Origin of the sequence: Methylocystis borbori (genome assembly GCF_036576025.1) — a bacterium.
GTDB lineage: Bacteria > Pseudomonadota > Alphaproteobacteria > Rhizobiales > Beijerinckiaceae > Methylocystis > Methylocystis borbori.
This window is the reverse complement of the sequence record NZ_JAZHYN010000027.1, coordinates 1-45,682: the sequence shown is the minus strand read 5'-3', so window position 1 is coordinate 45,682 and position 45,682 is coordinate 1. Positions and strand designations below refer to the sequence as shown.

Below are 45,682 nucleotides of genomic sequence, written 5' to 3'. Positions count from 1 at the left end.
CCGCCCATGTGACGCCGGAAAGACCGCCGGGCCCGGCGATGACGAGGCCAGCGGCGCCGACGAGCAGGGCGGCGAAGATGCGATTGGCGCCGGTGAGATCGACCAGCGCCTCGACCGCGATCAGCCCGCCCGCGACGGCGAGCAGCGCCGAAGCGACCGCCACGGCGCCGATGAGGCCGAGCCGCGGCGCGCCATGGGAGAAACGCGCCGACAGAAGCTCGGAGATCGAAAAGACGCCGGTTTTGCGCAGCAGCGGCCCAAGATAAAGGACCGCGACCGCCAGCCCGATGAAAACGCCGCTGACCGCGCCAAAGCCGAAGCTCCAGCCCGCGAGCCGCGCCGTGAAGGGCAGCAGCAGGGCGATGACGATTGCGGCGTTGGCGAAGCCGGCGTAGGCCGCGGGCAGGGCGCGGCCGGCGGCGTAATAGACCGAGACCTGCATCGAATGCAGCAGGAAGCCCAGCGTCGCGAGGCCAAGGATGGTGAAATAGGCCGGCGCCGCGCCGACGAAACGCTCTGGCGCGCCGACCCGGTCAAGCAGCGCCGCGAAGGCGTAGGCGAGGAGAAAGCTCGCGGCGACGAAGGCGATTCGCGCGTCGAGCGCGGCTCTCTCGACTATCGCCTGCTCGCTGGAACGCTCGCTCATTTACAGCCTCGCTCAAATCAATAGCGGGCAAACTCTAAACGAGGAGGCCTCCCCGGCCAAGATGGCGCCTCGTCGTCAGCGGGCGATCTGGCGCGAGGTATCCTCGTCCGGACGATGCGTCGAAGGACGAGGCTCTGCGTCAGGCGATCGACCTCGCATAAGACAGGATAAAGCGGCCAAGTTTCTCTCTCAGGTCGCCGAAGGCCATGGCCATGCGGTTATAGCCGATCGCCGCCGGGATCGCGGCGGCGAGCCCATAGGCGGTCGCGGCCAAAGCGTCGGCGATGCCGGGGGCGACGACCGCAAGACTCGTGTCCTGCGTCTGAGCGATTCCGGAGAAGCTCGACATAATGCCCCAGACGGTGCCGAACAGGCCGACAAAGGGGCCGGCGGAGGCGACGACGGCGAGAACGGGAAGTCCCTCTTCGGCGTCGAGCATGAATTCGCGCGCGGCCCGGTTCATCTGCTGCAGGACGCGCTCGCGCTTTAGATGAGGGGCTTCATCCGGCAAGTCGGCGTCCGACGCTTCCCGCGCGGCTGCGGCGATCGGCCAGAGCACGCCGATATCCCCGCCCGCCCGGGCGCGATCCAGCGCCTTCGACAGCCGCGCCAGCACGAACAGGCCGTCGATGATGAGCACCCAGGTCCAGACCGCCGCGGCGAGAAGGAGCGCCATCACCGCCTTACTCACAGGTCCGGCATAAAGAAACATGCCGAACGGCGACATTGGAGCAATATCCATTTCAGCGTCCTCCCCTGGCCTCGCGACGTCAAACCCTATTGGAACAAGATGCCCTGTCGAGCGTATGCCGGCGCGCAACTTGCGGGCCCCCGCGAAGAGGCGACGATGCGCCGCGCCATCGCCGCATGCGCGGCGCTTCCGCCTGAAACCGAAATGCCTGAGATGCCGCCGCCGGCGTTCACATAGAATGTGACGACGACCGATCCCGGTCCGAGACTCGTGGTAGCGGGCGTATGTCCGCGGATTGACGCCGCGATGTGGGCCAAACAGGTCGCCTGCGCAGCGCCCGAGCCATCGCCGCCCCCTCCGGGCAATCCATAGCGCCCGGCGATCCGCGCTCTGCCCACGCCTTGGCCCGTTCCGCCGGGAAGCCCATAGCGCCGGCCGGTCTGGTCCGCGCGGCGGCCGTCGGTCGCAGCCTCGCGTCGCTCACGGGCTTTTTGTTCGGCTTGCTTGGCCTTCTCGTTCTTTGGGTTCTCGACCTTTTGTTTTTTCCCCGCCTTCTCTTTTTTCTCCGGCGCCTCAATCGCGTCGGGCTCCATGATCAGCGGGGGCGGCGGCTCCTCGGCGATCAGCTCGTCCATCTCCTCGTCGGCGAGCGAAGCGGTTTCGGACGGCAGCGGGTCTTCCAGGGAATCTCCTTCAGGCGCGGGGTCGCCCGCCTCTAAAGACACGCCTTCTGGAATGAGGTCTGCGCTGATGCCGCCGAGGTCGACGACCGCCGTTTGCGGCCAATAAATCCCCGAAGCGAAGAAAGCGAGGAAAATCCCGACGACTGTAGCGGTCGAAGCGGGGTGCAGCCATCGGGGCCTGAGCGGCGGGCGGTCTTCCGTCCGCGCGCCGGCAATCGAACTCGTCGTAATTTTGGTCACTGTGAAGCGCTCCGCCGCCGACGCGCCTTAAATGAATTGCGAACATACGCCTTTTTTAAACTTAGCGCTTGGCCGCGTCGCAAGGCGATGCGGCTTTGTGTAACACCCGCCCTCCTCTGGCGAAACGATCGAACAGCAATCGACATGCCGCCGCCTTTGGCCGATAAGGCGCGCATGTCAGCCATAGCTTCAAACGCGCCCGCCGCCACAGGCGTCACGACCGCGACCGTCTCCGAAGACGAGGCGGGGATGCGCGTCGACCGCTGGTTCAAGCGCCGCTATCCGACGCTCGCCCTGTCGCATCTCGCCAAAATCTGCCGCAAGGGCGAGGTGCGGGTCGACGGCAAGCGGGTCGAAACCTCGACGCGGCTCGAAGAGGGCCAGAAGGTCCGCGTGCCACCGCTCAAAATCGAGGCGCCCGCGAGCCCGGCGATCCGGCGCGCGGACCCCGAGGACGCCCGGGCGCTCAAGGACATGACGCTCTTCGAGGACAAGGATTTGCTCGTGCTCAACAAGCCTTACGGGCTCGCGACGCAGGGCGGCTCCGGCCAGACGCGCCATATAGACGGGATGCTGGAATCGCTCGCCAAGGGCGATTCGCGGCCCGTGCTGGTGCATCGCCTCGACCGCGACACGTCAGGCGTGCTGCTTATCGCCAAGAACCGGCGCATGGCGGCGGAGTTGGGCGAAATCTTCCGTTCGCGGCAGGCGAGGAAAATCTATTGGGCGCTGGTGGAGGGCGTGCCGAAGCCTGCGCAGGGCCGCATCTCGCTCTATCTCGCCAAGGGCGCCGGCATGGAGCGCCCGCCGTCGAGCGGTCGGCGTCAGCCGGAGCAAGACGGAAGAAAGGCTTCGCCGCGCGACGCCCAGGAAAGAATGCGCGTCGCCAAACATGGCGAGGCCGACGCCCAGCATTCGCTCACTTATTACGCGATCGTCGACAAGGTCGCGCCGCGCTGCGCCTGGCTGTCGATGAAGCCGCTCACCGGCCGCACCCATCAGTTGCGCGCTCATGCGGAGGCGATCGGCCATCCGATCTTCGGCGATCCCAAATATGGCCATCGTCCCGAGGACGAGATTCGCCGCCGCGATCCGCTGCGCGCCATGCCCGACGGGCTGGACAGGAAACTGCATCTTCTCGCTCGCCGCCTCGTTTTGCCGCATCCGGGAGGCGGGACGCTCGACGTCACCGCGCCGCTGCCCGATCATATGAAGAAAAGCTGGGAGATGTTCGGCTTCGACGTGAAACGCTACGACCCCATCGAGGACGCGCCTGATTCCTGAATGAACGCTTCGCGCGTCATGCCCGCGCTTGTCGCGGGCATCCACGCCGAGAGAACGCGCAATATTGGAAGCGCGAGCGCGGCGTCTTTTCCTCTCGTGGATGGCCGGGACAAGCCCGGCCATGACGAAGTGGAAGCGTCTCGCTTCAAACGCGCATATAGGAATTGATAAATGTCAAAAGAGAAAGCCGGCTTCGACGCCGATTTTTTCGTCCCCGCCAGCGAACGCGATCCGGTAAAGGCCGCGCGCGATCCAGCGCGCCCGCTCCCGAAGCGCTTCTATAAGGAGGCCGTCGCCGCGCCGGTCGAGGGCGGCTACGCCATTTTGCTCGATGGCAGGCCGGTCAATACGCCGGCGAAGCGCGCCTTACGCGCGCCCTCGCAAGCTCTGGCGGAGGCCCTCGCGGCGGAATGGGCCGGGCAGGGCGAGACGATCGACCCCGCCGCCATGTTCCTGACCAAGCTCATGAATACGGCGCTCGACGGCGTCGCCGAGCATATGCGCGAGGTCGAGGCCGAGGTCGTCAAATATGGCGCGTCCGATCTCATCTGCTATCGGGCGGGCGAGCCCGAAAGCCTCGTCGCCGCGCAATCCGCCGCCTGGGACCCCTATGTCGTCTTCGCCCGCGACAGGCTCGGCGCGAAGCTCGCGCTCGCGGAGGGCGTCGTCTTTGTGGAGCAGCCGCACGCCGCGCTCGATGCGCTCGCCCGCGCTGTCCGCGCCCATGTCGGCGACGACGCCGGCGCGTCGCTCCGGCTCGCGGCGCTGAATGTCATGACCACGCTCTCAGGATCGGCGGTCATTGCGCTCGCGACCGCGCTGCGTGAAATAGACGCGGACGCCGCCTGGGGCGCCGCGAATGTCGACGAAGACTGGCAGATGCGGGCGTGGGGCGCCGACGCCGAGGCGTTGGCGCGACAGGCGGCGCGCAAGCGCGAATGGCTGGCCGCGGCCGCCCTCTCGCGCCATATGACAACTTAGAAATAAGCCGCCTGATTTTTGGGCGCTTTGGCTCAAGACCGCGGCGATTTCGCTTGGCCCGCGCTTCCTCTCTTGCTTTGCACAATGGCCTTTGTTACGGAACGCCCGGCCTGGAGTCATTCTAAGGAAATTCCCGAGGAAGCGGCTCTCTCGAAAGCCGCCCTCGCCTCGCCGACAAGTCGGACAAAGCCATGCCGATGCTGCTCGAACAATATCTGCCGCTCGCGATCTTCATCGTCCTTTCGGCGGTGATTTCCGGCGCGCTTCTGGTCGCGCCCTTCTTGCTCGCCTTCAAAGCGCCCGACCCCGAAAAGCTTTCGGCTTACGAGTGCGGCTTCAACCCTTTCAATGATTCGCGCATGAAATTCGACGTGCGCTTCTATCTCGTGTCCCTTCTCTTCATCGTCTTCGATCTCGAAGTGGCGTTTCTCTTTCCCTGGGCGGTCGCGTTCAAGGAAGCCGGCGCTTTCGGCTTCTGGTCGATGATGGTTTTCCTGGGCGTGCTCACCGTCGGCTTTATCTATGAGTGGCGGAAGGGGGCGTTGGAATGGGATTGATCGAGAAGGAAGGCGGAACGCTCGTCGCGCCGCAGCCCAAGGGCCTCATCGATCCGCGCACCGGCAAGCCTGTCGGTTCGGACGATCCGTTCTTCCTGCATCTTAACGACGAGCTCGCGGACAAGGGCTTCTTCGTCACTGCGACCGACGACGTCATCAATTGGGCGCGCACCGGCTCGCTGATGTGGATGACCTTCGGCCTCGCCTGCTGCGCGGTCGAGATGATCCAGGCGGCGATGCCGCGCTATGATTTGGAGCGTTTCGGCTTCGCGCCGCGCGCGAGCCCGCGGCAGTCGGACTGCATCATCATCGCCGGCACGCTGACGAACAAAATGGCGCCGGCGCTGCGCAAGGTCTACGACCAGATGCCCGAGCCGCGCTACGTCATCTCCATGGGCTCCTGCGCCAATGGCGGCGGCTACTACCATTATTCCTATTCGGTGGTGCGCGGCTGCGACCGCATCATTCCGGTCGACGTCTATGTGCCGGGCTGTCCGCCTTCGGCCGAGGCGCTCGTCTACGGCATGTTGCTCCTGCAAAAGAAAATCCGGCGCACGGGCACGATCGAGCGGTAGTGAATTTAGGGGGTTGTCCGTCCTCCTCCTTCGAGACGCCCGCTGACGCGGGCTCCTCAGGATGAGGGCGGGATCTGGTCAGCAATTCCCTCATCCTGAGGAGGCGGCGAAGCCGCCGTCTCGAAGGACGAGGGAATTGCGGTACGCCAAGGAATCTAGGATGTCGGCTGAACTCGAAGCTCTCGGCGCGCGCGTCAGCGGCGCGCTCCCCGGGGCCGTGATGGAAGCGAAGGTCGCCTTCGGCGAACTCACGCTCACCGTGGCGCGCGAGCGCTGGCTCGATGTCGCCACCCATTTGCGCGACGACGCAGATTGCCTCTTCGTCAATTTCATCGACGTGACGGCGGCCGATTACCCCGAGCGCGCCGAGCGTTTCGAAGTGGTGGCGCATCTCCAGTCGCCCAAACACAACCGCCGCATCCGCATCAAGACGCCGGCTTCCGAAGAGACGCCGGTCGCATCCCTCACCGCGCTCTATCCCGGCGCCGATTGGTTTGAGCGCGAGACCTATGATCTCTTCGGCGTGATTTTCTCCGGCCATCCGGATCTTCGCCGCATCATGACCGATTACGGCTTCGATGGCCATCCGCTGCGCAAGGACTTCCCGATGACCGGCTTCGTCGAGGTGCGCTATGACGACGAGCAGAAGCGCGTCGTCTATGAGCCGGTGCGCCTCACGCAGGAATATCGCAACTTCGATTTCCTCTCGCCCTGGGAAGGCGTGCAATACGACCTGCCGGGCGATGAGAAGGCGAGGGGGCAGTCGTAATGACCGATCAGACAACCGCCCCGACGAAGCCCGCCTCGCAAGGGCTCCGTAACTTCAACATCAACTTCGGACCGCAGCATCCGGCGGCCCATGGCGTCCTGCGCCTCATTCTTGAGTTGGACGGCGAAGTCGTCGAGCGCGTCGATCCGCATGTCGGCTTCCTGCATCGCGGCACCGAGAAGCTGATGGAGGCGCGCACCTATCTACAGAACGTGCCCTATCTCGACCGTCTCGACTATTGCGCGCCGATGAATCAGGAGCACGCCTTCTGCCTGGCCATCGAACGGCTGCTTGGCGTCGAGGTTCCGCGCCGCGCTCAGCTCATTCGCGTGCTCTACGCCGAAATCGGCCGCCTGCTGTCGCATCTCCTCAACGTCACCTCTCAGGCGATGGACGTCGGCGCGCTCACGCCGCCGCTCTGGGGCTATGAAGAGCGCGAAAAACTGATGGTGTTTTATGAGCGCGCCTCGGGCGCGCGCATGCACGCCAATTATTTCCGTCCCGGCGGCGTCGCCCGCGATCTTCCGGATCAACTCGTCGAAGACATTGGCGCTTTCTGCGATCCCTTCCTGAAAGTCGTCGAGGACCTCGACGAACTCTTCATCGGCAATCGCATCTTCAAGCAGCGCAATGTCGACATCGGCGTCATTTCGCTCGAAGACGCATGGAAGTGGGGCTTTTCCGGCGTGATGGTGCGCGGCTCCGGCGCCGCCTGGGATTTGCGCAAGGCGCAGCCTTACGAGTGCTATGAGGAAATGGCGTTCGACATTCCCGTCGGCAAGCATGGCGACTGCTACGACCGCGCCGTGATCCGCATGGAGGAAATGCGCCAGTCGACCTCGATCATGAAGCAATGCGTCGAGAAGCTGCTCAAGGCCGACGGACGCGGGCCGGTGTTGACGCCCAACCACAAGATCACGCCGCCTTCGCGCCCCGAGATGAAGCGCTCGATGGAGGCGCTCATCCATCATTTCAAGCTCTTCACCGAGGGCTTTCATGTGCCAGCGGGCGAGGTATACGCGGCCGTCGAAGCGCCCAAGGGCGAATTCGGCGTCTATCTCGTCTCCGACGGCGGCGACAAGCCCTATCGCTGCAAGCTTCGCGCGCCGGGCTTCGCCCATCTCGCCGCCATGGATTTTCTCTGCAAGAACCACATGCTCGCCGACGTTTCGGCGATCCTGGGTTCGCTCGACATCGTCTTCGGGGAGGTCGATCGATGAGTGGCAAGTTCAGGCCGACTCTCGACGAGCTGGCGCGCCAGGGCTGGTCGACGCGCATCGCTCCTCCATCGCCCGCGCAAGGCGAATGCGGCGAGCGGAGATACGCAAGGCCGACGGAAGCGTTCATCCGCAAGAAGGTCGCGATTTTTAAGTCGACGACGCGCGGAGAAGAGCCGATTCCTGTCGAACCTTTCATGCTGCGGAGAGCAAAATAATGTCCGTCCGCCGTCTCGCCGAAAAGCAGCCGGAAAGCTTCGACTTCACGCCCGAGAACCAGGCGTGGCTCGAAAGGCAGATCGCCAAATATCCCGACGGCCGTCAGGCCTCCGCCGTCGTGCCGGCCCTGTGGCAGGCGCAAAAGCAGAACGACTATTGGCTGCCGCAGGCGGCGATCGAGAAGGTGGCCGCGACGCTCGGCATGGCGAAGATTCGCGTGCTTGAAATCGCGACCTTCTACTCGATGTTCAATCTCGCGCCGGTCGGGAAATATTACATCCAGCTGTGCGGCACGACGCCCTGCCTGCTCGCAGGATCGGACGATCTCATCGCGGTGCTGCATCGCCGCGTCGGCCCGCAACGGCGGGTGACCGACGACGGCCTCTTCTCCTGGCTCGAAGTTGAATGCCTCGGCGCCTGCTGCAACGCGCCGATGGTGCAGATCAACGACGATTATTACGAAGACCTCACCGCCGAGAATTTCGAGAAGCTGCTCGACAATCTCGCCGCCGGCCGCCCGGTGAAGATCGGCTCGCAGACGGGCCGCGTTTCTTCCGAGCCGGAAGGCAAGCTCACAAGTCTCACGTCGCTCTATGGCGACGGCGCGAAATAGGCGGAGGGAAGGAAGAAGGCCATGCTCTCCGACGCGGATCGTATCTTCACCAATCTTTACGGCCTTGGCGATCGCTCGCTCGCCGGCGCGAAGCAGCGCGGGCAGTGGGACAACACCAAGGCGCTGCTCGACAAGGGCCGCGAGGCGATCATCAATGAGGTGAAGGCGTCGGGCCTGCGCGGGCGCGGCGGCGCCGGCTTCTCCACGGGCCTCAAATGGTCCTTCATGCCCAAGGAAATCGATCCCAAGCGGCCGCATTATCTCGTCATCAACGCCGACGAATCGGAGCCCGGCACCTGCAAGGATCGCGAGATCATGCGCAACGACCCGCATACGCTGGTCGAGGGCGCGCTGGTCGCGAGCTACGCCATGGGCGCGCATGCCTGCTACATCTATATCCGCGGCGAATTCATCGCCGAGCGCATCGCCCTGCAGCGCGCCGTCGACGAAGCCTATGAGGCCGGCCTCATCGGCGAGAACAACATTCACGGCTATCCGTTCGATCTCTATGTGCATCACGGCGCCGGCGCTTACATCTGCGGCGAGGAGACGGCGCTGCTCGAGAGCCTCGAGGGCAAGAAGGGGATGCCGCGGCTCAAGCCGCCGTTCCCGGCGAATGTCGGCCTCTATGGCTGTCCGACGACGGTGAACAATGTCGAATCGATCGCCGTCGCGCCGACGATTCTGCGCCGCGGCGCCGCCTGGTTCGCCGGCATCGGCAAGCCCAACAACACCGGCACCAAGCTCTTTTCGATCTCCGGCCACGTCAATCGGCCGTGCAATGTCGAAGAGGCGATGTCGATTTCCTTCCGCGAATTGATCGACACGCATTGCGGCGGCATACGCGGCGGCTGGGACAATCTGCTCGCGGTCATTCCCGGCGGCTCGTCGGTCCGCTGCGTGCCGGCGCATCAGATCATCGACTGTCCGATGGATTTCGACAGTCTCGTCAAGCTCGGCTCGGGGCTTGGCACGGCGGCTGTCATCGTCATGGACAAATCGACCGATATCATCCGCGCGATCGCCCGCCTCTCGTATTTCTACAAGCATGAGAGCTGCGGCCAGTGCACGCCCTGCCGCGAGGGCACGGGCTGGATGTGGCGCGTGGTGCAGCGGATGGTCGAAGGCCGCGCCAATAAGAAAGAGATCGACATGCTGTTCGACGTGTCGAAGCAGATCGAGGGCCACACGATCTGCGCGCTCGGCGATGCGGCGGCATGGCCGATCCAGGGACTCATCACGCATTTCCGCGACGTGATCGAACAGCGCATCGATCAATATGCGGCGAATCCGCATCCCGATCCGATCCGCGTGGCGGCGGAGTGAGCGAGATGGCGAACAAGCGCGTCGAGACTTCGGAGAAAGCGAAGTGACCAAGATTCTCGTCGATGGCGTCGAAGTGGACGTGCCGGGAGATTTCACGCTGCTGCAGGCGTGCGAGGAGGCGGGCGCCGAGATACCGCGTTTTTGCTATCACGAGCGCCTCTCCATCGCCGGCAATTGTCGCATGTGCCTCGTCGAGGTGAAGGGCGGGCCGCCCAAGCCTCAGGCCTCCTGCGCCATGTCGGTGAAGGATTTGCGCCCCGGCCCCAATGGCGCGCCGCCGGAGGTCCTCACCAAATCGCCGATGGTGAAAAAGGCGCGCGAAGGGGTGATGGAGTTCCTGCTCATCAACCATCCGCTCGACTGCCCGATCTGCGATCAGGGCGGCGAATGCGATCTGCAGGATCAGGCGCTCGTCTTTGGCGTCGACAGCTCGCGCTTTCATGAAAACAAGCGCGCGGTCGAAGACAAATTTATCGGCGCGCTGGTCAAAACCGAGATGACGCGTTGCATCCACTGCACGCGCTGCGTCCGCTTTACGGCGGAAGTCGCCGGCACCGGCGATATGGGCGCCATCGGCCGCGGCGAGGATATGGAGATCACGACTTATCTCGAAAGCGCCATGTCCTCCGAGCTACAGGGCAATGTCGCGGATCTCTGCCCCGTCGGCGCGCTGCTGCCGAAGCCGCAGAATTTCCGCGCGCGGCCGTGGGAATATCAGAAGACCGAGACGATCGACGTGATGGATGGGCTGGGCGCCGCCATTCGCGTCGACTCGCGCGGGCGCGAAGTCATCCGCATTCTCCCGCGCATCAACGACGCGGTGAATGAGGAGTGGATTTCCGACAAGACGCGGCAAATCGTCGACGGGCTCAAGACGCAGCGTCTCGATCGCCCCTATGTGCGCGAGAACGGCCGTCTGCGCCCGGCCTCCTGGCAGGAGGCGCTCGCCGCCGTCGCCGCCAAGACCAAGGCGACGGCGCCCTCGCGCATCGGCGCGCTCGTTGGCGATCTCGCCGCGGTCGAAGAAATTTTCGCGCTGAAGCTCCTCGCCGAGCGGCTGGGAACGCCGCATATCGACTGCCGCCAGGACGGCGCGCGGCTCGATCCGAAATTCGGCCGCGCCTCCTATCTCTTCAACGCCACCGTCGCGGGCGTCGAAGCCGCCGGCGCGGCGCTCATCATCGGCGCCAATCCGCGCAAGGAATCGCCCGTTCTCAACGCGCGCATCCGCAAGCGCTGGCTCAAGGGCGGCTTCAATATTTCGCTGATCGGCGAGCGCGCCGATCTCACTTATGACTACGACTATCTCGGCGCCGGACCTGAGTCGCTTCTGCATTTCGTCCAGAACGCGAAGCCCGCCGAGAAGCTCCTCGTCGTCGTCGGGCAGGGCGCGCTCGCGCGCGAGGACGGCGAAGCGGTTCTGGCGCTTGCGGCGCAGGCGGCGCAAAAGCTTGGCGGCGTGAGCGAGGGCTGGAACGGCTTTTCGGTGCTGCACACGGCGGCGGCGCGCCCTGGCGCGCTCGATCTCGGTTTCACGCCGGGAGCGGGAGGACTCGCCACACAGGGCATCGCGAAAGCTGGCGCGCTCGATCTCGTCTTCAATCTCGGCGCCGATGAAATGGCCATCGAGCCCGGCGCTTTCGTCGTCTATATCGGCACCCATGGCGATCGCGGCGCGCATCGCGCCGACGTGATCCTGCCGGGCGCGGCCTATACGGAAAAATCGGCGCTTTACGTCAATACGGAAGGCCGCGTGCAGCGCGCTTCGCGCGTCGTCTTTCCGCCGGGCGAAGCGCGCGAGGATTGGGCGGTGCTGCGGGCGCTCTCGGGCGCGCTTGGGGATCCCTTGCCCTTCGACTCGCTCGCGGCGCTGCGCAAAGCTCTTGTCGCCGCGCATCCGCATTTCGCCGAAGTCGACGAAATCGCGCCGGCGGAGAGCGCGCAGATCGCCGCGCTCGCCGTTCAGTCCGCGATCGCGATTAAGGACCCTTTCCGTCCGGCGATCGGCGATTTCTTCCTCACCAATCCGATCGCGCGCGCCTCGGCGGTGATGGCGCAATGTTCGGCCCTGGCGCAGGGCCGGCTCGCGCAGGCGGCGGAATAGGAGCTTTTCGACGTGGACGACGGTTGGATCAACGCAGTCTCGAACTTCTTTGGCGCCTATCCGCTCCTTCTCGCGACGGTGAAAGCCGTGCTGCTCGCGGTCGCGCTGCTCATCTATGTCGCTTACGTCATTCTCGCCGACCGCAAGATCTGGGCGGCGGTGCAATTGCGCCGCGGGCCGAATGTCGTCGGCCCCTGGGGATTGCTGCAGAGCTTCGCCGACTTCATCAAATTCGCCCTGAAGGAGCCGGTCATTCCCGATACGGCGAATAAGGGCATTTTCCTTTTCGCGCCCTTCATCATGGCGACGCTCTCCATCGCCGCCTGGGCGGTCATTCCCGTCGCGGAGGGCTGGGCGGTCGGCGATATCAATGTCGGCATTCTTTATATTTTCGCCTTGTCGTCGCTTGGCGTCTATGGCGTCATCATGGGCGGCTGGGCGTCGAACTCGAAATATCCCTTCCTGTCCGCGCTGCGCTCGGCGGCGCAGATGGTCTCTTACGAAGTCTCGATCGGCTTCGTCATTATCACCGTGCTGCTCTGCGCCGGCTCGCTCAATCTCACCGACATCGTCAATGCGCAGGACACGCGCTACGGCATGCTCGGCTGGTACTGGCTGCGGCTCTTGCCGATGTTCGTCATTTTCTTCGTTTCCGCCCTCGCTGAGACGAACCGCCCGCCCTTCGATCTCGTCGAAGCGGAGTCGGAGCTCGTCGCGGGCTTCATGATCGAATATTCGGCGACGCCCTATGTGCTCTTCATGCTCGCCGAATATGTGGCGATCGTCACCATGTGTGCGCTGTTGACGATCCTGTTCTTCGGCGGCTGGCTGCCGCCCGTCAATGTCGCGCCCTTCACCTATGTGCCGGGCGTGATCTGGTTCGTCCTCAAGGCGAGCTTCTTCTTCTTCTTCTTCGCGATGGTGAAGGCCTTCGTGCCGCGCTATCGCTACGACCAACTGATGCGCCTGGGCTGGAAGGTCTTTCTGCCGATCTCTCTCGCCATGGTCGTCATCGTCGCCGCCGTGCTGCAATTCTGGCCGGCGGGCCCGGCAGGCAATTGAGGCCGTCATGAAACTCGATCAAGCCGCCAAGTCGCTCTTCCTCTCCGAATTCGTCGGCGCGTTCCTTTTGTCGATGCGCTACTTCTTCAAGCCGAAGGCGACGCTCAACTATCCGCATGAGAAGAATCCGCAGTCGCCCCGCTATCGCGGCGAACATGCGCTGCGCCGCTATCCCAATGGCGAGGAGCGCTGCATCGCCTGCAAGCTCTGCGAGGCGATCTGCCCGGCGCAGGCCATCACCATCGAGGCCGGCCCGCGCCGCAACGACGGCACGCGGCGCACGACGCGCTACGACATCGACATGGTCAAATGCATCTATTGCGGCTACTGCCAGGAGGCCTGCCCGGTGGACGCCATCGTAGAAGGGCCGAACGCCGAATTCGCGGTCGAGACCCGCGAGGAGCTTTACTACACCAAGGAGCGCCTGCTCGAGAACGGCGACAGATGGGAGCGCGAGATCGCGCGCAACATCGCGCTCGATTCGCCGTATCGCTGAGGAAGGACTGCGCGCGGCGAGGGCGGCGCGCGCCGAATGAGAAGAGGACGAGGACGTGGCGGCCGTATTATTCTATCTCTTCGCGACGATCATGATCGCCTCGGCCGGCGTGGTGATTTTCGCCCGCAATCCGGTGCATTCGGTGCTGTTCCTGATCCTCGCCTTCTGCAATGGCGCGGGGCTCTTCCTGCTCGCGGGCGCCGAGTTTCTCGCGATGATCCTGATCGTCGTCTATGTCGGCGCGGTGGCGGTGCTCTTCCTCTTCGTCGTGATGATGCTCGACGTGGATTTCGCCGAATTGAAGCAGGGCTTCATCAAATATCTCCCCGTCGGCGCCGGCGTCGGAATCGTCGTTCTCGCCGAGCTTGGGCTGATGGCGATCGGCTGGCGGGCGGCTCCCTCGGCCGCCGACGCCGTCAGCGATCCGATCATCGCGCAGATGAGCAATACGGCGGCGCTGGGTCAGGTGCTCTATACGAAATATGTGATCTTCTTCCAGGCGTCGGCGCTCGTGCTGCTCACCGCCATGATCGGCGCCATCGTGCTGACGCTGCATCACAAGCCTAACGTCAAGCGCCAGAAGATCGAGGAGCAGAACGCGCGCACGCGCGACAATGTCATCGAGATCAAAAAAGTTCCGTTCAGGACGGGCGTGTAGCGAGGACCTCCATGCTGACCATCGGCCTAACGCATTACCTCGTCGTCGCGGCGATCCTGTTCACGCTCGGCGTCGCCGGCATCATCCTGAACCGCAAGAACATCATCGTGATCCTGATGTCGGTCGAATTGATCCTGCTTGCGGTGAATCTGAACTTCGTCGCCTTCTCGCAGTCGCTCGCCGATCTCACGGGCCAGGTGTTCGCCCTCTTCGTGCTGACCGTGGCGGCGGCGGAGGCCGCGATCGGCCTTGCGATCCTCGTCGCCTTCTATCGCAACCGCGGCACGATCGCGGTTGAAGACATCAATTCCTTGAAGGGCTGACCCAAGCGATGATTCAAGCAATCGTCTTTCTTCCGCTGCTGGGCTTTCTGATCGCGGGCGCGTTCGGACGCTGGATCGGCGTGCGAGCGTCCGAACTCATCACGACCGGCCTCCTGTTCGTTTCGGCGGCGCTGTCCTGGGTCGTCTTCTTCGACGTCGCGCTCGGCCATAATGAGGGCTATGCGCCGGTACTGGCCAATTGGATGACCGTGGGCGCGCTCAAGGTCGATTGGTCGCTGCGCGTCGACACGCTGACGGCGGTGATGCTCGTCGTCGTCAACACCGTGTCGAGCCTCGTGCATCTTTATTCGATCGGCTATATGCATGAAGACCCGCATCGGCCGCGCTTCTTCGCCTATCTCTCGCTCTTCACCTTCGCCATGCTGGCGCTGGTGACGGCCGACAATCTCGTGCAGATGTTCTTCGGTTGGGAAGGCGTCGGCCTCGCCTCCTATCTCCTCATCGGCTTCTGGTATCAAAAGCCCTCGGCCAACGCCGCCGCGATCAAGGCCTTCGTCGTCAACCGCGTCGGGGACTTCGGTTTCGCGCTCGGCATTTTCCTCGTTTTTCAACTCACGAAGTCGCTCACCTTCGACGAGGTCTTCGCCGCCGTGCCAGGGCTGGAGGGCGACAAGATCCACGCCTTTGGCCTCGATGTCGACGCATTGACGCTGGCGGCTTTCCTGCTCTTCATCGGCGCGATGGGCAAATCGGCGCAATTCTTCCTGCACACCTGGCTGCCGGACGCGATGGAGGGCCCGACGCCGGTCTCCGCGCTCATCCACGCCGCGACCATGGTGACCGCGGGCGTGTTCATGGTGGCGCGTCTTTCGCCGATCTTCGAATATGCGCCGACGGCGCTCGCCTTCGTCACGCTCATCGGCGCGGTGACGGCCTTCTTCGCCGCGACGGTCGGGCTTGTGCAAAACGACATCAAGCGCGTCATCGCCTATTCGACCTGTTCGCAGCTCGGCTATATGTTCGTCGCGGAGGGCGTCGGCGCCTATTCGCTCGGGATTTTCCACCTGTTCACGCACGCCTTCTTCAAGGCGCTGCTGTTCCTTGGCGCGGGCTCGGTCATCCATGCGATGCATCACGAGCAGGACATGCGCAAGATGGGCGGGCTGCGCAAGGATATCCCCTTCACCTTCGCGATGATGACCATCGGCACGCTGGCGCTCACGGGCTTTCCCTATACGGCGGGCTATTTCTCCAAGGACGCCATTATCGAAGCCGCCTTCGCCGCTGGCGAACATCGCCCGGCCGCGATGATCGGCTTCATCTCGACGGTCGTCGCCGCGGGACTCACCTCCTTCTATTCGTGGCGGCTGGTGTTCATGACTTTCTTCGGCCATCGCCCCGGCCACGCGGCCGCCGCGGATCATGGGCATGCGGCGGAAGAACATGGTCACGACGACCACGCCAAAAGCCATGACGACCATGGACATGGCGGCCATGGCGATCACGCGCCGCATGAGTCGCCGATCGTCATGCTGATCCCGCTCGCGGTTCTCGCGGTCGGCGCGCTGGCGGCGGGCTATGTTTTCGAACCCTTCTTCGCCGGCCACGCCTATGACGAATTCTGGAAGGGCGCGCTCTTTACCGGCGAGCACAATCATGTTCTGCACGAGATGCACGACATTCCCGCCTGGGCCGCCTATGCCGCGACCGGGATGATGGTCTTTGGCTTCCTCGTTGCGCTCTTCGTCTATGTGCTGAAGCCCGGAACCGCGCAGGCGCTGGCGAACTTCTTCCCGGGCCTGTATCGGTTCCTGCTCAACAAATGGTATTTCGACGAATTGTACGACTTCCTCTTCGTGCGGCCGACCTTCGCCCTCGGCCGTCTGTTTTGGAAGGTCGGCGACGGCGCGATCATCGACGGCCTCGGGCCGGACGGCGTCGCCGCGCGCATCGCCGACGGCGCGCGCTTCGCGGTGCGGTTGCAGACCGGCTACGTCTATCACTACGCCTTCGCCATGCTCATCGGCGTCGCGGCGGTGGCCACTTATTTCGTCGCCGGAGGGCTGCATTGATGTTCGGTTTCGGCATTCTCACCGGCGTCACCTTCCTCCCCCTCGTCGGCGTCGCCTTCCTGCTCACCCAGAAAGGCGACAATGAAGCGAGCCTGCGCAACATCCGCTGGGCGACGCTGGCGACGACCCTCGCGACTTTCGCGCTGTCGCTCGTCGTTTGGAACGGCTTCGACACGACGAGCGCCGCCTTCCAATTCGTCGAGGAGAAGAGCTGGTTCGGCTCCGGCCTCGTCTACAAGATGGGCGTCGACGGCTTTTCGATGCCTTTCGTGCTGCTGACGACCTTTCTGATGCCTTTCTCTATTCTCGCGTCCTGGGGCGTCGAGAAGCGGGTCAAGGAATATATGATCGCCTTCCTCGTGCTGGAGACGCTGATGATCGGCGTCTTCTGCGCGCTCGACCTCGTGCTGTTCTATCTCTTCTTCGAGGGCGGCCTTATTCCGATGTTCCTCATCATCGGCATTTGGGGCGGCAAGCGGCGCGTCTATGCGAGCTTCAAATTCTTTCTCTATACGCTCGCCGGCTCGCTCCTCATGCTGGTCGCGATCCTCGCCATGTATGGCAAGGTCGGCACGACCGACATCGCCGCGCTGCTCAATGCTGACTTCCCTAAAGAGATGCAGACCTGGCTGTGGCTTGCCTTCTTCGCCTCCTTCGCGGTGAAGATGCCGATGTGGCCGGTGCATACCTGGCTGCCTGACGCGCATGTCGAGGCGCCGACGGCGGGCTCCGTGATTCTCGCGGCGATCCTGCTGAAAATGGGCGGCTATGGCTTCATCCGCTTCTCATTGCCGATGTTCCCCGACGCTTCCGCCTATTTCGCGCCGCTCGTCTTCGCGCTTTCGGTGATCGCCATCGTCTACACCTCGCTCGTGGCGCTGGTGCAGGAGGACATAAAGAAGCTGATCGCCTATTCCTCCGTCGCGCATATGGGCTATGTGACGATGGGGCTCTTCACCCTCAATCCGCAGGGCGTGCAGGGCGCGATCTTCCAGATGATCAGCCACGGCTTCGTCTCCGGCGCGCTCTTCCTTTGCGTCGGCGTGATCTACGACCGCATGCATACGCGCGAGATCTCCGCCTATGGCGGCCTCGTCAATCGCATGCCGATCTACGCCTTCGTCTTCATGCTGTTCACCATGGCCAACGTCGGCCTTCCGGGAACGACGGGCTTCATCGGCGAATTCCTGTCGCTGATGGGCGCCTTCCAGGCTAATAGCTGGGTGGCGCTCATCGCCACGAGCGGCGTCATCTTCTCGGCCGCTTATGCGCTCTATCTCTATCGTCGCGTGATCTTCGGCGCGCTGGAGAAGGCGAGCCTGATGAACATCGCCGATCTCAGCCCGCGCGAAATCGCGATTTTCGCGCCGCTCGTGCTGATCACCATCTATTACGGCGTGCAGCCGGGACCGATTCTAAGCGCCACCCAGGCGTCGGTCGACAATCTCATCCAGACCCATACGGCGCTCTTCGACGCCGTGAAGCTCGCGGCCGCGGGTCAATGACGGATCGCTGACGATGCCCTTCTTCGTTCAACTCGCGCATCATTTTCTTCCCGAGATGATTCTCGCCATCGGCGTGATCGTTCTCATCCTCATCGGCGCCTGGCGCGGCGAACGGGGCTTTGGCCTCGTCGACGAAATGGCGGTGGGGATTCTCGGCCTCGCCATCGTCGCCATCGCGCTTTCCAGCACGCCCGACACGAGCGTCTTCGACGGCGCCTATATGGACGACGGCTTTTCGCGCTTCATGAAGGCGCTGACGCTCATCGGCGCGCTGGTGTCGATATTAATCTCGGTCGACTGGCTGCAGCGCGCCGGGCTCGAGAAATTCGAATATCCGGTGCTTGTCCTGCTGTCGACGCTCGGCATGCTGCTGCTGATTTCGGCCAATAATCTCATCGCCCTTTATCTTGGCCTTGAACTCATGTCGCTCGCGCTTTACGTCCTCGCCGCCTTCGCGCGCGACGACGGAAAGGCCTCGGAAGCCGGCCTCAAATATTTCGTTCTCGGCGCGCTTTCCTCCGGCATGATGCTTTATGGATCGACGCTGCTCTATGGCTTCTCCGGCACGATCTCCTTTTCCGGCATCGCCGCCGCCGTCGCGACCTCAGCGCCGATCGGCGTCATCTTCGGCCTTGTCTTCGTGCTCGCCGGCCTCGCCTTCAAAATGTCGGCGGCGCCTTTCCACATGTGGACGCCCGACGTCTATCAGGGCGCGCCGACGCCGGTGACGGCCTTTTTCGCCTCCGCCGCGAAAATGGCGGCGGTGGCGATCACGGCGCGCATCGTCTTCGCCGCCTTCCCGGGCGTGACGGACCAGTGGCGCCAGATCGTCATCTTTCTCGCCATCGCCTCGGCGCTGCTTGGCTCCTTCGCCGCGATCGGCCAGGAGAACATCAAGCGTCTGATGGCCTATTCCTCGATCGGCCATATGGGCTTCGCCCTCATCGGCCTTGCCGCCGCGAATGAGGCCGGCGTTCGTGGCGTCGCGATTTACCTCGCCATCTATCTCATCATGACGCTTGGAGCCTTCGCCGCCATTCTCGCCATGCGCGTGCAGGGGAAATATGTCGAGAACATCTCCGATCTCGCCGGCCTCTCGCGCACCAATGGCGTAACGGCCTTCTTCCTCGCGATGCTGATGTTCTCGCTGGCGGGCGTGCCCCCGCTCGCGGGCTTCTTCGCCAAATATTACGTCTTTCTCGCCGCGGTCGACGCCGGGCTCTATCCACTCGCCGTCATCGGCGTGCTCACGAGCGCGGTCGCGGCCTATTACTATCTGCGGGTCGTCAAGGTGATGTATTTCGACGAGCCGGCGCCGGCCTTCGATCGGACGCCTTTCACGCTGCGGGCGGTGCTTGCGGTTTCCACGCTGGCGCTGCTGCTCTTCTGGGTGTACCCCTCTCCGGTCATGAATGCGGCGACCGCCGCCGCCAAATCGCTATTTTAGGAAAGGATGCGCGCGCGTGGACCTTGGATCACTGGCGCGCACGCATGGCGTCCGATTACTGGCTCTGGAAAGCGTCGATTCCACGAATGACGAGGCGCGGCGCCTGATCGAGGCGGGCGAGCGCGGGCCATTCTGGATCGTCGCGGCGCGGCAGACAAAGGGGCGCGGGCGTCTCGGGCGCGAATGGATGTCGCCCGCCGGCAATCTCCATGCGAGCTTGATCGTCAGCGATTTCGGCGAAAGCGCCGTCGCGCCGCAGCTTGGCTTCGTCGCAGGCGTCGCCGCGATGCGCGCTGTGCGCGCCGCGACGGGCGAAAGCCGCCGCTTTGCGCTCAAATGGCCGAACGATCTGCTGCTCGACGGCGCCAAGCTCGGCGGGATTTTGCTCGAGAACGTCGGCGTTGCGACCGGCGACGCGCGCGCGCCGCGCGCAAGCGTCGCCATCATCGGCATCGGCGTCAATTGCGCCGAGGCGCCGCAGGATACGCCCTATGAAGCGCGCGCGCTCGCCGCGCTCGGGCCGGGCGCGCCTGACGCTCCCGCGCTCTTTGCCCCTCTCTCCGACGCGCTGATCGAGACGCTCGATCTGTGGCGCGGCGGCGCGGGCTTCGCGTCCCTGCGCGAGGAATGGCTGACCTACGCCGCGCAGCTTGGCGCCGACATTCGCGTCGCGCTCGCGCGCGAGACCGTCGAAGGCCGCTTCGAGACCATCGACGCGACCGGGCGCCTCGTGGTCGCGACGAATGCCGGCGCGCGCGTCATCGAGGCGGGCGACGTGCTCATCGGCCCGCGCCGCGCGGCCGCGGGAGCAGGCTTATGACGACGCCCGCCGCCGACCTTGTTTTTTTGCCGCTCGGGGGCGTCGGCGAAATCGGCATGAATCTGGCGCTCTATGGCTTCGGGCCGCCGAAAGCGCGCAAATGGCTCATGGTCGATTGCGGACTGGCTTTTCCGGGACCGGAGCTTCCCGGCGTCGATCTCGTCTTTCCCGACATTTCCTTCGTCGAGAAGATCTCGCGCGATCTCGTCGCCATCTGCATCACCCACGCGCATGAGGATCATATCGGCGCGCTCGCGGCGCTATGGCCGCGGCTCAAATGCAGGGTCTTCGCCACGCCCTTCGCCGCCGGCCTTTTGGAAGTGCGCCGCCTGAGCGAGCCGGGCGCGCCGAAGATCGACATTACGACGACGCATGCGGGCGCGACGCTCGATCTCGATCCCTTTCAGGTCGAATATGTCGCCGTCGCGCATTCCATTCCCGAAGCCAATGCGCTCGCGATCCGCACGCCGCTCGGGCTCTTCATTCACACCGGCGACTGGAAGATCGATCCCGAGCCCGGCGTCGGAAACCGCATCGACGAGGCGCGGCTGCGCGCGCTTGGCGACGAGGGCGTTTCGGCGCTCATCTGCGACTCCACCAATATTCTGCGCGAGGGCGACAGTTTCTCCGAAAGCGACGTGGCGCGCACCCTGCGCGCGCTGATCGCGGAAGCCAAAGGCCGCGTGCTGGTGACGACCTTCGCCTCCAATATCGCGCGGCTGCGCGCGATCGCCGAAGCCGCGCAGGCCTGCGGGCGCACGGTCGTCGTCGCCGGGCGCGCCATGGATCGCGCCATACAGGTCGCGCGCGAATGCGGCTATCTCGATGGCCTGCCCGGCTTTCACGCGCCGGAGCTGCTGCCGACCCTGCCGCGCGAAAAGACCGTCGTCATCGCCACGGGCAGCCAGGGCGAGGCCCGCGCCGCCATGGCGCGCGCGGCGGCGAACGATCATCCCTCGATCAAGCTCGTCTCCGGCGACCGCGTGATTTTCTCGTCGCGCGTCATTCCCGGAAACGCCCGCGAAGTTCATCGCGTCATCAACAATCTTTGCAACATCGGCGTCGAGGTGATCACCGATCACGATCATCTCGTGCATTGCTCCGGCCATCCGCGGCGCGGCGAAGTCGCGCGCATGTATGAATGGGTTCGCCCGAAGATCGCCGTGCCCGTGCATGGCGAGGCGCATCACCTCTCGCAGCATGTCGCCTTCGCCAAGGCGCATGGCGCCGGCGAGGTCGTCTCCGCGCGCAATGGCGACATCGTGCGGCTCGCGCCGGGCGCGCCGGGCGTGATCGGCCAGGCGCCGCATGGGCGTCTCTATAAGGACGGCGAGGTCGTCGTCAATGAGGACGACAGCGCCATTCGCGACCGCGCCAGGCTCGCTTTCGCCGGCGTCGTTTCCATCGCGCTCGCCGTCGACCGCAAGGGCGAGCTCGTCGGCGATCCGGATGTCGTCTTCGCCGGCTTGCCCAAGCGCGGCAAATTCGGCGAGGACATGGGCGATGTCATCGACGAGGCGCTGTTCGCCGCTTTCGAGGGGCTGTCGCGCCCGCGCCGGCGCGACGCCGACGCCGTCTCCAATACGATCGAGAAGGCGGTGCGCGGCGCGGTGCAATCGGTCTGGGGCAAGAAGCCGACCGTGCATGTGATGGTCGTCGCGACGTAGCGAACCCTCTCCCATGGGGAGAGGGTCGGTCCGAAGGACCGGGGTGAGGAGTTTCCCTCACAATGATTTACACGCAACCCCTCACCCGACCCCGCTTCGCGGGGCTGCGCTCTCCCGAAGGGAGAGGGTTGGCGCGAACCTTTTTTATGCGGGAATCGGCCGAAAATAGCTAAACTCACCACCTGACAGCGTGAGTCGAAGATGGCCGATAAGCCCAGCTATTACGAATTCTTCGCCGGCGGCGGCATGGCCCGCGCCGGGCTTGGAGAGGGCTGGCGCTGCCTCTTCGCCAATGATTTCGATCGCAAAAAAGCTGAGAGCTATCGCGCCAATTGGGGCGGCGAAGCGCTTCATGTTGGCGACGTGCGCGAAATATCCACGGCGCAACTCCCTGGCCGCGCCGATCTCGTCTGGGCGTCTTTTCCCTGCCAGGATTTGTCGCTCGCCGGCGCCGGCGCGGGCCTGAAAGGCGAAAGGTCGGGGACCTTCTGGCCCTTCTGGGATTTGATGAAGGCGCTGCGCAAGGAGGGGCGCCCTCCGCCGCTCATCGTGCTCGAAAATGTCTGCGGCGCACTCACCTCCCATGGCGGCAAGGATTTCACTGAAATCTGCAAAGCGCTCGCGGAAGAGGACTATAAATTCGGCGCGCTTGTCATCGACGCGGCGCTGTTCGTACCCCAATCGCGCCCGCGGCTTTTTATCGTCGCGGCGCGGGAGGAGGTGGCGATACCGACCTCTCTCGTTGCACGCAATGAGGGTCTTTTCCATACGCGCGCGCTGCTGATGGCCTATGAGAAACTGCCGCGAAGACTGCGCGACGACTGGCTCTGGTGGAGTTTGCCCGCGCCGCCTTCGCGCAATGCGACGCTCGCGCAAATCATCGAAGAGGCGCCGCGCGACGTCGCCTGGCATAGCGGCGCCGAGACGAAGGCGCTCATCGCCATGATGAGCGACGTCAATCTCGCGAAAATCGAAGAAGCGAAGCGCGCCGGACGAAAAATGGTCGGAACGCTTTATCGCCGCACGCGCTATCAGAATGGCGCGAAAATCCAGCGCGCCGAGGCGCGTTTCGACGATGTCGCCGGCTGCCTGCGCACGCCGGTCGGCGGCTCCAGCCGCCAATATGTGCTCGTCGTCGATAAGGGCCGGGTGCGTTCGCGCCTGATGTCGGCGCGCGAGACGGCGCGGCTGATGGGTCTGCCGGAGGATTACATTCTGCCGGCGACCTATAACGGCGCCTATCATCTTGCCGGCGATGGCGTCGCCGTTCCGGTCGTGCGGCATATTGCGGGGCATGTGCTGGAGCCGCTCCTTGCCGCCATGGCGCTGCGCGACGCGGCGTGACGCGCGAAGAAGACCCCGCCCGGCGCTCCGCCATCATGCGCGCGGTGAAGGGGCGCGACACGTCGCCAGAGCTCGCCGTGCGCGCGATCTTGCGTCGTTTCGCGCCGTTCTATCGCCTGCATCGCAAGGACGTGCCGGGCAATCCCGACATCGCCTATATTGGCCGCAAACGGGCGATCTTCGTTCACGGCTGTTTCTGGCATGGGCATGATTGCGCGCGCGGCGCGCGCATGCCCAAATCCAACGCCGATTATTGGCGCGGCAAGATCGCGAGGAATATCGCGCGCGACGCCGCGCATCGCGACAAGCTCGCGGCGCAAGGCTGGCGCGCGCTCGTCATTTGGGAATGCGAGTTGAAGGACGCCGCGGCGACGGAGAAGAAGCTGCGCGAATTTTTGGGGTAGGGGGCGTTTCTCCTTCTCCCGCTTGCGGGAGAAGGTGTCGCGCGAAGCGCGACGGATGAGGGGCCCTCACCCGGCCGCCTTCGGCGACCACCCTCTCCCGCAAGCGGGAGGGGGAATTTAGCGTTCCTCAATCCTTCGCGCGTTCGACGTAAGCGCCGTCCTCGGTCTGGATCACGACGCGCGTGCCGGGCTGAATATGCGGCGGCACCATGACGCGCGCGCCATTCGCGAGCTTCGCCGGCTTATAGGAGGAGGAAGCGGTCTGGCCTTTCATCGCCGGCTCGGTCTCGACGATCTCCAGCGTCACGCGCGGCGGCAATTGGATTCCCACGGCCGCGCCGTTGAACATCGACAGGATGCAGATCATGCCCTCCTGCAGCCATTGCGCCTGATCGCCGATCACATCGGCGGGCACGAGCACCTGCTCGTAATTCTCCTGATTCATGAAGTGATAGCCGTCGTCGTCATTATAGAGATAGCTGAAATCCTGATCTTCGACGAAGGCGCGCTCCACCTGCTCGGTCGTCTTGTAGCGGTCGGAGACTTTCACGCCGTCGGAGAGGCGGCGCATGTCGATTTGCGTCGTGGGCGTGCCCTTGCCGGGGAAAAAGCTTTCGGCGGTCAGAACGACGTAAAGATTGCCGTCCTCCTTCTCGATGATATTGCCCTTGCGAATCGAACTGGCGATGACTTTCACGGTCAGTATCCCTTATAGCCGGCCTGGTTTATGAACGGCGGTAAGACCATATTTCGGGCGCGCCGGCAAATCCTTGCGTCGCCTGTCTAGCGGGAGGCTATATGACGCGCGCGTCGCCCTGGTGGGCCCGGGATGTTTACGCCGACCGGAAGCCTTTTCTCAAGGCGCGCGGGGCGATCGCCGCCGCCGTGCGGCGCTTTTTCGCGGGCGAAGGCTTCGAGGAGGTCGAGACGGCGGCGCTTCAGCTCTCCGGGGGCAATGAGACGCATATCTCCGTCTTCGCGACGGAGCTGATCGACGGCCGCGGCGAGCGGAGCCGCCTCTATCTCCACAGCTCGCCGGAATTTTCCTGCAAGAAGCTCCTGGCGGCAGGCGAGGAGCGGATTTTCACGCTCGCCCATGTGTTTCGCAACCGGGAGCGCTCGGCGCTGCATCACCCCGAATTTTCCATGCTGGAATGGTATCGGGCGGGCGAGCCGACGCTGCGGCTGATGGAGGATTGCGCGGGGCTGATGGCCAGCGCGGCGCGGGCGGCGGGGGCGAGCGATCTCGTCTGGCGCGACCGGGTCTGCGATCCCTTCGCCGAGCCCGAAATTCTTTCCGTCTGCGAGGCTTTCGCGCGGCACGCCAGCATCGATCTCGCGTCGGTCCTTTCCGACCGCGACGGCCTCGCGCGCGCCGCCGCGCGCGACGGCGTGCGCGTCGCCGAGGACGACACATGGTCCGACCTCTTCAGCAAGATCATGTCAGAGAAGATCGAACATCAGCTTGGCCGCGAGCGGCCGACGATCCTGACCGATTATCCCCTCAGCGAGGCGGCGCTGGCGCGCGCTAACCCGGACGATCCGCGCTTCGCCGACCGTTTCGAGCTTTACGTCTGCGGCGTCGAGCTCGCCAATGGCTTCGCGGAGCTGACCGACGCGGCCGAGCAGCGCCGCCGTTTCGAGGCGCAGATGGCGGAGAAGCGCCGCATCTATGGCGAGGCCTATCCGATCGACGAGGATTTTCTCGCCGCGCTCGCGGAAATGCCCGAGGCCTGCGGCGTTGCGCTGGGCTTCGACCGGCTCGTCATGCTGGCGACGGGGGCCGAGCGGATCGAGCAGGTCCTCTGGACGCCGGTGGCCGAGCGGGGCGCCGGCGAATTTTGACGAAAGCGCCGCGCCGCGCGTTTCTCAGGGCGCGGAATCCCCTCAATTGCGCCTTTGCCCCGGGGTCTTGCCCGAAAACAGGGCTTAGGGCCGGCGCTTTTTGGTTCCAAAATCCCGCGCCTTCGGGTATGAGACGCTGCATCGCAACAATAGTCCGCTCCCGTCTTCCGGCCGCCGCTTCCGGCGGCCGTGGGAGCCGCTGTTAGACCCTGGCCGGCCCTTTACATGCAACTGCGCAACATCGCCATCATCGCCCATGTCGACCATGGCAAGACCACGCTCGTGGACCGGCTGCTCCAGCAGTCCGGCGCCTTTCGTGAGAACCAGCGCGTCGCCGAGCGCGTGATGGATTCGAACGATCTCGAAAAGGAGCGCGGCATCACCATCATGGCCAAGGCGACGTCGATCGCCTGGAAGGATGTGCGGGTGAATATCGTCGATACGCCCGGCCACGCCGATTTTGGCGGCGAGGTGGAGCGCATTCTCTCCATGGTCGATGGCGCGATCGTCTTGGTGGACGCCGCCGAGGGCCCGATGCCGCAGACCAAATTCGTTCTCGGCAAGGCGCTGAAGATCGGGCTGAAGCCCATCGTCTGCGTCAATAAGGTCGATAAGCCCGACGCGCGCGTCACCGAAGTCGTCAACGAGGTCTTCGATCTCTTCGCCGCGCTCGACGCCACCGACGAACAGCTCGATTTCCCCATCATCTATGGCTCCGCCAAACAGGGCTGGATGGCCGAGGAGCCGACCGGCCCGCAGGACGGCATGGCGCCGCTGTTCGATCTCGTCCTGAAGCATGTTCCCGAGCCCAAGATCGAAGAGGGCGGCTTCCGCATGCTCGGCACGCTGCTCGAGGCCAATCCCTATCTCGGCCGCATCATTACCGGGCGGGTGTTTTCCGGCTCGGTGAAGCCCAATCAGGCGGTGAAGGTGCTGGACCGCTCGGGCAAGATCGTGGAGCAGGGACGCGTCTCGAAGATTCTCGCTTTCCGCGGCATTGAGCGCCAGCCGATCGAAGAGGCGGAGGCAGGCGACATTGTCGCCATCGCGGGGCTCGAACAATTCAACGTCGCCGATACGCTTTGCGCGCTCGACGTGAACGAGCCCCTGCAGGCGCAACCGATCGATCCGCCGACGCTCTCCATGACCTTCCTCGTTAACGACAGCCCGCTTGCGGGCACGGAAGGCGACAAGGTGACGAGCCGCATGATTCGCGCGCGCCTTTACAAGGAAGCCGAGGGCAATGTCGCGCTGCGCGTCGAGGACGCGCCGATGGGCGACGCCTATATCGTCTCGGGACGCGGCGAATTGCAGCTTGCGATCCTGATCGAGACCATGCGCCGCGAGGGCTTCGAACTCGGCGTGTCGCGTCCCAAGGTCGTGTTCCGCCGCGACGAGAAGGGCGCGATTCTGGAGCCGATCGAGGAAGTCGTCATCGACGTCGACGAGGAGCATTCAGGCGTCGTCGTGCAGAAAATGGCGGAGCGCAAGGCCGAAATGATCGAGATGAAGCCCTCGGGCGGCAATCGCCTGCGGCTTGTCTTCCACGCGCCGACGCGCGGCCTCATCGGCTATCAGGGCGAGTTGCTCACGGATACGCGCGGCACCGCGATCATGAACCGCCTCTTCCACGAATATGCGCCCTATAAGGGCGACATTCAGGGAAGGCGGAACGGCGTGCTGATCTCCAACGATCAGGGCGACGCCGTCGCCTACGCCATGTGGAAGCTGGAAGATCGCGGGCCGATGATGATCGAGCCGGGCTGGAAGGTCTATCGCGGCATGATCGTCGGCGAGCACACGCGCGACAATGATCTCGAGATCAATGTCCTCAAGGGCAAGCAGCTCACCAATATCCGCGCCGCCGGCAAAGACGAGGCGGTGCGCCTCACGCCGCCGATCAAAATGACGCTCGAAAAAGCGCTGGCCTATATCGAGGACGACGAACTTGTCGAAGTGACGCCGAAGTCCATTCGCCTCCGCAAGGTCTATCTCGACCCCAACGACCGCAAGAAGGCGAAGGGCAAGAGCGCCGCGCTGGTGGAGTAGCGCTATCGTCATTGCAAGCGAAGCGATGCAATGCGACCAAAGCGCGTAAGCTGGATTGCTTCGTCGCGACTTGTCTTGCAGCGACAAATGCCTGGCCGCGCGCAAATCGCCCAGCCCTTCACCTTACCTCTCCCCGCGAGCGGGGAGAGGGGCGTCAGTCATTGCGCGAAAAAAATCACGCGCGCGTTATGTCGCGGAGGCGCGTCGCCGCTATCTCTTCTCCCCGCTTGCGGGGAGAAGTGAGATGAGGGGCCAGGGGTTTGGCGCAGGCCTTCAAATCTCCGCAATGGATGGCCGCACCGCTTTGAAAGAAGCGGCAATTACGCCTCGAGCGGGTTCCGAAAAAGTTGACAGATTTTTTCGACGAGAACCTGCTCCAATATTTTGATCGATCACGCGACTCCATGCGATCGGGAACGCGCTAGCGGAAGAGTCCCGCGATGGCTTGAAAGCCATTGTCTATTCCGAGGCGCAGGGACGCCCCCAGAATTGCGCCAATGTATGCGGAAATGGGGCTCAAGCCTATAATGACGACGACAAAGCCGGTGGCGGCCCCGATCAACAGATCATTGCCGCCCAAAGCGTGAATTCCTCCGGCGAGGACGCTGCACAAGATAGCGACCACCGCCGTCGCCATTAACGCATTGAACCCGGCCGAGACGCCGGCTCCCTTCACGATTTCCGTCGCGCCGGCGACGACCATCGCAGCCACGACCGCTGCTTTGGTCGTCTCAGGCAGATCGAGGCTGTCAGTTTTGAAAAGGAAACCGATCGCCGCCATCACCCCGGCGGCCCACAAGTCTTCTTTGGCGATATCCGCGGACGAAGGACGAACGCCGTATCTGGCGCTCACGATTGAATACCCTGCCGCTCCGCAAATGGCGCCGACCGACGGCGCGTCGGAAACGCCGGCTCCAGCCGCCGCGTAAGCGCAGGCGATAGCGGCGATGATTGCAAGACCTAGCCGCTTTGCCGCAGAATCCTGATCAACCATTATTGACCGTCCGATCTCGACAGGGAATTATGCGCGCCCCAATAATGGCCCACGCGCCTTTGTCGTTAAACAGTCGATAATCGAGCGCTCACGCCTTGCGCAACGCCTCCCTCAACCCGGCCAAATCCTCCGGCAATTCGCTCTCAAACATCATCTTCTCGCCCGTGATCGGATGTTCGAAGCCGAGCGTCGCGACATTACGCTACTCACCCAGCCCCTCACCTTACCTCTCCCCGCAAGCGGGGAGAGGGGTGGCAAGCGTTACGCGAAAAAATCACGCGCGCGCTATGTTGCGAAGGCGCGGCGCCGCTATCCCTTCTCCCCGCTTGCGGGGAGAAGTGAGATGAGGGGCCAGGGGTTTGGCGCGGGCCTTCAAATCTCCGCCAACGCCTCCCTCAACCACGCCAAATCCGCCGGCAGTTCGCTTTCGAACATCATCTCCTCGCCCGTGATCGGATGTTCGAAGCCGAGCGTTGCGGCATGGAGCGCCTGGCGGCCCAAGCTTTCGACGACTGCGCGCGCTTTTTCGGAAAGCTTCGCGACCTTGGTCTTGAAGCCCGCGCCATAGGTTGAATCGCCGATCAGCGGATGGCCGATATGCGCCATATGCACGCGGATCTGATGCGTGCGGCCAGTTTCCAACTGGCAGCGCACAAGCGATGCGACGCCGTAATCCTCTATTCTTTCCCAATGGGTGATCGCCTCTCGTCCGCGCGCCTCAGACACGACCGCCATCTTCTCGCGTTGCGTCGAATGGCGCCCGAGCGGCGCGTCGATCGTTCCATGCGCGCGTTCGGGAACGCCCCAGACGAAAGCGAGATATTCGCGCGTCAATGACAGCGTGCGGCCATGGTCGGCGAAGAGCCGCGACAAGCCGTGATGCGCGGCGTCGGTCTTGGCGACGACGAGCAGCCCGCTCGTATCCTTGTCAATGCGATGCACGATGCCGGGCTTCTTCACGCCGCCGACGCCGGAAAGGCTGTTCCCACAATGGGCGATGAGCGCATTGACGAGCGTGCCGCTCTCATGCGCGCTCGCCGGATGCACGACGAGTCCCGCCGGCTTGTCGAGGACGAGAAGATGCGCATCCTCATAGACGATGTTAAGCGCGATGTTCTCCCCCTTGGGTTCGGCGGGCGCCGGCGGCGGCACGATGAGCGTGACTTTGTCGCTCTCCGCGAGTTTCTTCGCCGGATCGCGCGCCGCCGCTTCTTGTATCGTCGCGCGGCCGTCTTCGATCAGCGCCTTGACGCGGCTGCGCGAGAGATGCGCCGCAATAAGCTCAGGCCTTTCCGCGAGAAATCGGTCGAGGCGCGCGCCGGCTTCTTGCGGCGCCACGACAAACTCGAAGCGCGCAGGTGCGTCAATTTGATGCAGCTCTTTAATGTTCATTCAGGATTTCTTCCGCGCGCCCATGCGCCCATGATATCGAGCCTAAACAGGAAACGCCGACGCTGCGCGAGAGATGGGCCGAATCCATCCATATAGGCGCATCGACGATCGCCGCCCAATGGAGGCTCTTCCCATTCGCGACGCCGAGGCTCCGTTCTGCGCCGTCATCGGCGCGGGCCCCGCAGGTCTTTTCGCCGCGGATGCGCTGGCGCAGGCGGGCGCCCGCGTCGTCATCTATGAGCACAAGGCGAGCCCGGCGCGCAAATTCTTAATGGCGGGACGCGGCGGCCTCAACATCACGCATAGCGAAGCCATCGAGCGTTTCATCTCGCGTTATGGCGCGGCGGCGACGCGGCTCGCGCCCTTCATTCATGCCTGGCCGCCGCAGGCGCTGCGCGACTTCTGCGCCGAGCTTGGCGAAACGACGTTCGTCGGCACGAGCGGACGCGTCTTCCCGGCAAGCTTCAAGGCGTCGCCGCTGTTGCGCGCCTGGCTCGGAAGGCTGTCGCGTCTCGGCGTCGCGATCGCCACGCGGCACGCCTTCATGGGCTTCTCCGAATCGGGCGCCTTGCGGCTGCTGGGCCCCGACGGCGGCGAGATCGTCCGCAAGGTCGACGCGCTGGTGCTGGCGCTCGGCGGCGCCTCCTGGCCGCGCCTTGGCTCCGACGGCGCCTGGGCCGCACGGCTCGACGCGCAGGGCGTGCGGGTGACGCCGCTCGCCGCCGCCAACAGCGGCGCGCTCATCGCCTGGAGCCCGATCTTCCGCAGCGATTTCGAGGGCCAGCCGGTCAAGACCGTGCTGCTGCGCCATGGCGACGCCCGCGCGCGCGGCGACATCGTCGTCACCCGCAACGGGCTCGAAGGCGGGCCGGTCTATGCGCTTTCCTCGCGCATGCGCGAGGCGGCCGCAAAAGACGGCGCGACGACGCTCGCGATCGATCTGCGTCCCGACACGAGCCTCGAATGTCTCGCGCGCAAACTGTCGCATCGTCCGCAAAAGCAGTCGCACGCCAATTTCCTGCGCAAGGCGGGCTTCTCGAAAGTTGAGATCGGCCTGCTGCGCGAGGCGCGTCGCGACGGCCTGCCGCGCGACAGCGAGGCGCTCGCCGCGCTGATCAAAAACGCGCCGCTGACCGTCGTCGGCGTCGCCGGTCTGGAGCGCGCCATCTCGACGGCGGGCGGCGTCTCCTTCGACGAAGTCGACGACGATCTAATGCTCAAAAAGTTGCCGGGCGTTTTCGTCGCCGGCGAGATGCTCGATTACGACGCGCCGACCGGCGGCTATCTGCTGCAGGCGGCTTTCGCCACCGGTCTCGCGGCCGGGCGCGGCGCCGCGCGCTATCTCGGCCTTGCGGCCGCTGGCGGCGGCGAGGCCCAGCCCGGCGCGGATCAGGCGGGCTTGTCGCCGCGCCACTTGCCATATTCGCGCGCGCCGGAGGCGTCGAACAAATACAGTATATAGACCTCCTCGCGAGCGCCCTCCATGCCGGGCGAGCCCATGGGCATGCCGGGGGCGGCGAGACCGATCGCCTTCGGGCGCTCCTTTAAAAGCCGCGCGATCGCCTGCGGCGGAACATGGCCTTCGACGATATAGCCGTCGATTTCGGCGGTGTGGCAGGAGGCCAGTTGGTCGGGAACGCCGAGGCGCGTCTTCACGGCGTCGAGGTCCGGTTCGTCGATTTCCTCGACCGCATAGCCCTCCTGGCGCAGCCGCGCCCCCCAGAGGCCGCAGCAGCCGCAGGTCGCGCTCTTGTGGACGACCGCCTTGATCGCCTCGGCGCGGGCGGGCAGGGCGAAGAGCAAGGCGGCGGCGCTGGCGCCCAAGCAGAGAGCTTTACGGCGGGAAATGGCGCGATGCGGCATGGGCGGTTTCCTCCTTCTTCTCTCCAATATAGCCGCGTCGCCCCCGCCGTGCATTCCCCTTGAGCCGGAAGCCGCTTATGCTTAAGCGCGATGCTGCCCTCGCCCTTCTGGTCCGAACTCTCGCTGCGCGACATGCGCGCCCATGACCTGTCGCGCGTCATCGCCGTTCTGCCGGTGGCGGCGGTCGAGCAGCATGGGCCGCATCTGCCGCTCGGCGTCGACGCCATGATCATGGAAGGCTGCATCGAGCGCGTCGCGTCGCGCCTGCCAGAAGACCTCGACGCCGTCTTTCTGCCGATGCAGAGCGTGGGCGTCTCCATCGAGCATCTCGACTTTCCCGGCACATTGACGCTCACATACCAAACGGCGGCGCGCGTCATCGCCGAACTTGCCGAAAGCGCGCTGCGGGCGGGCGTCAAAAAACTCGTCCTGCTCAATTCCCATGGCGGCAATTCGGGGCTGGTGACGCAGGCGGCGCTCGATCTGCGCATTCGCTTCTCCGCGCTCGCGGTCGTCGCCTCCTGGGCGCGCTTTGGCTATCCCGACGGGCTTTTCGCACCGGCGGAGCTGCGCCACGGCATCCATGGCGGCGAGATCGAGACCTCGCTGATGCTGGCCTTCAGGCCAGAGCTCGTCGATATGGCGCGCGCCAGGAATTTCCCGCCGGCGACGCTCGACTTCGAGCGCGACTTCGCCTGGCTTCGCGCGGATCGCCCGGCGGGCTTCGGCTGGATGGCGCAGGATCTCTCGCCCGCCGGCGCGATGGGCGACGCGTCAAAAGCAAGCGCGGAGAAAGGCGAGGCGGTCGCAGATTATTGGGCGACGGCCTTCATCGAATTGCTACGCGACGTCGAGGCCTTCGATCTCGCCCGGCTCAAAAGCATAGAGCAGGAGCGCTAACGTCGCGGCTTCCGGCTCCAACGCGTTAAGAAGATTGAGCCGCTCAGGCCCTGCCCGGCGACGTCCAGGGATAGGTCCAGGTCTCGGTCAGCGTGCGGCCGCTGGCGCGCAGAAATAGCCGAATATCGGCCGTCTCTCCCGGCTTCACTGAAATGTCGAACTGGGCGCGCAGCCCGTCGATATGGGCGTTCGCCATGACGCCCGCGCGTACGATGCGTCCCGCCGTCGTCGTCGCGACGGCTTCGACCTGGGCGGGATCGGCGACGTAATAGCCAAGATCGCCGCCGGCGAAATCGACGAGGAAACGATGCGCGCCCGGATCGACCGGCTCCGCCGAGCCGAGCGCGCGCGCCGGCGCCTCGAATGTATTGACGACGCGTCCATTCGGGGCGAGGCGCGGCATCTCCAGCCCGGCGGTGATGGTATAGGCGTAAGTATAAGCCTCGCCTGGCTCGGGCGCTTTCGCCGCCACCCAGCTCGCGACGATATTGTCGTTGGTTTCGTCGCGCGTCGGCAGTTCGATCAGTTCGACGCGCCCTTCGCCCCAATCGCCTGTCGGCTCGATGAAATAGCTCGGACGGTTCTCATAGGCGAGATCGAGGTCCTGATAGGATTCGAAAGTGCGGTCGCGTTGCAGCAGGCCGAAGCCGCGGTTGTTGGGATCGAGGAAAGACGTGATCCGTGGGCGCTCGGGGTTGCTGAGCGGACGCCACAGCCATTCTCCCGTCCCCATATGGATCGAGAGCCCGTCCGAATCATGCAGCTCGGTGCGAAAGCCGTCCTGTACGGTCCGGTCGTTTTCGCCGGTCAGATACATTGAGGTGAGCGGCGCAAGTCCGAATTTGACGTCGGCGCGGCGCGGGAACAACACCGCCTGCACGTCGAGCGCGCTTTCCAGCCCGACGGTCAGAACGAAGCGATAGGCGCCCGTCGCCGCCTCGCCGTCGAGAAGCGCGTAGATCGTCGCCTGATTGCTTCCCTTCTCCGGCGTCTCGACCCAAAATTCGCGAAAGAAGGGGAAGGTCTCGGCGTTCGTGCCGGCTTCGACGCAGAGCGCGCGCGCCGAGAGTCCGTATTTCTGGTCGCGTCCGAGAAAGCGGAAATAGCTCGCCCCGAGAAAGGAGATCGCCTCGTCGTGCACATGCGGCTCATTGACGGGGAAATGCAGGCGGAAGCCAGCGAAGCCGGTGTTGACGGGCGGCGCCTTCTCCACCTTAAGGCGGCCATAGTCGAAAAGCGCCGGCGAATAGGGAATAGGCGTCGCGATGCCGTCGCGAATCATATTCACCGTGACGGCGCGCCGGTGGAGGAAGCCGAGATGAAACGTCTCCAGCCGAAAGCCGCCGTCGGCCCCCGCGAAAATATCGCGGTCGCGGCGGAAGCGGATGTCTCGCCAGGAGTCGTAGTCGAGAGCGTTGAACGGGTCCGGAAGACGCGAGGGCGCGTCCTCAAAGGACGCAAGCGCCAATCCGCGCGCCCGCTGCACCACGTCGTCGAAGCCGAATCGCGGCGCAAGGTTCGGCGTCCCCGCCTGGCTCAAGCGGGGTAGGGCGAATTGCGCGCTGACCGCCGAAAGCGCGCCGACAAATTGCCGCCGTGTGAATCCTGTCATCCCCAAATCCGTCAATGTCCGCCGCCCGATGCGCGCGCCGCCAGCGCGCCCGCTCCTTATAAACTGCTCTAACTCTATCGTTTCAGTCGCGCAAGAAGTAGGCGCCGACGCGACGGAAAGCGGCGGCCTGATTAAAAAGGTTCCGTGCTGCGCAAAAACCTCTTGTATCGGCGTGAAAAGCGCGTATCTAGAGTTTGCCCAAATCGCACGTGCCTGTGGTCGTGTGTCGGTGGGCGGGGATCCGGACAAGAGGCCGGTTAACCGCCAAACATAAACCGGCAGCCGGAGGCGAACCGGCGAACTCCGTCTCTGCGGAGGATCGCGACTTAAAGCAACGACGGACCGGGCTTTTTCGTCTCTGTCGACCCCTCCAAAGGTCGGCGTACCGAAGAGGCTTGTCTTTCTTGCCGGGCGTGCGGAACGGGGTTCCCCCATTCCAATCGATGGCTGTCCAACGGGAAGCGTGCGCGCTTTTGCGCGCCTGTTTGTCCATCGGCCAGTCAACGGCGCATCAACCGGCCGCCTGAGCGCTCGCGCTCGCGCGGCCATGGACCGCCAAGGCCAACGTTCGTCGCGTCTCCATCGCGCGCGGGCGAACGGAGCGGCGCGTCCGTTGACGCTTACGATCTGGGCGCGGTTCGCCGCGCAAGGGGGCCACCAATGACCGACCGCATTCTCGAATTCCTCGCCGACCGACGCCGCGCTGGCCGCGACAACGGCCCCTGCCTCGTCGTCGATCTCGACGTCGTGCGCGACAATTATCTCGGCTTCGCCAAGGCGCTGCCGGACACGCGCGTGTTCTACGCTGTGAAGGCGAATCCCGCGCCGGAAGTCCTGTCGCTGCTCGCCTCGCTCGGCTCCTGCTTCGACACGGCCTCGGTCGTCGAAATCCAGCAGGCGCTCGCCGCGGGCGCGACGGCCGACCGCATCAGCTTCGGCAATACGATCAAGAAGGAGCGCGACATCGTCCGCGCCTATGAGCTCGGCGTGCGGCTCTTCGCCGTCGATTGCGTCGCCGAGGTCGAGAAGATCGCGCGCGCCGCGCCGGGCTCCAAGGTGTTTTGCCGCATCCTGTGCGACGGGACGGGCGCCGAATGGCCGCTGTCGCGCAAATTCGGCTGCGCGCCGGAGATGGCGACGGGCGTGCTGGAGCATGCGCATGCGCTGGGCCTCAACGCCTATGGCGTGTCCTTCCATGTCGGCTCGCAGCAGACCAATCCGCGCATGTGGGACGGCGCGCTGGAGTCGGCGGCGGAGATTTTCCGCGACCTCTCGGAGCGGGGAATCAACCTCCAGATGATCAATCTCGGCGGCGGCTTTCCGACGAAATACCTAAAGAACGTGCCGGCGGTGAAGCAATACGGCAATGCGATCTTCCGCGCGCTCTCGAAGCATTTCGGCAACCGCATTCCCGAGACGATCATCGAGCCGGGCCGCGGCATGGTGGGCAACGCCGGGTTGATCGAGGCGGAGGTCGTGTTGATCTCGAAGAAGTCGGCGGACGAGAACGAGATTCGCTGGGTCTATCTCGACATCGGCAAATTCAACGGCCTCGCCGAGACGACGGATGAGATGATCCGCTATCCCATCCGCACGCCGGCCGACGGCGCGCAGACGAGCCCTTGCGTGATCGCGGGGCCGAGCTGCGACAGCGTCGACGTGCTCTATGAGAAGCAGCCGTATGATCTGCCGGTCTCGCTCGAAATCGGCGCGAAGGTGCTCATCGAGGGAACGGGAGCCTATACGACGACCTATTCGGCCGTCGGATTCAACGGTTTCCCGCCGCTCGAGACTCATGTGATCTGAGTCGGCTCAGTCGTTTCCCTCGTCCTTCGAGACGGCCTCTTCGAGGCCTCCTCAGGATGAGGGAAACGTTACGGCGGCGCCCCTGCCGCCCTCACCCTGAGGAGCGAGCGAAGCTCGCGTCTCGAAGGGCGAGGGCGGAGAATCATCCCAGTTCAGTCCCGTTCGGCGGGCGCGTATGCGCCAGGCGCGAGGGTCGCTTGTCCTTCTCAAAGGGAGGAAAAGATGGCCTTTGACCATGTTTGCCACTTGCCCGCTTTGGCGCCGCGCGCGCCCGGCGCGTTGCTCTCCCGCGCGCCTTTCGTCCTGCGCGACGAAGCGCAGGGCGATATCGACGCGCGCGAAGCCTTGCTCGACGCAGCCTTCGGTCCCGCGCGTTTCTTGAAGACCTGTCAGCGGCTGCGCGACGGCCGCGCGCCGGCGCCGGGTCTTGCGCTTATCGCGACGGACGACGAGGGCGCGCTGATCGGCACGCTGCGGCTGTGGCCGATTCTGGCGGGCGGACGCGACGCGCTGCTGCTCGGCCCGCTCGCCGTCGCCGCGTCTTCGCGCTCGCTTGGGATCGGCCGAGCGCTGATCGAAGAATCGCTCGAGCGCGCCGAATCGCTCGGCCATCGCGCCGTGCTGCTCGTCGGCGACGCGCCCTATTACGCGCGCTTTGGATTTGAGCGGCGTTTCACCGTGCGGCTGACGATGCCGGGTCCGGTCGAGCGCGCGCGCTTTCTGGGTCTCGAACTCGTCCCCGGCGCGCTCGAAGGCGCGCGCGGACGCGTCGCCCCGTTCCTCGCGCCTGCCGTCGACCTGCCGCAGGCGGCGTAGAGGCTCACCAATAGGCGAGCACGCCGCTTGCGAGCGGATAGGAGAGGGCGCCGCCCAGCGCGACGCCGGCAAGGACGTCGCTAGGATAATGATGCGCCGTCGCGATGCGCGACCAGGCCATCGACAGGATGAGCAGCGCCGCCGAAAGCGTCGTCGCCGGCCAGGCGATGACGATCGGCGCGAGCACGCCCGTCAGCGTCATGGCGTGGCCGCTCGGAAAGGAATGGTCGTCGAGCGTCTTGAGGAGCGAGGGCAGCCGCGCGTCCACATGGAACGGGCGCTTGCGGCAGAAGCGACGCTTGATGATCGGGTAGAGGACATGCAGCAGCGCGGCGTTGACGCCGGCGAGCGCCGCGACATGCAGCCCCTGCCAGCCGAGGCCGACAAGGACGATCGGCAGAAGGATCAGATAGATCCAGCCATTGCCGAGCTTGCTGATCGCGATCGCCGAGAAGCGCCCGATCGTTGATTGCGCGCTGCGCGAGAAGAGATGCACGGCGGCGAGGTCCGCCTCGTAAAGGCGCTCGCCCCATGTGGCGGCGAGGGCGCCGTCTGCTTGCGGCTCGGATGACGCATCGCGCGTCAGCTTCGCCAGCCGGTCCGATGTAAACGCCATGACGCAAGGCTACGCGCGCGACGCTTCGTTTTCGCGACGCGGAGGCTGCGTTTCGATGACGGTCCGATAGAGGTTGCGTGACGCTTATGTGATGTTTGCGTGACGGCGGAGTCGTCCGACGGAATCTGGTTGACCGGTTCGCACGACGCGCCATTCCCGGCAGGCTAAAGGCCTGCCCGGGAATCCAGAGCCGATTCAACAATGCTTGCTTTGCTCTGGATTCCCGATCGCTTCGCTAAGCGAAGCGTCGGGAATGACATCCGAGCGGTTAATCGGAAGCGGCCGCTTCCCGCGCGGTTGCCAATGACGGCGCGTCAGATCGCCCGCGTCGCCTCTCTCAACCATTTGCGCGTCTTGGCGTCGACAAGCGGCGAAAGCGTCTTGCGCACCAGCGCATGATAGGCGTTGAGCCAGTCGATCTCTTCGCGCGCCAGCAATCCCGCCTCGACGCAATTCAAATCGAATGGCGCGAGGGTGAGCGGCTCGAAGCCATACATCTCGCGCTCGGCGCCCGCGATCTCGCGTTTCTCGACGATGACGAGATTCTCGAGCCTGATCCCATATTCGCCGGCGCGGTAATAGCCGGGCTCGTTCGAGAGGATCATGCCCGGCCGCAGCGGCGTCGTTCCGAGCCTGGAGATGCGCTGCGGCCCTTCATGCACGGAGAGATAGGCGCCGACGCCATGGCCGGTTCCGTGATCGAAATCGAGTCCCGCCTCCCACAGCGCGCGGCGCGCGAAAGAGTCGAGCTGCGCGCCGGAGACGCCCTTCGGGAACACCGCGCGGGCGATGGCGATATGGCCTTTCAGCACGCGGGTGAAATGATCGCGCAATTGTTTCGAGGCGCGGCCGACGACCACCGTGCGCGTCACATCGGTCGTGCCGTCGAGATATTGCGCGCCGCTGTCGACGAGATAGACGCCGCGTCCGATCTTGAGATTGTTTTTCTCCGTCACGCGATAATGCGGAATCGCCGCATGTTCGCCGAAGGCGGAAATCGTTGGGAAGGAAATGTCGCGCAGATCGCCATTCTCGCGCCGGAAGGTCTCGAGCGCCTCGGCCGCCGAGATTTCCGTCAGCCCGCCCTTCGGCGCGGTCTCGGTGAACCAGGCGAGAAAGCGCGTCAGCGCCGCGCCGTCGCGAATATGCGCCGCGCGCGCGCCATCGAGCTCCGCCGTATTCTTAATCGCCTTGGGCAGCGACGCCAGATCGTCTTCGAGGCGCGGCTTGCCGCCCGCCGCGCGCAAGGTCTCGACGAGCTTTTGCGGCGCGGTCGCGGAATCAAACAGCATCGTCGCGCCGCGCCTGCCGGCCTCAGCGAGATCGCCGATGAGCGCATCCGGCGCTTTCAGCGTGAGGAATTTTTCGAGCGCGGCGCGGACCGGCGCCGCCAGCTTCGCGTCGTCGATATAAAGGATCGGCGCGCCTTCCTTCGGCAGAAGCGCGAAGCAGAGCGCGATCGGCGTATGCGCCACATCCGCGCCGCGAATGTTGAAGGCCCAGCAGATGGCGTGCGGATCGGACAATAAGGCCGCGTCCACGTCTTTCAGGGCCGCGCGCAGCTTTTTGATCTTCGCGCTCGCGCGCTCGCCGGCGTAACGGGGCGGGTGGCCGACGACGGCGCCTTGCGGCTCCTGCGGGCGATCGGCCCAGAGCGCATCGATGGGATTGATGTCGAGCGGAACGAGTTCGATCTTCTTTTCCGCGAGCGCCTTGGTAAAGCGCTCGATCTGCGCGCTGGTATGCACCCAGGGATCGTAGCCGATGCGCGCGCCTTCATGCGCGTGCTGGACGAGCCATTTCGACGGCGCGATCTCGGCGATGTCGAGCGGCGCGAAGAGCTTGGCGTCGATCTCGCCGCGCACCTGAATCACATAGCGGCCGTCGACGAAGATCGCCGCCTGCTTCTCCAGCACGGCGGCGAAGCCGGCGGAGCCGGTGAAGCCCGTGAGCCAGGCGAGCCGCTCGGCGCATTTGGGCACATATTCGTTCTGATGCGCGTCGGCGCGGGGAACGAGAAAGCCGTCGAGGCCCTGCCGCTTGAGCTCGGCGCGCAGGGCTTTGAGCCGCGCCGCGCTGTCGCCGCTGGAGGCGTCGTCGGCGAAGGTCTGGAATTTCGCTTCGAACATAAGGAGAAGCTAATAGCGGCGAGAGCGTTGAGCAACCGCAATACAAGCGCCGTCGGCGCCTCGTAATGAGGCAGGCGCCGTCGCCCGCCTTACCATCCGCCGCCGCCGCGTCGAAAAAGCAGCGTCGCCCAGCCGTCGATGTCGCGCCGCTCGGCCAAGAAAAAGCCTTGCGCGCGATAGGCGGAGAGCACGCCCGGAACGTCGCGCGCAAGGAGGCCCGACAGCACGAGCTCGGCGCCCGGCGCCGCCGCGCGGGCGAGGCTCGGCGCGAGCAGCCGCAAGGGCTTCGCCAGAATATTGGCGAAGATCAGATCATATTCGCCTTGCAGCGCCGCATGGCGCAGCCCCGTGGCGACGACCGGCCGCACGAAGGCGCCGGCGCCATTGGCGCGGGCGTTGGCGCTGGCCGTCTCGACCGCGACAGGATCGACGTCGCCGCTGGCGACGCGCTGATGGAAGAGGAGGGCGCTGGCGATGGCGAGCACGCCCGTGCCCGTCCCGACATCGAGAATGCGGGCTGGGCGCCGGCGGCGGGCGATGCGGGCGAGCGCCAAGAGACAGCCGAGCGTCGTGCCGTGATGGCCGGTGCCGAAGGCGAGCGCCGCCTCGATCTCGACGCCGATGTCGTTCGGGCGTCGTCGAGCCCGGTCATGCGCGCCATGCACCAGCACGCGGCCGGCGCGCACCGGCGCGAGGCCGGCGAGCGCATTCTCCACCCAGTCCTTTTCTGCGATGGTGGAAAAACTCGCCGCCTGCGCGGTCTCTTCGTCCGTCGCCGCCGCGATCAGGTCGCGAATTTCCGGCTCGTCCGGCGCCTCGGCGAAATAGACCTCCACCGTCCATTGCGGGCCGCCGTCTTCCTCGAATGCGGCGGCGGCGGTCTCGGTCGGATCGAATGTTTCGACGATGATGTCGGCGACGGCGCGGGCGCGCCGCTCGTCGCAGGAGAGGCGCAGCACATGGCTGGCGCCGTTTGGAGGTAGGCCTTCGAGCATGGCGGCGCTTAACATGGGAGAGGCGGGCGCGTCATCTTTCGCGCGCTTTTCCCGCCCTGTATGGTCAAGGAGCGGCTTCGGGAGCAAGAGGGCGGATGACGGAAAAACTGACGATCTGCCTCATCGGGCCGAAGAAGGGCGGCAAGTCGTCGCTGCTCGCCTCGCTTGTCGATTGCGTCGCGCAAAGCGCCTTCGGCTATTCGCCGCGCCTGCGGCCGGCCCTGCAGCCGATCCTGGAGACCGAATTTTACGCCGAGAATACCGAGCCGCGCAAAGCCGATCTCCTCAATGTCGAGCAGGGCGATTATGAGCGGCTGCGGCGTGAATTCGCCGAAGGCGGCGTCGCCACCGACACGCTCGACACCTATGAATATCGCTTCCGCCTCACGGTGAACGGCGAGGCGCCTCCAGCGGCGCTGCTGCGCGGCCCCTGGCTTTTGGAGATCGTCGATTCCGCCGGCGAGATCGCCGTTCCGCCGGACGGCGCCGAGGTCGCCATTTTGAACGACGTCAAGGCGAAGCTCGCGGGGCAGATGCTCGATTCGGACGCCATCGTCATCGTGCTGCCGCTGGTGAGGCTGGAGGATTCGGGCTGGTCCGGCACGCTCGCGCGGCTCATCGACAGGCTGACGCTCGCGCAGGGAAAAAAGCTGAAACGGCTTATCGTGGTCTTTTCGCAATATGAACGGCTGTTCGCGCGGCTCGGCCCCAGCGCCTTCACCTACGCCTGCGATCCCGCGGTGGCGCTGCATACGCTGCGCAAATCGCTGCGCGCCGCGCAATGGCTCGACCGGCTGCGTGCGCTCGAGGCGCCGAGGGACGGCGTTTCGGTGCGCTTCACCGTTTGCTCAGCCTATGGCTTCGCCAAGCGGTTCCAAAATCCCAATATCGATCCGCATCAGCCGGGCGAACGCCGCTTTCGCCGCGCCGGCCTCGAAGGCGCGCGCGCCTATGGCGAATATTGGCGCCCCTTCCTCACCGCCGAGCCGATCATCTACGCCGCGCTTGGCCTCGACAGCGCCTTCACCTTCTCCTACGCGCAGCTCGACGCGCGTGGGGAGGAGGCCGCCTGAAAAGATATAAAAAAAGCTATATTCATATTGGCCGGAGCAAGATGTGACTCTCAAGAAAGCCCTGATCGACCGGGCGTCCTTTAATCCGCATGCCATTTATCCGTTTTCCCTTCGCCAGTCGGATTTCGAACATGCGATGGAGGATCTGTACGACTTTTTCTACGACGTGAATCAACTGTTGCTGGATAAGGGGCTGAAACGTCTGGATGACATGCTGCGCCCACAGGCATTGTCGGGAATTATTTCGGATATGATGACGGCGTCGCTCGCGCGTTTTTCGCGATCCCTCGTCGAGAATGCGCACCATAATGGGCATCCGGATTTGGTGCTGCGAGGAAAATATCCTGGCGACGCCGTCGCCTCTGGCCAGGAAGGCGTGGAGATCAAAAGCACCACGAAGCGCGGCGGCGCCGTCGATACGCATGGGGCGCGCAATCAGTGGATGTGCGTGTTTGTCTACGAGGTTGACGTAACAACGGAGCCTGCCTCCGCTCGGGCGCCCATGCAATTCGTCGAGGTCTATCTGGCGAAGGTCGAAGAGGCTGATTTTCGGCGCAATAAGCGCGGTGATCTCGGCACGGACACGGCCACTTTGCATCGCGACGGCCTCAAGAAACTGAGAGCCGGCGTGATCTACAAGATAAGTAAGTCCTAAGTCTCCTGTTCGACTTTGAGCGCGGCAAGACGCGGCATGCTCGCGAGCGCCAAGTCATAATAGTCGCGATCTATTTCCACCCCGACGGAAGCATAGCCGACGGCGTTTGCAGCGGCGAGCGTCGCGCCGGCGCCTGCGAATGGATCGCATACGATCCCGGTCTCAAGCGGGAGAGAGGCGCGCACGATCGAACGCATAAAGGCCTGCGGCTTGAGGCTCGGATGCGGCGCGATTTTTTTCTCTTTCGTGGGTGTGGGATGTGAACGGATAACGTCGCCGAATGGCTTGTCCTTGGAGAGGCGCCGGAAGCCGCCAACGCCATATCGGCGCAAATTGTCTTGCACACGGCCTTCCAGAGGCGCTCGCAGGACCACCCAAGGCTCCCACTGCGATCTGGGCATGACGCTCACATCCTCAAATTCCTCATGGGCGTTCTTGGGGCGGTCGCCGCCGCGCATCGTCATCACCTGCCGAGCGATATAGCCCCGCAGTTCCAGCCCCGTCTCGCTCATGGCGCTTGCGACGATATGCGAAAGCAAGGGATTCGACGCCACAATGACATTCGCTCCCGGAACGCATGCGCGAACGAGGAGCGTTCCGAGACGCCGAAAGAACGAAGCAAGCGCCTTGTGATCGTCGTTCGAGAGAACGGTGAATCTTGGAAGCGGCGCTCGTTTGTGTCCGTCGAAGGAAGGCGGGATTCGCCAGACGCCGCCTTTTCCTTCTCGAAGCTTCGCCTTCTCCTTGGCGCTATATTCCACAATTCCGTACGGCGGATCGGTTACGACGGCGTGAATTGATTTTGGCGGTCGCGCGGCGAGCCAGTTGAATGCGTCGGCGTGAAAGAGTTTTGCGCGACCGATTTGCGCATTAGCATCTATCTTCGCGCAATCGATGGCGGCTATGCCGCGCAGCCGGTAGCGGCCGCGACTTGTCCGTTCAAAAAGCGACGGCGTATTGAGATTGAGGTAGGACCGCACGGAGGATTGCGGGACAGCGCCGAGGCGCTTAGTCACCGCTGCGAGAATTTCGTCCATGGGAACATCTTGGCCCATATCGCGCAGGCAGTCGATGACGGCGTCTCTGATCGCTCCGCGTTCATACATTTTCGCCGCCCCCGTTGATGGCGGCGATCTTATATAAAGACGTCTAGACGTCAACGGCCTTCCTTTGCCGCTGAACGAATCTTCCTATGCGTCAATCCTTGCTTAAGCCGCGGCGCGTAAGGTCGAGGCGCGCGAAACTCGCGCGGCAAGGATCGACGATGCGGAGCACGGCGCCCCAAGGCGACGACACGGCCGAAATCTTTCTCGATCGGCTTCATTACGGAAAGCTCGCTTCGGGCGCGACGCTGCGCATTCCCGCGGCCGAGGGCTATGGCGTGACCCGCCGCAGCCGCAATTTGCGCGCCGAGGACGACCGGCTTCTTTCGCCGCCGCGGCTCACGGGCTTGCGCCGGCTTGAGGCGGAGCGGATTGATCCCGCCGCGCGCCGCCTCGGCGGCCTTCTCGCGCGCGTCGCGCCGGAACAGGAGTCGCGTCGCGCGGTCTTTCTGCGGGCGCGTTTTCGTCCGGAGGACGGCGAGGGTGGGCAGGGGCGCCTCTATCAGCAGAGCGCCATATGGATCGTCAGTTCGGCGGAGTGGCGGCGCCATCCGGCGGCGCTCCTCGCCATGGCGGGCGCCGACCTCGAGGCGCGTCCCGATCTCGTGACGCAGGACCAAGCCTCGCGCTTTGGCGATGGGCCGCTGTCCTATCTCGTGCGCCGCGTCGATCCGCGCGACGCCTGGAGCGCGCAGGAGGAGGCGCTGGAAAAGGCCCGCTGGGCGGCGCCGACGCTCGAATTCCTCGCGCGGGGCGCGGAACGGGGCGAGGACGCGACCTTCACCTTCGGCGCCGACGATTTCGCGAGCGAGGCCGATTTTCTCGCCGCCATGGGCCTCGCCCTACAATTCTTGCCGATGAGCTATCCGAGGTGGCGCGAGATCAGCGTCGTCTCCGGACTGCGCTGCGCGCCGCAGGGCCTGTGCCTACGCTACCTTCCCTCCTTGCGCGCGGCGGCCTCCGCCGACGCGAGGTCCGCGTCCGTCGCCGCGTGAACCCGCCTAGAGCGCATTCGTGAATCATCGATTCACGAATGCGCTCTAGTTTTTTGAACTGACGCATTTTCTACGCCGAACCGGCATCCACTTCGACGGAAAATGCTCTAACCCGACTGTCTTGCGTCGATCGGCCCGGCGTCCGGGATGAGATAGCGTTCGAGCGCGGGGGAGCGCCGGCGCGGCAGGCTTGCGGCGTGGGGATCGGCGTAATAGGCGCGCGGACCGCTATGCGCCAGATCGCCTTCCCCCGCGAGCCGAAAGGCGCGGGCGGCGCGCGGCCGCAAAGCCGCCTGGAGCCGCGCTTCGATCTGCGTCACCGTGACATTGTCGACGAGATAAGCGTTTTTGCGATCGACATGGGCGATCTCGTCGCGCACCAGCCGGTTGAGGATCGCGACGATATTGTCGCGCACATTGGGCGGCAGGACGGCGATCATTTCGCAATCGGGATCGATTTCGCTCATATCGCCATGCACCGGCCGCGCGATGCGCAGGATCGCCTTCATCGCCCTTATATCGACGGCTTCGTCCTCATCGTCCGAAAGATCGATCGGGGCGGAGAATTGGCGCCGTTCGCGCGCGTCATAGCCGCGCCGGAAGATCTCCGAGAGAAATTTCATGATGAAGAGAAAAAGATCCTGCGCCATGGCGACGCCGATCGCCATGGTCGAATCCGGCGTGAAGCTCCAGAAGGCCTCGCGCGCGAGTTCGAATTTATTGCGCTCGGAGCTGTGGGCGCGCAGATAGGCGTCGCTCTTTTTTAGGAGTTCGCGCACTTCTTCTTCGGAGAGCCCCGCCGCCTTGCCGGCGACGACGCAGGCGTCGACGAGCGTCTTCGCCTCGTTGAAGCCGTTGGCGGCGGCGGTTCTGTCGGAGGGCGGCGCGGCTCTTATCTTGGCGACGACCGCCGAGAGTTCGTCGCGCAGCGCGCCTTCGAGCGCGCATTTCTGATCGAAAGCCGCGCGCGCCGCGATGGTTTCGTCGCGCGCCGCGAGAAGGTCGCGCGCCTCGCCCTGCGGCTCGCAGGAGAAGTCGGCGGGAACGCCCCCCGGCAGGGCGTTCGACCGCCGCGCGGCGGCAAGGATCGGCTCGCAGAGCGGCTTCGCCTCGCGCACCGCGCGCCAGGTCGGATCCGTGCGCAAACAGTCGCGCAGCGCCGCGAGATCGCGCAA

General features: G+C 64.6%; 40 protein-coding genes and 2 pseudogenes. 29 read left to right on the top strand and 13 right to left on the bottom strand.

Annotated features, from left to right (window positions below):
* The 3 genes and pseudogenes from V3H18_RS10395 to V3H18_RS10385 form a co-directional block, all read right to left on the bottom strand.
* A pseudogene (locus tag V3H18_RS10395) lies at positions 1-646 on the bottom strand (sodium:solute symporter); the annotation flags it as partial.
* A 139-nt stretch (positions 647-785) separates the two neighbouring features.
* On the bottom strand, positions 786-1,388 hold the full coding sequence (locus V3H18_RS10390; protein WP_332081963.1) for a MotA/TolQ/ExbB proton channel family protein: 603 nt from the start codon (positions 1,386-1,388) through the stop codon (positions 786-788).
* A gap of 35 nt (positions 1,389-1,423) precedes the next feature.
* Positions 1,424-2,260 carry a hypothetical protein gene (locus V3H18_RS10385; RefSeq protein WP_332081962.1) on the bottom strand — a complete coding sequence of 279 codons (837 nt, stop codon included), beginning with the start codon at positions 2,258-2,260 and terminating at the stop codon, positions 1,424-1,426.
* Between the two features lie 174 nt (positions 2,261-2,434).
* Here V3H18_RS10385 and V3H18_RS10380 point away from each other — a divergent pair, with 174 nt between their 5' ends.
* From V3H18_RS10380 to V3H18_RS10285, 20 genes are all read left to right on the top strand, one after another.
* Positions 2,435-3,544 (top strand): RluA family pseudouridine synthase, encoded by a 1,110-nt coding sequence (locus V3H18_RS10380; RefSeq protein WP_332081961.1) that lies wholly within the window; start codon positions 2,435-2,437, stop codon positions 3,542-3,544.
* A 171-nt stretch (positions 3,545-3,715) separates the two neighbouring features.
* The gene (locus V3H18_RS10375; protein WP_332081960.1) at positions 3,716-4,525 is read left to right on the top strand and encodes an ATP12 family chaperone protein; all 810 of its coding nucleotides are present in this window, start codon (positions 3,716-3,718) and stop codon (positions 4,523-4,525) included.
* A gap of 191 nt (positions 4,526-4,716) precedes the next feature.
* Complete coding sequence (locus V3H18_RS10370; RefSeq protein ID WP_332081959.1) at positions 4,717-5,082, top strand: NADH-quinone oxidoreductase subunit A; 366 nt, start codon at positions 4,717-4,719, stop codon at positions 5,080-5,082.
* Positions 5,073-5,657 carry a NuoB/complex I 20 kDa subunit family protein gene (locus V3H18_RS10365; protein WP_332081958.1) on the top strand — a complete coding sequence of 195 codons (585 nt, stop codon included), beginning with the start codon at positions 5,073-5,075 and terminating at the stop codon, positions 5,655-5,657. The genes V3H18_RS10370 and V3H18_RS10365 overlap by 10 nt, the downstream gene beginning before the upstream one ends.
* A 160-nt stretch (positions 5,658-5,817) precedes the next feature.
* Positions 5,818-6,426 (top strand): NADH-quinone oxidoreductase subunit C, encoded by a 609-nt coding sequence (locus V3H18_RS10360; RefSeq protein ID WP_332081957.1) that lies wholly within the window; start codon positions 5,818-5,820, stop codon positions 6,424-6,426.
* Positions 6,426-7,646: an NADH-quinone oxidoreductase subunit D gene (locus V3H18_RS10355; protein WP_332081956.1), complete on the top strand. Its 1,221-nt coding sequence runs from the start codon at positions 6,426-6,428 to the stop codon at positions 7,644-7,646. The genes V3H18_RS10360 and V3H18_RS10355 overlap by 1 nt, the downstream gene beginning before the upstream one ends.
* Before the next feature lie 214 nt (positions 7,647-7,860).
* Complete coding sequence (gene nuoE / locus V3H18_RS10350; RefSeq protein WP_332081955.1) at positions 7,861-8,475, top strand: NADH-quinone oxidoreductase subunit NuoE; 615 nt, start codon at positions 7,861-7,863, stop codon at positions 8,473-8,475.
* Between the two features lie 21 nt (positions 8,476-8,496).
* Positions 8,497-9,801, top strand: coding sequence for an NADH-quinone oxidoreductase subunit NuoF (gene nuoF / locus V3H18_RS10345; RefSeq protein WP_332081954.1), 1,305 nt, complete (start codon positions 8,497-8,499; stop codon positions 9,799-9,801).
* A gap of 43 nt (positions 9,802-9,844) precedes the next feature.
* Positions 9,845-11,905 (top strand): NADH-quinone oxidoreductase subunit NuoG, encoded by a 2,061-nt coding sequence (gene nuoG / locus V3H18_RS10340; RefSeq protein WP_332081953.1) that lies wholly within the window; start codon positions 9,845-9,847, stop codon positions 11,903-11,905.
* Positions 11,906-11,932: 27 nt separating this feature from the next.
* Positions 11,933-12,967, top strand: coding sequence for an NADH-quinone oxidoreductase subunit NuoH (nuoH, locus tag V3H18_RS10335; protein ID WP_408631777.1), 1,035 nt, complete (start codon positions 11,933-11,935; stop codon positions 12,965-12,967).
* A gap of 7 nt (positions 12,968-12,974) precedes the next feature.
* A complete protein-coding gene (gene nuoI, locus V3H18_RS10330; RefSeq protein ID WP_332081951.1) occupies positions 12,975-13,463 on the top strand; it encodes an NADH-quinone oxidoreductase subunit NuoI in 489 nt (162 codons plus the stop codon).
* A 55-nt stretch (positions 13,464-13,518) separates the two neighbouring features.
* Complete coding sequence (locus V3H18_RS10325; RefSeq protein WP_332081950.1) at positions 13,519-14,121, top strand: NADH-quinone oxidoreductase subunit J; 603 nt, start codon at positions 13,519-13,521, stop codon at positions 14,119-14,121.
* A gap of 11 nt (positions 14,122-14,132) precedes the next feature.
* Complete coding sequence (gene nuoK, locus V3H18_RS10320; RefSeq protein ID WP_332081949.1) at positions 14,133-14,444, top strand: NADH-quinone oxidoreductase subunit NuoK; 312 nt, start codon at positions 14,133-14,135, stop codon at positions 14,442-14,444.
* Positions 14,445-14,452: 8 nt separating this feature from the next.
* Positions 14,453-16,477: an NADH-quinone oxidoreductase subunit L gene (nuoL, locus tag V3H18_RS10315; protein WP_332081948.1), complete on the top strand. Its 2,025-nt coding sequence runs from the start codon at positions 14,453-14,455 to the stop codon at positions 16,475-16,477.
* Entirely contained in the window at positions 16,477-17,982 is a 1,506-nt protein-coding gene (locus V3H18_RS10310) for an NADH-quinone oxidoreductase subunit M (protein WP_332081947.1), read from the top strand. The genes nuoL and V3H18_RS10310 overlap by 1 nt, the downstream gene beginning before the upstream one ends.
* Before the next feature lie 13 nt (positions 17,983-17,995).
* On the top strand, positions 17,996-19,429 hold the full coding sequence (nuoN, locus tag V3H18_RS10305; RefSeq protein WP_332081946.1) for an NADH-quinone oxidoreductase subunit NuoN: 1,434 nt from the start codon (positions 17,996-17,998) through the stop codon (positions 19,427-19,429).
* Positions 19,430-19,445: 16 nt separating this feature from the next.
* Positions 19,446-20,249, top strand: a complete 804-nt coding sequence (locus V3H18_RS10300) for a biotin--[acetyl-CoA-carboxylase] ligase (protein ID WP_332081945.1) — start codon at positions 19,446-19,448, stop codon at positions 20,247-20,249.
* Positions 20,246-21,916, top strand: a complete 1,671-nt coding sequence (locus V3H18_RS10295; protein ID WP_332081944.1) for a ribonuclease J — start codon at positions 20,246-20,248, stop codon at positions 21,914-21,916. Before V3H18_RS10300 ends, V3H18_RS10295 begins: the two co-directional genes overlap by 4 nt.
* A 201-nt stretch (positions 21,917-22,117) precedes the next feature.
* The gene (locus V3H18_RS10290; protein ID WP_332081943.1) at positions 22,118-23,260 is read left to right on the top strand and encodes a DNA cytosine methyltransferase; all 1,143 of its coding nucleotides are present in this window, start codon (positions 22,118-22,120) and stop codon (positions 23,258-23,260) included.
* Positions 23,257-23,664, top strand: coding sequence for a very short patch repair endonuclease (locus tag V3H18_RS10285; RefSeq protein WP_332081942.1), 408 nt, complete (start codon positions 23,257-23,259; stop codon positions 23,662-23,664). Before V3H18_RS10290 ends, V3H18_RS10285 begins: the two co-directional genes overlap by 4 nt.
* 127 nt (positions 23,665-23,791) lie before the next feature.
* Here V3H18_RS10285 and efp read toward each other — a convergent pair whose 3' ends face one another.
* A complete protein-coding gene (gene efp / locus V3H18_RS10280) occupies positions 23,792-24,361 on the bottom strand; it encodes an elongation factor P (protein ID WP_332081941.1) in 570 nt (189 codons plus the stop codon).
* A 101-nt stretch (positions 24,362-24,462) separates the two neighbouring features.
* On the opposite strand from efp, the gene epmA reads away from it, so the two are divergent.
* Together epmA and typA are read left to right on the top strand one after the other, a co-directional pair.
* Positions 24,463-25,509 (top strand): EF-P lysine aminoacylase EpmA, encoded by a 1,047-nt coding sequence (gene epmA / locus V3H18_RS10275; RefSeq protein WP_332081940.1) that lies wholly within the window; start codon positions 24,463-24,465, stop codon positions 25,507-25,509.
* A gap of 225 nt (positions 25,510-25,734) precedes the next feature.
* The gene (typA, locus tag V3H18_RS10270; RefSeq protein WP_332081939.1) at positions 25,735-27,558 is read left to right on the top strand and encodes a translational GTPase TypA; all 1,824 of its coding nucleotides are present in this window, start codon (positions 25,735-25,737) and stop codon (positions 27,556-27,558) included.
* Positions 27,559-27,979: 421 nt separating this feature from the next.
* On the opposite strand, the gene V3H18_RS10265 is transcribed toward typA, so the two are convergent.
* A complete protein-coding gene (locus V3H18_RS10265) occupies positions 27,980-28,552 on the bottom strand; it encodes a hypothetical protein (RefSeq protein ID WP_332081938.1) in 573 nt (190 codons plus the stop codon).
* Positions 28,553-28,924: 372 nt separating this feature from the next.
* A complete protein-coding gene (locus tag V3H18_RS10260) occupies positions 28,925-29,944 on the bottom strand; it encodes an RluA family pseudouridine synthase (protein ID WP_332081937.1) in 1,020 nt (339 codons plus the stop codon).
* Positions 29,945-30,062: 118 nt separating this feature from the next.
* Between V3H18_RS10260 and V3H18_RS10255 the strand changes: the two genes are divergently transcribed.
* Entirely contained in the window at positions 30,063-31,406 is a 1,344-nt protein-coding gene (locus V3H18_RS10255) for a BaiN/RdsA family NAD(P)/FAD-dependent oxidoreductase (protein ID WP_332081936.1), read from the top strand.
* Here V3H18_RS10255 and V3H18_RS10250 read toward each other — a convergent pair.
* Positions 31,334-31,807 carry a DUF411 domain-containing protein gene (locus V3H18_RS10250; protein ID WP_332081935.1) on the bottom strand — a complete coding sequence of 158 codons (474 nt, stop codon included), beginning with the start codon at positions 31,805-31,807 and terminating at the stop codon, positions 31,334-31,336. The two genes, V3H18_RS10255 and V3H18_RS10250, sit on opposite strands and share 73 nt — an antisense overlap.
* A 90-nt stretch (positions 31,808-31,897) precedes the next feature.
* On the opposite strand from V3H18_RS10250, the gene V3H18_RS10245 reads away from it, so the two are divergent.
* Positions 31,898-32,707, top strand: a complete 810-nt coding sequence (locus V3H18_RS10245) for a creatininase family protein (protein WP_332081934.1) — start codon at positions 31,898-31,900, stop codon at positions 32,705-32,707.
* Positions 32,708-32,750: 43 nt separating this feature from the next.
* Here V3H18_RS10245 and V3H18_RS10240 read toward each other — a convergent pair whose 3' ends face one another.
* Complete coding sequence (locus tag V3H18_RS10240; protein WP_332081933.1) at positions 32,751-34,319, bottom strand: glucan biosynthesis protein; 1,569 nt, start codon at positions 34,317-34,319, stop codon at positions 32,751-32,753.
* A gap of 660 nt (positions 34,320-34,979) precedes the next feature.
* Between V3H18_RS10240 and V3H18_RS10235 the strand changes: the two genes are divergently transcribed.
* Both V3H18_RS10235 and V3H18_RS10230 read left to right on the top strand, forming a co-directional pair.
* Positions 34,980-36,125 carry a type III PLP-dependent enzyme gene (locus V3H18_RS10235; RefSeq protein WP_332081932.1) on the top strand — a complete coding sequence of 382 codons (1,146 nt, stop codon included), beginning with the start codon at positions 34,980-34,982 and terminating at the stop codon, positions 36,123-36,125.
* 222 nt (positions 36,126-36,347) lie between these two features.
* Entirely contained in the window at positions 36,348-36,941 is a 594-nt protein-coding gene (locus tag V3H18_RS10230; RefSeq protein ID WP_332081931.1) for a GNAT family N-acetyltransferase, read from the top strand.
* A 4-nt stretch (positions 36,942-36,945) separates the two neighbouring features.
* On the opposite strand, the gene V3H18_RS10225 is transcribed toward V3H18_RS10230, so the two are convergent.
* The 3 genes from V3H18_RS10225 to V3H18_RS10215 form a co-directional block, all read right to left on the bottom strand.
* On the bottom strand, positions 36,946-37,557 hold the full coding sequence (locus tag V3H18_RS10225; protein WP_332081930.1) for a phosphatase PAP2 family protein: 612 nt from the start codon (positions 37,555-37,557) through the stop codon (positions 36,946-36,948).
* Between the two features lie 314 nt (positions 37,558-37,871).
* A complete protein-coding gene (locus tag V3H18_RS10220) occupies positions 37,872-39,686 on the bottom strand; it encodes an aminopeptidase P family protein (RefSeq protein ID WP_332081929.1) in 1,815 nt (604 codons plus the stop codon).
* Between the two features lie 89 nt (positions 39,687-39,775).
* Positions 39,776-40,681: a 50S ribosomal protein L11 methyltransferase gene (locus tag V3H18_RS10215; RefSeq protein WP_332081928.1), complete on the bottom strand. Its 906-nt coding sequence runs from the start codon at positions 40,679-40,681 to the stop codon at positions 39,776-39,778.
* A 95-nt stretch (positions 40,682-40,776) separates the two neighbouring features.
* Here V3H18_RS10215 and V3H18_RS10210 point away from each other — a divergent pair, with 95 nt between their 5' ends.
* Positions 40,777-41,754, top strand: a complete 978-nt coding sequence (locus V3H18_RS10210) for a hypothetical protein (RefSeq protein WP_332081927.1) — start codon at positions 40,777-40,779, stop codon at positions 41,752-41,754.
* A gap of 43 nt (positions 41,755-41,797) precedes the next feature.
* The gene (locus V3H18_RS10205; RefSeq protein ID WP_332081926.1) at positions 41,798-42,409 is read left to right on the top strand and encodes a hypothetical protein; all 612 of its coding nucleotides are present in this window, start codon (positions 41,798-41,800) and stop codon (positions 42,407-42,409) included.
* Here the strand turns inward: V3H18_RS10205 and V3H18_RS10200 are convergent.
* The gene (locus V3H18_RS10200) at positions 42,406-43,515 is read right to left on the bottom strand and encodes a DNA methyltransferase (protein ID WP_332081925.1); all 1,110 of its coding nucleotides are present in this window, start codon (positions 43,513-43,515) and stop codon (positions 42,406-42,408) included. The two genes, V3H18_RS10205 and V3H18_RS10200, sit on opposite strands and share 4 nt — an antisense overlap.
* 158 nt (positions 43,516-43,673) lie before the next feature.
* Here V3H18_RS10200 and V3H18_RS10195 point away from each other — a divergent pair, with 158 nt between their 5' ends.
* On the top strand, positions 43,674-44,507 hold the full coding sequence (locus tag V3H18_RS10195; RefSeq protein ID WP_332081924.1) for a hypothetical protein: 834 nt from the start codon (positions 43,674-43,676) through the stop codon (positions 44,505-44,507).
* Positions 44,508-44,614: 107 nt separating this feature from the next.
* Here the strand turns inward: V3H18_RS10195 and V3H18_RS10190 are convergent.
* A pseudogene (locus V3H18_RS10190) lies at positions 44,615-45,682 on the bottom strand (hypothetical protein); the annotation flags it as partial.

Bases quoted from the DNA above. Each gene is read 5' to 3' on its own strand.
- V3H18_RS10265 (WP_332081938.1), bottom strand. From the start codon at position 28,552: ATGGTTGATCAGGATTCTGCGGCAAAGCGGCTAGGTCTTGCAATCATC.
- V3H18_RS10310 (WP_332081947.1), top strand. From the start codon at position 16,477: ATGTTCGGTTTCGGCATTCTCACCGGCGTCACCTTCCTCCCCCTCGTC.
- V3H18_RS10250 (WP_332081935.1), bottom strand. From the start codon at position 31,807: ATGCCGCATCGCGCCATTTCCCGCCGTAAAGCTCTCTGCTTGGGCGCC.
- V3H18_RS10210 (WP_332081927.1), top strand. From the start codon at position 40,777: ATGACGGAAAAACTGACGATCTGCCTCATCGGGCCGAAGAAGGGCGGC.
- V3H18_RS10215 (WP_332081928.1), bottom strand. From the start codon at position 40,681: ATGCTCGAAGGCCTACCTCCAAACGGCGCCAGCCATGTGCTGCGCCTC.
- V3H18_RS10360 (WP_332081957.1), top strand. From the start codon at position 5,818: ATGTCGGCTGAACTCGAAGCTCTCGGCGCGCGCGTCAGCGGCGCGCTC.
- typA (WP_332081939.1), top strand. From the start codon at position 25,735: ATGCAACTGCGCAACATCGCCATCATCGCCCATGTCGACCATGGCAAG.
- V3H18_RS10255 (WP_332081936.1), top strand. From the start codon at position 30,063: ATGGAGGCTCTTCCCATTCGCGACGCCGAGGCTCCGTTCTGCGCCGTC.
- V3H18_RS10240 (WP_332081933.1), bottom strand. From the start codon at position 34,319: ATGACAGGATTCACACGGCGGCAATTTGTCGGCGCGCTTTCGGCGGTC.
- nuoI (WP_332081951.1), top strand. From the start codon at position 12,975: ATGAAACTCGATCAAGCCGCCAAGTCGCTCTTCCTCTCCGAATTCGTC.
- V3H18_RS10230 (WP_332081931.1), top strand. From the start codon at position 36,348: ATGGCCTTTGACCATGTTTGCCACTTGCCCGCTTTGGCGCCGCGCGCG.
- epmA (WP_332081940.1), top strand. From the start codon at position 24,463: ATGACGCGCGCGTCGCCCTGGTGGGCCCGGGATGTTTACGCCGACCGG.
- V3H18_RS10370 (WP_332081959.1), top strand. From the start codon at position 4,717: ATGCCGATGCTGCTCGAACAATATCTGCCGCTCGCGATCTTCATCGTC.
- V3H18_RS10260 (WP_332081937.1), bottom strand. From the start codon at position 29,944: ATGAACATTAAAGAGCTGCATCAAATTGACGCACCTGCGCGCTTCGAG.
- V3H18_RS10380 (WP_332081961.1), top strand. From the start codon at position 2,435: ATGTCAGCCATAGCTTCAAACGCGCCCGCCGCCACAGGCGTCACGACC.
- V3H18_RS10390 (WP_332081963.1), bottom strand. From the start codon at position 1,388: ATGGATATTGCTCCAATGTCGCCGTTCGGCATGTTTCTTTATGCCGGA.
- V3H18_RS10290 (WP_332081943.1), top strand. From the start codon at position 22,118: ATGGCCGATAAGCCCAGCTATTACGAATTCTTCGCCGGCGGCGGCATG.
- V3H18_RS10295 (WP_332081944.1), top strand. From the start codon at position 20,246: ATGACGACGCCCGCCGCCGACCTTGTTTTTTTGCCGCTCGGGGGCGTC.
- V3H18_RS10355 (WP_332081956.1), top strand. From the start codon at position 6,426: ATGACCGATCAGACAACCGCCCCGACGAAGCCCGCCTCGCAAGGGCTC.
- V3H18_RS10235 (WP_332081932.1), top strand. From the start codon at position 34,980: ATGACCGACCGCATTCTCGAATTCCTCGCCGACCGACGCCGCGCTGGC.
- V3H18_RS10225 (WP_332081930.1), bottom strand. From the start codon at position 37,557: ATGGCGTTTACATCGGACCGGCTGGCGAAGCTGACGCGCGATGCGTCA.
- V3H18_RS10245 (WP_332081934.1), top strand. From the start codon at position 31,898: ATGCTGCCCTCGCCCTTCTGGTCCGAACTCTCGCTGCGCGACATGCGC.
- nuoE (WP_332081955.1), top strand. From the start codon at position 7,861: ATGTCCGTCCGCCGTCTCGCCGAAAAGCAGCCGGAAAGCTTCGACTTC.
- V3H18_RS10220 (WP_332081929.1), bottom strand. From the start codon at position 39,686: ATGTTCGAAGCGAAATTCCAGACCTTCGCCGACGACGCCTCCAGCGGC.
- nuoK (WP_332081949.1), top strand. From the start codon at position 14,133: ATGCTGACCATCGGCCTAACGCATTACCTCGTCGTCGCGGCGATCCTG.
- nuoF (WP_332081954.1), top strand. From the start codon at position 8,497: ATGCTCTCCGACGCGGATCGTATCTTCACCAATCTTTACGGCCTTGGC.
- nuoL (WP_332081948.1), top strand. From the start codon at position 14,453: ATGATTCAAGCAATCGTCTTTCTTCCGCTGCTGGGCTTTCTGATCGCG.
- nuoN (WP_332081946.1), top strand. From the start codon at position 17,996: ATGCCCTTCTTCGTTCAACTCGCGCATCATTTTCTTCCCGAGATGATT.
- V3H18_RS10200 (WP_332081925.1), bottom strand. From the start codon at position 43,515: ATGTATGAACGCGGAGCGATCAGAGACGCCGTCATCGACTGCCTGCGC.
- V3H18_RS10195 (WP_332081924.1), top strand. From the start codon at position 43,674: ATGCGGAGCACGGCGCCCCAAGGCGACGACACGGCCGAAATCTTTCTC.
- V3H18_RS10375 (WP_332081960.1), top strand. From the start codon at position 3,716: ATGTCAAAAGAGAAAGCCGGCTTCGACGCCGATTTTTTCGTCCCCGCC.
- V3H18_RS10365 (WP_332081958.1), top strand. From the start codon at position 5,073: ATGGGATTGATCGAGAAGGAAGGCGGAACGCTCGTCGCGCCGCAGCCC.